The organism is Crocosphaera sp. (assembly GCF_030064895.1).
Lineage (GTDB): Bacteria > Cyanobacteriota > Cyanobacteriia > Cyanobacteriales > Microcystaceae > Crocosphaera.
Window position 1 is genome coordinate 1 of the sequence record NZ_JASJEB010000015.1, and the last position, 57,671, is coordinate 57,671.

Sequence of the window (57,671 nt, forward strand, 5' to 3'; positions counted from 1 at the left end):
GATTCATCTTCAGCACTGCTAACCAAGGAGGAGACGACGCATTAGACAGTGACGCTGACCCCACAGGATTAACAGAAACAATCACCCTAGAAAGTGGAGAATTCAACGGCACAGTAGATGCAGGATTAGTAGAACTTACACCCGGTATTGACATCGAAAAATTCGTCAACGGCGAAGATGCAGATACCGAAGCTGAAGCGGTAGAAATCGCTGCTGGTGACCCTGCTGTCTTTACCTACGAAGTGACTAACACAGGAAATGTCTCATTTGCTGGAAGTGACGTTGTAGTAATTGATGACAACGGAACCGCTGGTGATACATCCGATGACTTTAACCCTGACCAAGTTTTAGAAAATGGGTTCAACGTTGGTGATACAAACCAGAATAACTTCCTTGACAGTGGTGAAACTTGGGAATACAGCACAACACTGCCTGCTGAAGATTTATCTAGCAACACAACCACCACAACCACGAAAAATCACGTCATTGACTTTGAAGGCTTTGCCGCAGGAACAGTCATTGATGATGAATATGCTAATCTCGGCGTAACCATCTCAGCTACAGGCGGTTCCAACCAAGCCATGATCTTTGATAGTGCTAACCCCACAGGTGGAGACACTGATTTAGCAACAGCTAATGAAGGCAACATCCTCATCATTTCTGAGGATGGTGATAGTTCTGACCCAGATGACAACGCTGGTGGCGGGACAATTACCTTTGACTTCAACAATGGAGTTGACATTAACAGCATTAACTTTGTCGATATTGAAGAAACAGGTGGTCAGGTCTTTACCACTGATGCGGATGGCAATGTAACAACTACTGCAATTCCTGCACCGGGTAATGGTAGCATCCAAACCCTAAATATCAATGACAGCGATGTTGTCAAAGTAGAAGTTCAACTGGCTGGTAGTGGAGCAATTTCTGGGTTAGATTTCGATAAAATTGAGGTTACTCCTTCTGGCGACGGTCTCTATACCAATATCGGTACAGTGCAAGTGGGTGATCTAACAGATGAAGATGCTGCTAACTATGTCAATCCCGAACCCCAAAATCCTGGTATTGACATTGAGAAGTTCACCAACGGAGTCGATGCTGACACCTTAGCCGAAGCAGTAGAAATCGCTGCTGGTGAAACCGTAACTTGGACTTATGAAGTAACCAACACCGGTGATGTAGCCTTTGACATCAGTGAAATTACAGTAACTGACGACCAAGAAGGCACAATTACTAACATTACTAACCAAGGAGATGGCGATAGCACCTTAGCTGCTGGTGAAACTTGGATTTATGAGCAGACTGGAACTGCTCAAGATTTATCGACAACAACCAGTTACCAAGACATCACCTTCTACCTCACAGGGTCTAGTTCCACCACAGGGAACAATGGCAATGTCCGAACCTTCACCCAAGATGGTGTCTCCGTTGATGTGAGTGCATTTAGTTACAGCGATTATTATGGATGGGAAACAGGTTATCTTGGTGCTTATGACGGCGGTTTAGGTGTTACAGATCGTGATGAATATGGTTCCGATCACCGCATTGATAATTACGACAATGGTAATTACGTCCTCTTTGAGTTCGACCAAGAAGTAACTGTAGATAGAGCATACCTTGACTATGTTAGTGGTGATAGCGACATCTCAGTATGGATAGGCGATCGCAATGGAGACATCTCACTGTTAGACAGCGATATCTTAAACAGCTTCACCAAGGAAGTTAACAATGGTGCCGAACATGATCGCTGGGCTGACTTTAATGCGGATGATTTAACTGGCAATACCCTAGTTATTGCTGCCCGTGATGACCACCATAATGATGCCTTCAAGTTGAAAAAACTCGACATTTCTGTACCCGGTGAAACAACTATTGGCGATTATGTCAACGTTGGAACAGTAACCGCAGGTTCAGTGAGTGATAGTGACACCAGTAGTTATACCAATCCTGCAACAACCTCTCCTACTGTTGATCCTGTTCATTACGAAGCCGAAGATTTATATCTCACCGGTTACCATATTGAATACAATAGTTTTGCATCAGGTGGCGCACTGATTAAGTTAGACTCTGGTGATGACTATGATGATGACGATGATTATAATGTTCATGAAGGTCATGCTACCAAGCATTTTGACGGTCTGACAGGGACTTATGACATCATCGTTGGTTATTTTGATGAAAGTGATGGTCAATCCCACGCTGAGGTCTCAATCGGTGGTCATGTTGAAGCTGCTTGGAATTGGGATCAGCATTTATATGAGGATTTCGCATCTGAAGATAACTTCACTCGCTATGGTATCGATAATGTTCATGTAGGAAGCGGTGAGCAAATCAAGTTATCTGCAACCCTTGATCAATATGAGTTTGGTCGCTTTGACTATGTTAAGTTCGTTTCTTCTGACAAGATCCATGCTGACGGTATTATCGAAGACCATGTCGTTATCTAGATTAAAGACAGTTTGAACGTTATCAAGTCTAAGTTCAATCCATAAAATTTATTTGGTGAGACTATCAAGTTATTGGTAGTCTCTTTTTTCATTTAGCCGTTTTTGTCAATCAAATTAGCGACAATTTTTCCTGAATTGAGGACACCGGGTAAACCTGCACCCGGATGAGTACCTGCACCCACAAAATACAAATTTGGAATATCCTCACTTTGATTATGGGGACGAAACCAAGCCGATTGAGTTAAAGTGGGTTCAATGGAAAAAGCAGAGCCATTATAACTGTTTAAGGTATTTTCAAAGTGCCTTGGATCGATATAATGTTCCGTAACAATGTGTTGGGATAAATTAGGGAGATAATGCTTTTCTAAATAGTTCACAATGCGATCGCGATATTCTTGCGCTACAAGTTGCCAATTAATTTGCCCTTGTAAATTAGGCACAGGAGCTAAAACATACCAACTATCACACCCTTCAGGAGCTAGAGTTGGATCTGTAATGGTCGGATGGTGAAGATAAAGAGAGAAATCATCTGGTAGCATTTTTTGCTTAAAAATATCTTCGATCCAAGGGCGATAACGGTTACCCAATAAAACCTCATGATGTGCCATCTGGGGATACTGAATATCAGTTCCAAAATAGAAAACAAATAAAGACATGGAATAGCGTAACTTTTTGACCTTGAGATCGCTCCATTTTTTTCGATATTGAGCAGGGATTAAATTCAAATAAGTAAAAGCAACATCGGCATTACTGACCACCATATCAGCTTCTAAAAATTCTGAATTGTCTAAATAAACCCCTTTCGCTCGTTTTGTAGAGGAGTCAATGGCAATTTGTTGAACTTCTCGATTGAGTAATAATTGACCACCTAGTTCTTGAAATAGTTGAATGAAAGCTTTAACTAAAGCTCCTGTTCCCCCCAGAGGAAACCAGATCCCGAATTCCTGTTCAAGCTTATGGATCATTGCATAGATTGAAGTGGTCTCAAAAGGATTTCCGCCAATTAATAAAGGGTGAAAGCTAAACACTTGTCGTAGTTTTTCATCCTTCAAATATTGATTAACAAAACCGGCCACCGATTTGTAAGTTTGCAATCGGACTAAATCTGGAGCCACTTTCACCATATCCCAAAACTTATGAAACGGTTGTGCCATTAAAGGTAAACCTGCTTTAAATATTTTGTCTGACGCTTCTTTTAATCGATAATAACCCTTGACATCATCAGGATTAAACTTACGAATTTGCTCAATTAAGCTATGGGCATCATTGTTATAATGAAACACTTCTCCAGAAAGAAACCGCACATTATAAAAAGGATCGAGAGGAACTAAAGTTAGATAATCTTTCCTATCTTTTAGAGCTAAAGTAAACAATTCATCAATGAGGGAAGGAACCGTAATAATAGTCGGTCCTCCATCAAAAGTAAACCCATCTTGCTGATAAACATAAGCTCGTCCTCCAGGTTTATCTCGTTTTTCAATCAGAGTAACCTGATGGGATGCGGCAGCTAATCGAATAGCCACCGATAGTCCTCCGAAACCACTCCCAATAACAATGATTTTCATAGCGTTAATTTTTTCAAGGTGTCATCAACTTATATTAATTTGACACACATGGGGTAATTTCATTTATCATTTAACATTTATCATTCCTTTGGAATTAGGCTTGAAACCTCTCCCAAACTTCTTTCTCCCTAAAGGGAGAGGCTTGAAACCAAAATGAAAGATGTTCAATGTTGAATGTTCAATGTTTGGTCAACTAACCAATTAGGGTTCTACAGTACACACCATCCTAAACTATTAGTTATATGCCAAAACAATAAAGCTCTATTTTTGAAGTTATTTATATTTCTAATTAAAGCCATTAATTGAAGTAATCGCCTAACTTTTGGGCTGACTCTTCACACTGAGTAATGTCAGCAATACTGATAATACTAAGAGCATTTTTAGGTTACTGGGTTCGGGAATACTGACACTTAATTGTTGTTCATTAATAGTTAATTCAGTTAATTCAGTTAATTCTAATAATTTTTCATTACTTATTAACTCCAATATTTGTTCGTTTTCTTGACTTTTTTTATTATTATTCCCTATCACTTCAAGAAATTGACGATTGATTTGTTGACTGTCAATAATAGTATTATTCAAAATTTCATTAATAAAAATATCAATGGGAAACTCATCTAAGTTATTTGAATCGATATTTGTGTTCAAAAAGCTTGGTAGAAGATAATTTTGTGTAACACTATCAAATTCCAGAAAAGATATATTATCAATGGATTGATTAATACTTTGGATAATATAATTATTCTTGCTAAAATTTATGAATGTCTCTTGAATAGTTAACTGTGTTGGCATTAATAAATTTTCTTCTCTCCAAATATTAATTTCAAATGAAGTATTGGAATTAGTATTGCTAAAAATAAAAATATCAAAAGTTTGTGTAATACTTTGATCAATAATATTATTATCTCCAAAAAGCAAAGAATCTTGTGAACTAAATTGAAAAGAATCTAATAATTTACTTTCTAATAGTTCATCAAGAAATTGACTAACATCATTTGAATCTGTTGCATTATCTGATAGTTCTAATAGAAAAAAGTCAGTTATATTTTGATTGCTTACTTGTGCAGTTATATTAGCATTTCCTTTAATAAATGCTCGTTGTTCATTAAATTGAACTCCATTGAGAATATTGTCATCTCCTAGAAAATTCTTAATGGTCAAATCCGTTGAAATTAAAGGCATCAAGTGGGAATTAAAAACAAGTTGATTAATTCCTTGAGTAACTTCATTATTAGTATTGTCTAAAAATTCTCCTTGAATATTAAAATTAGGAATAACTGCCATCTCAAAGTCAGGAACATTAATAAAATGAAGATTAAGGTTTTGATTTAACTGTTGAGTAACTTGGTTGAAATCACCTTCAATATAAATTTGTTGAAAACTACCTTGAGGAATTTCTGCTTTAGTCGAAAGATTATTAATTCCACAAAAGAACGTGGGAACTAAAACTAATAGACTGAAAATTTTATTCATTGATTGTTGTCTTGTCTGTTTTTCTATAAGTCATTGCTACGACTATCCATTATTAATTTACCGAAGATATTTTGAGATGTCAGTGGAAAAAAAAGGAATTTTTAGGTCAAGAAAGTGGAATTTATTGGCAAAAGTTCTAAATAATAAATAGAAAAAAGTAGAAATATTAGGATTTATATAGAAACTTGACGCTATAGCAATTTTCGCTTTTCCCTTCTCCCATGACTCAAAACAATGATAGACAAGGGTTTCATTCATTCCCAAGGGATTAAGTTGCTGAAATAGGATACTCCCTTTAATTAAAACAGTTAACTATCAACTCAAAAATATATCTCAGGTTGAACATAATCAGATTAAATATGTAACATCTTTCTACTTTTTTCTATATTTTGACACTTTTTTCTATGTATTAAACAAAATTTACCACTAAACTGCGCAAAATTAATTAAAAAATTCTACTTTTTTTGGGACTGACATCTAAAAAAAAATTCAGTAAATTAAAAACAGTCAGCCCAAAGGCAGACAAAACATCAACTTTCGTCAACTTCATGTGGAGTGTTCTTATTATGAAAAACGTACTTATTGCTCTGTTTAGCTTAACCACCGTCGGTGTAGTAACTATCCCTACTATGGCCAATGAAACAGACGTTTCAGGAGATAAAGTGATCATTCAAGAGTCATACCAAGGTAGCTACCAAGAAGGTAACGGTAATCAGAGTTTTCAAGAAAGTTCACAGATCCATCGTGAGACTAACCGTAGAAGAAACGAAGGTTCTGGTAGTTTCGGTGGAGTTCAAACCGTTGACCAATATCAAGAGCAATTTGGCGAACGTAACCGTTCTCGACAAACCGTTGAGCAACGTACTGAAATGAGAAATGGTAGAGGATCTCGTCGTTAATATAGGTCTCCTATCTTGAACTCTGCCTATACTAAAAAAGACAGGGTAAACGATTGATTCGCTAACTATCATAACAATCATCATTTCCTGTCTGATCTTTCTTTTTTTACTTAACTTTAAGTATAGCATAGGCTAGTTCTCCACTCTCATGTTGTCTTATCTCTGTTTTATCGTTAGGAGGGCAAACCATGCACGGGAAGGCCTTCATGCTTTTACTAGCAATTGTCATGAATTTCTCAATGCCAATGAAGTCTAATGCAGGGGAAATACAAGTACAAACCGAGAGGATGAATATTCGGCAGAATCGTAATGGTAATACGAATATTAATACAGAAAATATGCAATTTTCTGTACCAAATCGTCGCTCCCGTTTTCGAGATTATTTCCCTCATAATTATTCGCAGCAATCTACATTTAAAGGATGTAGTAGTGGTCAAGTAGTCCGTCAGTCTAATCAACAAATTAATCATTCTTATCGGACGAGAAACCATAGTTCTACTTCCCATTATCAATGTCGCTAGTTAACTAATTAGTGAATCATTAACTGAATCAAATGCTGTTTGGCTAAGCATTTGATTCATCCCAAGTTAAATTTAATTTAGAGGAGTGTAACCTGATGAAAATAATCAGATCACTGATCCATTACTCAATGTTCTTTTTTATAGTTGAGTCGTACTTAATTACTTCAGTTAAGGCTCAATGTGTGCAAGCAGATGCTTCAGTTCAATATGATATTAGTAGTTCTCGAAAACCTACTCAAAGAACTAATGATGTTACTATGGAGAGTAGCCCAAATTGTCGAGGAAACAGTAGCGTAACCAGAGGAGTTCAAGGACATATAGGACCTAACGAAACCGAACAAAATCGTCGTGTTTCTCATAGTCAAGAGGGGAATGATAAGTACCCTGAAATTCCCAATGGAAGAACAGTACAAATTCGTTCAAATGTACAAGTAGATGTAGATAATCCGGCTGAAAGATTTCCCCATAATCCCAACAAATAAAGATATTCTCTGAGGTAAAGCTATGTCTTTAAGACCTTTAGTATTAGCTACTATCTTGACTGGAGTTTTGTTCGGGATGGTTTCAGGATATACTCATGAAATTAATGCAATTGCTCAAAGCGCAAGCTCCATTCAAAGTAGTTCGATTAACTTGAATTCTAGTGAACTTAACCAACCTCTTTGGTTAGAAATAAAAGGATTAAATGGCTCCCGACTTCAAGGAGAAGTTAAATTGAATGGACAAGTAATTAAAACCCTACAAGGAAGCAGCAATAAAGTAGATTTATCTAACTATTTGCGTCGGGGTAATCATCAACTTACTGTCCAGGGCAACTATTATCCTTCTCAGGGTTCAGTGCGAATTAATTTGAATGGAAATAACATCCAAGTAATGCAAGAAACCAGTGGTAATGGATTACTTGATCAACAACTAAATCTGGAGGTTAGATGAGTCCTATACACCCAATTTAGGGCGTGTCTGCAAAGTTCAAAAATCTTAGTTGAGGGAGGCAGAGGGGGCAGAGGAAGCAGAAGGGGCAGAGGGGGAAATTAGTTTATTTTTAATATTCTAATAGTTTGCAGACAGAGCCTAGACTAAATTCGGTTTATATAGCCTTTATCAGACTCATCAGGTACACCTAATATCTAACTCCGAACTCCGAACTCCGAACTCCGAACTCCGAACTCTGAACTCCTAAAACTAGAAAACTCTGTACCTCACAAGTATGAGAAGTGCTATATACCCTCTCCCCACACTCCCCACACTCCCCCATCTCTACCAAAACTGGGTTTTATAAGTCGGACTTGGATTATCTATCAGTTTGGATAGTTAACACTTGAGGGGGTGTGGCATCAGGGGGGTAAAGAAAATCTAAGCGCACCAGTCGCCATCTTTTGGGAGGAATCGTTTGACGCACAAGAGGTTCTCCCATTTGACCTCGATGTTGTACTAAATGGAAATAGCGATTTTGCCAAGTTGCCTCTTCATCAATGTAGCGAACTCGAATGGGTCCTCGGAAGAAAACAGATGGGGAAAAAGGAGACAGGAAACGTAATCCATCCGTTAGAGTATCTTGTTTTAGAGGAGTTTGTAGGCGAACCGTCACTGTTTGCTGTTCTTCGCTTGAGTTATAAAGAGGTAAGGTTAGGCTATATTGTACGCCATAATTTCCATGAGCTTCATAAGCCGTATCAGGATAACGCACAAGTAGCGGTGCGGTTTGTACTTGATTAGTTCCGAAGGTTCCTCCTTTAAGGGTACTTAACCCATAAGAGATAGATTCTCCCGCCGCAGGAATAGTCAGGAATCCTGTTTCATCTGTTACCCTCGTGTTCCAAACCGACCCCTGGGATACTCCAGCAACTCTTCCATATATCAAGCTACTGGCGTTAGGGGGTGAAGGAGCGCGGTCTCGTGGGGTGACTAATTCACCTTCTTTAAGGAGTTTTTCCCATTCCTCACTGGTTGGGGGGCGTTCAACTCCTGTGGCCTCGTCAACCGGGGCATACTTAGCTAAACTGGCTCCATAAACCCCCCCATTGGTTTCTAAACGCACATAGGTGGAACGTCCATTTAACGGTGGGGTGAGTTCTTTGACTGGAATAGGTAAATTCAGTAACATCCGACTTTCCTTTGGTGGAATAACCAACTTGGGGGGAAAGATGTCTTGACGAACCCCTCGAAGGATATCTCCCATTACCCGACTACCAGGGCCAGCATAAACTCTGCCTAAAGGGTCCTCAACTTGAGAAGGTAATTTCACAAAAGGGGCATCCGGTTGGCTCAAATGACTTGCACCTTGTAGAATCCTGATAGTGACGGGATTTGTGGTGGGGTTGTGTAGAATAATCCCTAAATATAAGGTTCGTAAATCCTCTGGTGTTGGAGGTGAAGCCACATGATGAGCAAAAATATCAAACTGGCCACGGAATAAATAATTTAAGTGTGCGTTGGGATGTTTTTTTCCCAAGGGAGGAAAAGTCGATAGTAAGACTCCTTCATTTTTCACTAATTCAGGACTATTACTATTAAAAACAGGGGTTGAATTTAGTCCTCCAGGTAAGGGACGAACTTCTTGCGGTTGAACAATTTCTTGGGGCGGTTGGTTGTCTATGGTTGTGTTATTGGCCAGGAGTACGGGGAGGAATATCATCTCTAATCTTAAAAGGCGTAGCGGTTTAAGCTTATCACAGAAATACGCTGTTTCCATTCCACTGATTTCTCTGAATAAAAGGGGGAAAAAGGGTGATATTATCGATAAAACACTTTAAACCATCCTTGGGATAGTCGTTATCTAATTTTTGGCTCCAAAAGTCATACCTTAACAAACTACTATGAACTTGTCTAACAACAATACCGCGAAAAATCTTGAAGCTGCTTTTGGTGGCGAATCAATGGCTAATCGCAAATATCTGTTTTTTGCCGAAGTTACTCGGAAATTGGGTCTTAAAGAACTTTCAAAACTGTTTAAAGAAACCGCTAATCAGGAAACCGAACACGCCTTTGCTCATTTTCGTCTATTGCATCCAGAATTAGTAATTGATGATCCATCGGAGTTAACTGATGAGCAGAAAAAAGAGATCGCCGCTCGTTGTTTAGAACTAGCGATCGCGGGAGAAACCTATGAATATACAACCATGTATCCAGACTTTGCTGACGCAGCAAAGAAAGATAGAGATCAGGATGCCGTAGCTGAATTTGAAGAACAAACCGCAGAATCTAAGGAACACGCTCAAATTTTCCGTAAAGCTGCCCACAATTTTGGTCTATTAACTCATATTGAGGAGCATCATGCTAAGCAATACACGGATGCGTTAAGTACGCTGGATGGTCAAACAGTGACCAAGCAAGCTCCCAGTAATGATCCCACAACTCAAAAATGGATTTGTCGTCAATGTTCAATGATTTACGATCCAGTATTGGGAGATCCAGATTCGGGAATTGCTCCTGGCACTCCTTTTAGCGAAATTCCAGAGGATTGGACTTGTCCTATTTGTGGAGCCATCAAAAAACTGTTTATCCCTTACGAAGAACCAGTGGGAGCCTAAAGCAACCCATTCATAGGAGTTTATCAACTGATCAACTCCTATCTTCTTGTTGATGGGTTTTGATGCCAGTTTTGAATTTTTTCTGAAAATTAATATATGATTGACATTGTTAAAGCAGACCTTAGTTTATCTGCTCATGCCGAAGCTATGATCCAGTTAATGGATGAGTATGCACTTGATCCAATGGGTGGTGGTCAAGGTCTCCCCGATGACGTTAAGGCCAATCTGCCAACAGAACTTGCAAAGAGAAAATCTGCTCATGTAATTCTCGCTTTTGTTGATTCTCAACCGGCAGGTCTTGTTGTTTGCTTAGAAGGATTTTCTACGTTTGCTTGCAAGCCATTACTAAATATCCATGATGTCATTGTTGCTTTACCCTATCGTAGACGAGGTTTGTCCAAACTTCTTTTACACAAAGCTGAGGAGATAGCATACGAGTTGGGCTGCTCTAAAATGACTCTAGAAGTGCTTGAAGGAAATCATGTTGCTCAATCGGCATACAAATCGTTTGGATTCAGTGGCTATGAGCTAAATCCCGAAATGGGCACAGCATTATTCTGGGAAAAGAAATTAGGATAATGAAGATAAATTAGGACTAATATTCACAAATCAAAAGTTTACCTCTTCCTAAAATAACAGGATTCAAAAAACGGATAATCTCGCAGTGGGATGGCAAGATTATCCGTACCAAGCAATGATTATTTTATTGTTTTTCTTCTTCATAAATGAAGAGGCTTTAGACCTAATAATGAATAATATTAAGCCCCTACATACATAGTTTATTATACAGAAATAACCTTTCGATTACGGACAAATAAAGCGAACCCTGCGCTAGTAACAAACATCAGTAAACTATAGATACCTGCTGGAATAGCCATAGTAGGTGAATTTAATAAAACACTGGCAATAGTAATAGCTAAGGTTCCGTTTTGAATACCTACTTCAACAGTAATTGTTTTTCTACTTTTATCATCCAGTTTAGCCAAACTAGCGATGGCATATCCCAGGAACATAGTTAGTAAATTTAAGCTTAAAGTTACTCCTCCAACCTGTAACAAAGATGACAGTAAAGTAGCTCGTCCTTTAACCATTAAACCAAAAATAATTAACCCTAAAAAGAATAAAGATAACCATTTAAAAATTTTTTCTAGTTTAGCTGCTAATTTGGGTTGATATTTATTAATAAACATCCCTAAAGAAATAGGCAGAAGAGTAATAACAGCAATTTGAGTTATGCTTGTTAAGACAGGTAACTGTAGTGTTGTATCTGCACCCATAAACATCTGCATTCCTAAATTAATTACCAGAGGAATAGTAATAATAGTAATGAGACTACCGATAGCTGTTAAAGTAACAGATAGAGCAACATTTCCTTGTACTAAATAACTAATGACATTAGAAGTTGCACCACCCGGACAAGCAGCTAAAATAACCACTCCAACAGCTAATTCTGGGGTAAGAGGAAAGATAGCAGCTAAGATAAAACCCACAATAGGTAAGACAATTAATTGAGCAACCAATCCTAGAATAACCCCTTTAGGTTCGATAAAAATGCGCTTAAAATCAACAATTTTTAAACCCAAACCCATACCCATCATAATCAAAAATAGGGCAAGGGGAAGAAAAACCGCCGATAGAAAATTAGACTCCATAATCACTCCAAACACAAATTTTTTGTTATCTTACAATAGTTTGGTAAATATACCTACCTTTCTCGGACTCATGAACCTGAGTTCGATATAAGGAAATTTATAGATAACCTGTCAAAATCAAGATTCTTAAACCCTAATTATCTTATGGAAAACACTCCAACTCCGAACTCCTAACTCCGAACTCCTAACTCCTAAAACTAGAAAACTCTGTACCTCACAAGTATGAGAAGTGCTATCCCTACCTTTCTATTGCACCCAATGTTTTTAAAGCGTGTTTTTGTGCGGAGTTTAAACCAGTGACTCCTGTAATATCCATGTTCTCATAGGGTCGAGGCGATCGCCAGGTTGATAAACATTCTCCTGTGAAATAATTCCAGCGTTTGATCGTGCCATCCTTACTGCTACTAGCTAAAATAGGCTCATGAGGGTGAAAAGTAACACACATAACAGCATCACCGTGTCCTTGAAGGATTTTGTCACAATTGTATTGAGTTGAGGAGAGTTTCCATAAGCGAATACTGGTATCATATAGCAATAGACAGGCTAGTTAGGACACATAAATTATATTTTAAGGGAACAGGGAACAGGGAACAGGGAACAGAAAAATGTCCTAATAGCTTTGGCGACTGCTATAACTACCACTAGCTAACCACTGACTATCGGGACTAAAAGCAACGGATGAAATCCAGTTACGATGGTCTTTAATAATAATAATTGGTTGTGTATTTTCTGATTCTAAATTCCAGATACATATAGTATTATCATTACTACCACTGGCCATTAATTTACCATTGGGACTAATAGCAACCGTCCAAACTTCACGTTGGGAACTTTGAAAAATTTTAACCAGTGGATTGTGGTTTTTTAGATTATCAATATCCCAGAACTTTACAGTACCATCATCACTCCCACTGATTAATAAGGGTTGGGTAGGATGAAAACAAGTAGCTCTAATCCAATCTGTGTGACCTAGAAAATTACCCAATAGATTATAACTATAAGCATCCCATAATTTAACCGTTTTATCGTCACTTCCTGTTGCTATAAATTTTTTATCCGGACTATAAGCAACGGTTCTAATCCAATTTTTATGTTTTGCTACACTTTTCATTAGTCGATTGTTACTAAAAGTATCCCAAATATACAGTTTTGTATCATCGCTTCCACCAATAATAATTTGATTATCAGGACTATAATCAAGACATAAAATATTACCTTTATTAGTTAACATTTCTGCCTGAGTTTTACCATCTGAGCTATCTTTTAAATAGACAATTCCTTGATTCGTTCCCACCGCTAGAATTTTACCATCAGGACTGTAGGTGATGGGTTTAACTTCTTGACTGTGTCCCTGGCCAACCCGTAAACATTCTCCCGATTTAAAATTCCAAATTCTAACGTTAAATCCCATTTCACCACTGAGTAACCAAGGAAGTTCCGGATGAAAATCTATTGACCAAACCCCACCATTATTACCCCTCAATGTGTGTAGGTGTTTACCCGTTTTGACATCACTAATACAGATAGTTGTATCTTCACTACCACTAGCGATTGTATCACCATTAGGACTAAAGGCAAGACTTCTAATCCAATCATTGTGATTATGAATGAAATTCTTTTTAAACTTACCTTTTTCTATGTCCCAAAGACGAACTATTCCATCATCAGTTCCACTTGCAAGAATTGTCCCGTCAGGACTAATAGCGATCGCTCTTAAAAGATTATCTTCATTTTCTTTTAACGAAAAGGATTTTATTAACTTTGTTTCCAAATAGTTGACATCCCATAGACAAATTTGATTATCTTGACTTGCACTAATCAAGGTATCTTTATTAGAATGAAAATTTACCCATCTTACCTTATCTTGATGCTTGGTTAAAACAGTAATCATTTCTTCTCGATTACAATCCCAAATTCTAATGGTTCGATCATCACTACTACTAGCTAATAATTGACCATTAGCACTGTAAGTTAAGGATCTAACTCGATCGAGATGTCCTGAAAAAGTAACAATAGGTTTTCCTGTTTCCACCTCCCATAAATAAATATTTCCGTCTTCTCCACCACTAGCAATTCTTTTACTATCAGGACTAAAAGCAATCGCTCTTACCCAGAAGTTATTACAATTAATTACATGGTGTAAAATAGGACACCCTTCTCCAACTTTCCATAGATAAATTTGAGCATTGGTATCGCCAATTGCCAACCATTTCCCATCAGGACTAAAAGCAACACAAATAATCTTACTAAACCCATTTAAAAACATTGAGTTTTTTAAATTGGAGCCGGCAAAATTAGCATTCTCTAAATTAATTTCCCGTAAGTTGGCATTCCTTAAAACTAAACCTGAAAAGTCTTCATTGTTTAAAGGTCCTAAATGTCGTAGTAAGTTAAAAATATTTCCCCCTGCATATCTATCTGATTTATTATTTTTATGTTCATGTAAAATGTTTCTTAAATGGTCTTTAATTTGTTCTTCTGTATTGAATTTAGTTTTAAGCTTTTCAATAATGGGTTTGAGGATAAATTTTTCTTGATCTTCTCTCACTTTTATTGTTGCTGTGGGTAAAAATAAGGGAAATTGATTTAACAACTTAAAGCTATTATTAATTATTTCCTCAGACATATCCTTAATTAATTGTTTAATTAAATAATCTCGAATCATTGGGGGTTGAATTAAAACCCCTTCATTTTTACTTTCTACAAAAAAACGTGACTTTAAATGTTTAGTAATAATCAATATTTGCTCACCAGATAATTCTCCCATAATATCCTTCAATTCAAATAAACTAATAGGATTACGATATATAGCAAGCCAATACATTATATTTCTTTCAGTTTCAGATAAATTCTTTAATTGTTCTTTTATAAAATCTCCAACTCCATTCAAAGCAAAATTAGTTTCAGTACAATAATTTATAAAATGTGTAATATTACCATCAAAACTTTTCTTAATATTAATAGCAACATTCACTAGAATAAAGGGATTTCCTTGATAGGTATCTCTTAGGAAAATCCATTCTTCTTCCGTTCCTTGAAATGAACCCAAATGATTAAAAATATCTTTAATTGCTTCTACAGATAAAGGTTTTATTTTTAAGCAACGACTCCACTTATTTTGAGCAAGTAATAAAGTCATTTCTTTCGGTTCAATATTACTGGTCATAACTAAACAACTTCTTCCTGATTTTTTAGCAATTCTTTTTAAGAATATATTATAATTTGGATCTTGGAAATTAAGAGACTCTTGTTTTATTCCCCAATCAACATTAGCTAAAACCACTAAGCAACGAAATGCTTGTAACTTGTCCATGAGATTATCTAATTTTTGCTTAGTATTTAACCTATTAACATCTTCCTCATCATTGAAAAAATTTAATAAATCTGTTAATAATTCATCGATTGATTTATATTGGTCTAGTGAACGTAAAATAACATAATCAAAATTATCTTTAATTTGTTGTGCTAATTGATAGGATAGGTTAGTTTTACCCATCCCTTTCATCCCTTCAATTAAAATAACACGACAGTGATCTTGAAGAATCCATTGTGTCAAAGTTTCTAATTCTTCTTTTCTTGCAGAAAGATCAAAAAGACCACTATTTTCTGTCGATTCTCCCCAATCTATTTTTGTTTCCTTTTTTGTTTCTTGTATGTTAGATTGTTGGACATAAGTTACTTCTCCGACTTCACAAGCTAATGCTTTACAAATTTCCTCAGCATTTAAACGATCAACCGGTTTACCATTCAAAAAACGACTAACCACATCACGAGATAGTAGTAGATGTTCAGCTAAAGCTTTTTGACTCGAAAAATTATTGCGAGGAAGTAATGCTTTAATCTTTTTTTTTAGTTCGGTTTTTAGTTGAATAGACCTAGGCATAATCTTAGTTTTATAATGGTTCACCTTATGCTACTACAAAAAATCTCTAATTTTTGAATTTGTACAATAAGTTATGCACCTTAAAATATAACTCTGACAGTAACTTTGACATTCCAATAAATTGTAACAACTGATACATTACTAAAATAGCTGTACAGTTGAAAATTATTTCAATATATTTGATCAGTTGTAACTTTTATCATTCTGAACTTTGTAAAGAAAATTAGACAATCACTCCTTGAAAATCAGACAATCACTCAGTCAATATCAGCTACAAACATAATCCATAATCAAAATATGTTCCCTAACTAACTGGAGAAATTATCCATGTTCAAATTCTTATCTCTATTCGATGACAAGAAGAATCTCATCTTCATTATCCCAATCGTTTTTATTGTCCTTGTCTTCGTAATCATCTTAACGCAAACTGAAATGATGGTTGAGATTAAGCTGGCTTCTGATTTAACAGAACTAAAAATTGATACTCGTCCTTCTCTGTAAACATGATCGAAATACTGAGTTTTGATCAGGGAGTTCTTATTTTAATTGGGATTCCCTGGTTTTTTAATAATATCAATCTTTAAAATGCTAGAATAGTATGTGTAAAAAATCTTAGCTTTTACTATGAGCGTAACAGAAGAACAGGTAATAGATATAGTAGACCGCAAGATAGATGAGCAATCAGAAAGAATTGCTACTATAGTTGATAATGCTTTGAGAGAAGTTGTAGATAAGGTTGAAACTCAATCAGAGCAGATTGCTAATATTAATGATACCTTGACGAGAGTTGTAGATAAGGTTGAAACTCAATCAGAGCAGATTTCTAATATTAATCATACCTTGGCGAAAGTTGTAGATACCATTAAGGCTCAATCTGAGCAAATTACTAGAATTGATACTACTGTCCAGAACCAAGCAGAAAAAATTACTAGAATTGATACTACTGTCCAGAGACAATCAGAGCAAATTAATAGAATTGATGCTACTGTCCAGAATCAAGCAGAGCAAATTAATAGAATTGATACTACTGTCCAGAATCAAGCAGAAAAAATTACTAGAATTGATACTACTGTCCAAATTCAACAACAGTCAATCCAACATATACCTAATTTAGTGGAAAAAATGGGCAGAAATGAAGGTATTTTAGAAAAACAACAAGATGATATTAAAAGAATACCTGATTTGAGCGAAAAAGTAGGAGAACTGAAGAACTGGCGACAAATTGCTCTTGTTGTTATTGGTGGTCTTATTACGGTTTCTGTTGGTGTTGTTACATGGTGGCTTCGTGGATTCCTTAATGTTTAGATTTTCAGCAGGTAGTTCCGATTTTGATGGGAATTGCCTTATTTTTCATAACTTATAAGTCTCTAAAATGCTAGAATGGTATATCTAAAGAATATTTATTTTTACTATGAGTTCTGATAAAAAACTATCATCATTTCCAAGACGAACTTTCTGGGATGGTATGGCTTCAGTTCTAGATATAAGTGGTAGATATGCTCGTAACTTGGACTATCAGTATCGTGCTATTGATAGTAAACCATCTTATTTAAAATCTGATAAAGAAGCAATTAGCTCAGATTGGGCTACCATAGGATTAGATATTAGGAAAGCGATTGGAGCTTTTCAAGAATATGAGGATATTTTGCCTGAAAGTATGGATAAAATATTATCAATGACAGAGATAGAAACACAACATCTTAGAGAGATTGAGAAAAGAGATCAAGAACACAAAATCAAAATGGAAGAGGAAGAAATAGAAATGAAAAAAGCAGTTATAAAGTCAGATGCTAGACGTGCCAATTTAGGATTAGTAACCGGTTTAATAATTGCTATTATTGGTTTAGGTGGTTCTATTTATTTAGGGATTAATGACAAAGTTGCAGCTTCGGCCATAATTGGTTGTGGTACTATAACAGGATTAGTGGCTGTTTTTGTTACTGGTAATAAACGCCAAAGAAGTTAAAAATGATGAATTTATAATGTTTTTCAAAAAATACTCTGCAATGTCTAATAACAACTAATCAACTATCACTATGAGTTTAACTAACGAACAAATTGAAGAAAAAATTAATACGCAATCAGAGCAAATTAAGAAGATTGATGATCTTTTAGAACTTCAACTAGAGTTAACTGATAGAATAAATAAATTAGATCAAAAATCAACTCAACAAATCAATGATTTAGATAAGAGGATGATTGGCATTGAGGGGACGTTAAAGAGTATTGAAAATACGTTAAAATTGCAAGGAGATTATATCCAAAAAATCCCCGAATTGAGTGAAAAAGTAACTGGCGTTGAGACTAATATCACTAAAATTGAGAATAAAATGGAATCTCAAAAAGAATCAATGCAAAGTTTAGACAAAAAAATGAGTAAAATTGAGGGTTTATTGGAAGGACAAAACACTAACTTGCAAAAAATACCTGACTTGATTGAAAAAGTAGGAGAACTCAAAAACTGGCGACAAATTGTTATTATTATTCTTACTGGTTTGGTAGGTTGGTATCTTCGTGGAGTTAACCTTAAACCTTAACTGAAAACAACTTACAAACTACCCAACGTGAGTTCGGAGTTCGGAGTTCGGAGTTCGGAGTTATGATTTTTTTTATGAGAGAATGAGGGTTTGATACTTTTGATTTGAGTCAGTTTTCTACAAATTTACTTATATCAAACTTAGGTACTCAGATAATCAAAAAAACTTCAAAAATGGATAATAGATGAACTAATAAGAGAGATTTTTAAACGAATTAATTATCCATTATCCACTGTCCATTATTCATTGATATTAAGCAGCAAGATGGGTTTCTACAACTCCCACTAAATAATTAACCCAATGATTAGCAGCATCAGGACATTCTGATTCAACCATCACCCTAATTAAAGGTTCAGTACCCGAAGCACGAACCAAAACCCGGCCCGTATTACCCATATCTTCCCCTGCTTCAGCGATCGCATTTTGCAAAGGTTCACATTGTTGCCAAGAGCGTAATTTTGTACGATCCTCTAAACGAACATTGCGTAAAATCTGCGGATAGGTGTCAAAACTATTTTGCACCAACTCAGCCAAGGATACCCCAGACTCATGCACCAAAGCAGCCAACTGTAACGCCGTTTGCACACCATCCCCTGACACCCCGTAATGATGACAGATAATGTGTCCCGACTGTTCACCCCCAAGCATGGCTCCGGTTTCCCACATTTGCGCCTGAACATGGCGATCGCCCACAGAAGTCCTCACCAATTGACCCCCTAGACCCTGCCAAGCACGTTCAAACCCCAAATTTGCCATAACTGTGCCAATCAAGAGGTTATCGGGCAATTTACCGCGCTCTAAGAGGTATTTTCCCCAGAGGTAGAGGATATAATCTCCATCGATCACCTTACCCGTACTATCTACAGCCATCACCCGATCAGCATCTCCATCAAAAGCAAACCCCATGTCCGCTTCATGTTCTGCGATCGCAGCTTGCAACAGACCAAGATGAGTCGAACCACAATTAACATTAATGCGATCGCCGTTGGCCGTATCGTGCAAACAAATAACTTCCGCACCCAAAGCTTTAAACATAGCTGGTGCCACATTTACCGAAGCACCCCAAGCCAAATCTAAAACAATTTTCATGCCTTGACAACTAAAAGAAGGAGGTAAACTGTCTTGTAAAAACTGACAATAATCCTTAACTAAACCGGATTGATACAAGGTTTTACCCCAAACACCCGTGTCATCCGTGGAAACAACAAGATTACCTCGTAATCCCTCTTCTATTTCTTGCGCTAGGGTTGAGGACAACTTAGTACCATCCCCATTAAAGAATTTAATCCCGTTATCTTCTGGGGGGTTATGACTAGCAGAAATCATTATCCCTGCCATTGCCTCACTGTGACTGGTTAAATAAGCAACACAGGGAGTGGGACATAATCCTAATTGCCAGACTTCCAACCCAGCCGAGGTTAGTCCTGCTGCCATAGACATAGCTAACATATCGCTGGAGTTACGAGAGTCTTGACCGATGATAATAGGAGATTGTGTGTTTGTTTTTGACTTTAAAACTTGTCCAGCCCAAAATCCCAATTGTAGAGCAAAAGGAGCAGTTAATAACTCTCCTACTTTACCTCTGATGCCATCAGTGCCAAACAAAGGACTATTGGGTAGATGGGGGAATGGATTCAAAAAGCCATTATTTAAGTTAGTCGTCTGACGATTTAAACGACCACTGCCATTAGGGGATAGGGAAATAACCATTAATTCACTGCCTCACAACTCACTTATCTTTACAGGATATACTCTTTGATTCTATCTGGGTAAAATTCAAGCCTACAATCACTGTAAACGTTAAAAGGTTGGCCAATGTTCCAGAGCTTTTTTAGTCCACTAATATGAATATTTGGAATTATGATTCTATTTCCTCACAGGCACCGATACTAACCCAAGTACCAGAACCATCAGCCCAAAATTCTTTTTTCCAGATAGGAGCATTATGCTTTAAAGTATCAATACCATAACGACAAGCAGCAAAGGCTTCACCACGATGAGGGCAGCCCACAGCAATTAAAACACTAATTTCACCAATCTCTAGCTTGCCAATGCGATGATGGATCACTATTCGGTTAGTTTGCGGCGATTTTTTACGAATATTAGCAGCAATTTCTTGGAAAATAACCAAAGCCATCGGTTCATAAGCCTGATATTCTAGATAACGAACCGCTTTGCCTTCGGTTTGTTGTCGCACTGTGCCACTCATCAAAGCGATCGCACCATTGCTGGGATCATCCGCTAAACCATAAACCTCTTCTAAAGATAAAGGAGCAAAGCTAATTCTAAAATTATCGTGGGGATGGGCTGAACTTTTGCCAGGAAACGGATTAATAGAAGCTTTCATAAAGTTAATGCCAGTCAAAGAACTTAGTTTTATGTTATCCTAGTAAAGTTGTTAAAATCTCGCACATTCAGGACTTCGGGTGTTTCTTGAGTAGAAATACACCTGAATGGAGGATTAACCCGAAACAGGAGAAAATTTAATCATGCCAGTCGTATCCCTCGAAGACTTGCTCAATGCAGGGGTTCACTTCGGACATCAAACCCGTCGTTGGAACCCAAAAATGTCTCAGTACATTTATACAGCCCGTAACGGGGTTCATATCATTGATTTGGTGCAAACAGCCCAATTGATGGAAGACGCTTATCAATACGTTCGTAGTAACTCTGATAAAGGAAAACGCTTCTTATTTGTGGGAACCAAGCGTCAAGCCGCCGGCATCATTGCTCAAGAGGCTGCTCGTTGTGGAGCAAACTACGTTAACCAACGCTGGTTAGGAGGAATGCTCACCAACTGGGAAACCATCAAAGGCAGGGTTGAAAGACTCAAAGAATTAGAGGCCATGGAAGACAGTGGACAAATAGACCGTCGTCCCAAAAAAGAAGCCTCTGTACTTCGTCGAGAATTAGGAAAACTACAAAAATATCTCGGTGGGATCAAAACCATGCGTCGTCCCCCCGATGTTGTGGTCATTGTTGATCAACGTCGGGAATATAACGCCATCCAAGAATGCCAAAAACTGGGCATTCCTATGATTTCTCTCTTGGATACTAATTGTGATCCCGACTACGCGGATATTCCCATTCCAGCCAATGATGATGCTATTCGCTCCATCAAATTAATTTTGGGTAGATTAGCGGATGCCATTTATGAAGGTCGTCATGGTCAGTTAGACTCTGATAATGATTATGAAGAGTTTGACGAAAGCCTTGCAGAAGGGGAATACGATGACTACGAAGAAGAAGAAGAAGAGCAAGAAACTGAAGCCGTCTCTTCTGAACAAGGAGAAGGAGAAGAGCAGTAAAGCACCTTCTTAAGTAGTTATTGTAGTTAATCGGGAGTGAGAGAGATCCTAAAGGGGATTTCTGATCACTCCATACTTGCAGTACCGCTTTAGGTTAAAATTAAAAGGAGCCGTGTCCCTTGGCTAAAGCAGGAATTGAACAGTAAACCTGTCTAGGTTTGTGTTGGTTTCATAAAGCAGTGTCAAGTCAACATAGTTTTTAGCATAAACACGAAAATCACAATGGCCGAAATCTCAGCAAAACTGGTTAAACAACTCCGTGAAAAAACTGGCGCGGGGATGATGGATTGTAAAAAAGCCCTCAAAGAAAATGAGGGTGATACGGAAAAGGCCATGGAATGGCTACGGCAAAAAGGCATCACCTCCGCGGAAAAAAAATCAGGCCGACAAACCGCAGAAGGATTGGTTCATAGTTATATTCATACTGGAGGCCGCATTGGGGTACTGGTAGAAATAAACTGTGAAACCGACTTTGTTGCCCGTCGAGATGAGTTTAAAGACCTTGTCCAGAACGTCGCTATGCAAATCGCAGCTTGTCCTAATGTAGAATATGTGACCAAAGAAGAAATTCCTGAAGCGATAATCGCTAAGGAAAAAGAAATTGAAATGGGACGAGATGATTTAGCCAAGAAACCCGATAACATCAAGGAAAAGATTGTTGAAGGGCGTATTGAAAAGCGAAAAAAAGAACTTTGTTTGCTCGATCAACCCTATGTTAAAGATCAGAATATGACGGTTGAAGAGTTACTAAAACAAACCATTGCCCAACTGGGTGAGAATATTCAAGTTCGTCGTTTTACTCGCTTTGTCTTAGGAGAAGGGATTGAAAAGCAAGAAGTTAGTTTTGCTGATGAAGTCGCTGCTCAAACCGGACAAAAAGCATAATTAGCAAAAAAGTAAGTTCTTTCAAGAATGGTTATTAATAATAAGGCAAAAGTAAGGAATATCCCTCCCACTCTTGCCTTATTTCTGTATTTTTAATTAATATTTGGGGTTATCAAGAGTTGACTTATGGGAAAATCTCTGCAAAAAATTAGGCAAGAAATAGAACAATTAGAACAACAATCAAAAGATTTTTTTACCGAATTAAATGAACTTTATAAACGCTATTTAGAGGCATTAAATTTATCCTTAAAAAAACAATTAATCTTGGCAGTTTATGAAATTTGCACCAAAATTTATCCTGAAGAATTTTTGCTGTTATCTTATAGTAAAAGAGAAAAATTTCAGGTAAAACTTAGGGAATTATGTCAACCGATTGAATCAAAATTTTTAGCCTATATAACTTTCCCACAACCAAGACCAACAGCAACTTTAACCGAACAAATATTGACCCAATTATCTCTGATGAACAATCAGGAGTTTCAAGTAGAAGATCAAAGTGAAGATGATGATGATTCAATTTCCCAAATTGATAATCCTGAAGACCTTGTTTTATGGTGCAAGAGAGTGGAGCAGGGTGTGAGAATGATTCTTCATAATCTTTCTCAAGATGTTAATAGGGAGTTACAAACAAATAATATTATTGCTAATCAGTTACCCCCTCAAGTTTTAGAAATGGCTTTACAAGCAGAAGAGGGAAGCACCTCTTCTGGAAATCCTCCTAATATTTTAAATTTATTAATAGAAACCAATGCCAAAGATAAGCAAGAAGAAAACGAGAATGGGGAAGATGAGGATAATACAGAATCGCAAATAACTAAAATTTCTGCTATCCATTTACGATTATCTGACCTAGAATTTGCTGATCCTCAATTAAGTATTCAACGTCAACAAATTCGCCAAAGATTAGATATGGTCAAAAAAATGCGTAAAGCTTATCAAAAAATCCAACGAGAAAATTCTCAGGCACAAGCAGAAGCAGCATGGCGTTCTAGTTGGCATGAATAATGATCAATCTTCGATTTATCCACCTTAACTATAGTGAGATACTTCTCCCGAAATTAAGTTAAATTACGCAAACTTCCAACCCAAAATTCTATTTTTCTGCTAAATTTTAAAATGATTGTAGAGATGTTTAGTCCCATGAAACCCCTAAAATCCTCTCAAAAATGGCTCGGAACTGTTTTAATGGTTTCTTTGTTAAGCACAGGTTGCGCCTCCGATGAACCCACTGCCACTGCTCCTCAGGCCGTTGAGGTGGAACTGCAAACCCTTAAACCTGCTGCCCTAGTTGACAGTAGCACTTACGTTGGAACCCTCGAAGCCAGACAAAGAGTAGAATTAGCCCCCAGTCGAACCGATGGGAGAATTAAGCAAATTTTCGTCAGTGAAGGGGATTTTGTACAGCAAGGACAACGATTAATTGAAATTGAACCCCAACAACAACAACAAGACTTAGTGGCCGCTACTGGTAATCTCAATGTAGCTATAGCCGATCTCAAAGCGGCAGAAGCAGAGTATCGGCAACGGGAGGCGGAAAGAGATCGTGCTAAAGCCGATGTAGAGACCGCTAAAGCTGACTTAGCTAGTGCAGAAGCAGATGTAGAAAGGGTAGAAGCGGATTTAATCTTAGCGAAAAAAGAACACGAACGTGCAACATTTCTTGAGTCGGAAGATGTGGTTCCCACACAAACCCTTGATGACGCAACTCGTACCCTTGATGCAACCAAAGCACAGTTACTATCCACAGAAAAAATCCGTGACGCTCAAAAAGAAGCAATTAAAGCTCAGGAAAACAATCTGCAAGCAGCACAAAGAAGGGTAGAACTAGCATTAGCCAATATAGACAGTCGCAAATCTGCCATCATTCAAGCCCAAGGACAACAGGGTTCTACGGCAGTTACTTTAGGTTACAATTTCTTATTGTCTCCGATTACTGGAGTTATTGGGGAATTCAACGAGAAGAAAATTGGTGATAGTGTCACCGTGGGGGAACGAATCACAACAATTACCGATAATCAAGTTTTTTATCTCAATGTCAATATACCAACTGAAAACCGTAACCGTCTTCGTAAAGGACTTCCTGTTGAACTAATTAACCCCAATGGCAGTCCTGGGGTTCGAGGACAAATTACTTATATTGCACCGGTGGTTGATCAAAATGCTCAGTCTATCCTCGTTAAAATGGCCTTTCGTAACAATGGTAGTTTACGGGATAGACAGTATGTACAAGCAAGAGTTGTCTGGCAGACTCAAACCGGGGTTTTAGTTCCTACAACTGCGGTGACCAGTTTAGGTGGACAAAAATTCGTCTTTTTAGCTCAACAAGGAGAAGAGCAAGACGCTTTAGTGGCCAGACAGATTCCAGTCAAAGTGGGAGCTATTCAAGGTCAATCTTATCAGGTTATTTCTGGGGTTAAACCAGGCGATCGTATTGCTGTCAGCCGTATTCTTGACTTAAAAGATGGCCGAGCGATTAAGGAAGCATCTGTTACCACTCAGTAATTCAACTGTTGATTAATGAGATCGATAATTATTTGAGTTCTCTTTTTTCTGCCATTATCTTTAGGATGATAATTGGTATCATACATCAATTCTGGAGCTAATAAAGAGTTTTCAAGAGAATCTAAAAAGGGTATATTTTGCTCTTCCCAAAACGTTTTGATTGTCTGTGCAGACGCTTGAAAAGATGGGTTTTGATAATCATCGGTACGGGTTGACACTGGATAAAGAGGAATCAATATTGCCCCTTTTTCTCTTGCAACTTCAATAAAAGTTTTGAGATATCCACCTGGATCGATCTTGCCTAGAGAATGGGGTAAAGCCGTCACCGAAATTGTGGGCAAAGTAGGAGCATCGTCTTTCCCTATATTACAAGTTTCATCTCCATATTCATTGAGTGTTAAACCACTGTAACACCCAAATAGAATACGTTGTTGTTGAAGTCTTTTATCAATCACTTTTCTGGATAAGTCACCCCGAAAAAAATTTTGATATTCACTATAATTTGGCCAAGAACAAGCATTTTCTAATACAAAAGTAAGAAAAGATATGGGTGATATTTTAGATAAGGATTTTGGGTCATAAGAAATAATAAATTTAGACAGTACCATATACTCATTAAAATCATAGGAAATCCCAGGTGAAGAATAAAATGGATACTCTAAGGGAAGGAGAACAATATCTCCTTGATTGATTAGTTTTTGTGAACGACTGAGAATATATTCACCCCCTAAACCAGCATGAGAAGCTAAATTAATGGCTTTAATTCCAGTAGTTTGAGAAATTTGTTTAGCTGAGAGTCCAAAGAGTGCATTACTTCCTGAAACGATTAAAATTTTTCTTTGATCAGAAAGAACATTTGCTGCTATTTTTTCTTGATGTGAAATAGTTAAGTTTAACCAATCATCGGTACCAATTAGGCGACCTGTTGAGAGTAATATATTAAGATCAATTAGGGTTTTTATGATGGGATAAGCAAAAAGAGTTAACAAGAAAACCCAAATAAAAAAAACAGAATTTTCTCGTTTTTTTTGATTCTTTACTGATATTTGCTTCTTCTTAAAAAGCTTTAAGTTCATAGTCCACTATATTTGAAAAAATAATCAAAACTAAATATACCAGGAGGTGCTACTATTAGGTTTGAGTTTGAAAAAATGTCCTAACTGCCAAGGCAGTTGCTATATATTATAGATTTGATCTGGCTTTATGTTTTGTGCTAAATCCATGGAACAAAAAAATTACAATAACGTCTTCATGTGAGACTACTGTATGGATAAAACCATATTAATGATGATCATATTAGAACAAAATAACTGTATTTAAAAGTATTTTGTTGATGTACAATAGCACAAAATTAACCATACTCATTTTTTTATAAATTATTATGAGCCTGACAACTCCAGTCGCTTTCCTTATATTTAAGCGACCTGAACTCACTCAGAAAGTATTTAATGCTATAGCCCAAGTAAAGCCGAGAAAATTATTAGTAGTGGCTGATGGTCCTGCATCAGAAGAAGATGAAGAAAAATGTCGTAAAACTAGAGCCATTATTCAACAAGTGGATTGGGATTGCGAAGTTTTGACTAACTTGTCTGACAAAAACTTAGGCTGTCAGCAACGAATTTCTAGTGGTTTAAATTGGGTTTTTTCCCAAGTCGAAGAAGCGATAATCCTGGAAGATGATTGTTTACCCGATTTATCCTTTTTTAAATTTTGTCAAACTTTACTAGATTATTATCGCCATGATGAAAGAATTATGCACATCAGTGGTAACAATTTTCAGTTAGGCCAAAGTCGAACTCAAGATAGTTACTATTTTTCTCAATATCCACATATTTGGGGTTGGGCAACTTGGAGACGCGCTTGGAAACATTATGACGTAACGATGAAAGATTGGCCAGAGTTTCGCCAAAGTGATAGCTTGGCTTCTGTTTTTCCTGATTCCCACGAACAAAAATATTGGACAGACTTATTAGAGCGAACCTATCAAGGAGAAATTAATACTTGGGACTTTCCTTGGGGTTATAGTTGTTGGGCACAAAATGGGTTAACCATTTTACCCGATGTCAATTTAGTAACCAACATTGGTTTTGGGATCGATGCCACCTTTAAAAAAGAGAATCATCCTTTAGCTAATTTACCCCGACAATCCATAGAGAAGATTAAACATCCTGAGTTTGTCATGGTGAATCAAGAAGCCGATGCTTATAGCCGAGTTTATATCTTTCTCAATGAAGAAAATTTCTATTATCAACAGGAGCAACTAGGTAAAAAACAACAACAAATTGAACAAGGAAAAGAACATTTACGTCAACTTCAAGAACAAATTGTCACTACCAAAGAACAGATTACAGGAATGAAGTCTAGTAAATTTTGGAAATTAAGGAATAAATGGTTTAAAGTCAAAGGCAAACTCGGACTTAACCCAGAAAACGATCTCCCTCAATGGGAAGGGGCCGTCAGTGAATCGATGATTTTAGACGTACCAGAAACCCCCCAAAATATTGTTATTGCTCCTGAAGTAGATACAGTTGCGGTAGAAATGAAAGAAGAGCCTACTCCTTCCCCAATTATTCAAGAAAATAAACAACTAGAGTATATTAAATCCAAAGTTCAACCTTTTACCCTAGTTGGACCAGAAAGGATGGAAAGTCTTTATAATTTATCCCAACGTATTGATTTAGAGAATATTCCGGGAGATGTTATAGAGTGTGGGGTATGCAATGGAGGAACAGCCGCTATCTTAGCTCACTTCGCCACCAACTCTTATAAATACGAGCGTAAAGCTTGGTTCTTTGACTCTTTTCAAGGAATGCCTGAAACCACCGAAGAAGACGAAGAAGAAGCCAAAGAATATGTAGGGGAAGTGGTGGGGGACATTTCCAAAGTATTAACGGTATTGAACCTCCTCAACGCAGATATGACCAAAGTAGAGATTCTCAAAGGATGGTTTGATGAGACATTCCCTACAGTTAATATTCCCAAAATTGCTTTACTCAATATCGATGCAGATTGGTATGTTCCCGTTAAATTCTGTTTAGAAACCTTCTATGATGCTGTGGTGCCAGGTGGTTTTATTTCCTTTGATGACTACGGCCATTGGCCAGGGTGCAAAAAAGCTGTAGATGAATTTTTCCAAGAACGGCAACTCTCCTATAAATTACACGAAGTTGATTATACCGCTCGATGGATTCAAAAACTTTAAACTCAAATAACCTTTATAAAACAAATAAACGATAAAACTATGCCTACTATCGATTGGCTAAAACAAGAATTTGACTATGGATATGATAGCGGTGACGTACTATCCCTTACTCCCAATGAAACCCGCATTGAAGAGGAAAAACTCTCAGGAGCTTCCTATGGAGAAGTCTTTCTCAAAGCTGTTGCAGTTCACCTCAAACCAGATGCTAAGGTCTTAGAACTTGGTCCAGGAAAAGGATCGTGGTCAAGAGCGATTTTAAGACATATTCCCGAAGGGGAATTACAGGTGGTTGACTTTCAGGACGTTAAACAATGGCTGCAACCCCAAAATTATCAGGGTCGACTGATTTGTCATCTTGTGCAAGATAATTCCTTTTCTATGGTGCCAGATAACTATTTTGACTTCTTTTGGTCTTTTGGGGTTTTATGTCACAACAATATAGATAATATTGCTCAAATCCTCAAAAATGCCCTACCCAAGGTTAAACCAGGAGGGTTGGCCGTACATCAATACGGGGACTGGAATAAATTAGATGATTATGGTTGGGAAAAAGGAGGGGTTCCAGTTACTTTTCAACAACAACCAGACGACCAAATTTGGTGGCCACGCAATAATCGAGCAACCATGAATTCCATTGCCCAAAAAGCAGGATGGAGTGTCATTACGGCTGATTTAGGACTGGTAAAACGGGATTCCATCATAGTTTTGCGTCGTCTTCCTTAACTTTAATCCTTAATGATTCAGAAAAAATAATGGTATATTCTGCACCTATCGCCCTATTTATCGGTCATCGTCCTCAGTTGACCCAAAAAGTTCTCAAAGCGATCGCTCAAGTTCGTCCTCAAACCCTCTTGATCTTTGCCAATGGTTCTCCTTCTCTTGAACAAGAAGAGAAAACTCAGCAAACTCGGGAACTGATACAACAGATCAACCCCCAGACTCAGGTGTTAACCCATCTCTGTGACACCTATTTAGATCCTTCTCAAAGAATGGCAACGGCCCTGAATTGGATCTTTTCTCAAGTAGAAAAAGCGGTTATTTTAGAGGAAGTTTGTGATCCTTCCCTCAGTTTTTTTGCCTTTTGTGAACGCTTATTAGAGGATTATGCTCAGGATGAAAGAATCACCCATATCAACGGTATTAGGGGGCATCAACAGGCACCTGTTGGGGAAAATAGCTATGATTTTTCTCGATACCCTCATTACTTAGGTTGGGCTACCTGGAAACGGGTTTGGCAACATTATGACGGTGAATTGCAACAGTGGCCAAAGTTGCATAATCTGGGGTTACTCAAAGGATTGTTTGCTGACCCCCAAGAACAGGAATATTGGACTAGACAACTCAAAGCCAGTTTTCGGGAAGAATTAAACGATGGAACCTTAGCTTGGAACTTAGCTTGTTGGTCCCAAAATGGCTTCGCTATTACTCCAACCGTTGACTTGGTTTATGCTTTAGAAACAGAGGACTATCCTAGTTTTTATCCTACTGTTGCTCAGGGGTTTGAACCGTTAATCAAAGGAAAACAATTAATCCTTAATCATCCTGATTATTTATTACCCAATCAGACGAGCGATCGCCAAATTTTTGGTCAATATTTAGAGGCTGATTCTGGGTTGACTATTTACCAACAATTACAGCAAAAACGAGAAGAATTAGAACAAACATATCTCAAGGAACAACAAGAAATCATTGCATCTCAATACCATGATGTTGACAACAAAGTATCTCAATTAAACGAGCAACTTCGGCAAGGACAAGAAATTGTTGAAGCGATGGAATCAAGTAAATTCTGGAAGCTCAGACAACGATGGATAAGGTTAAAGGAAGCTATTTTAAACTCTCCTTTATTTTCCACTCAAATCAGTGTTAGACAACAATTTAAAGCCGATGCGATAAATAGAGAAACTCCACCGCAAATCTCAGTGGTTAGTCCTCTAACTGGATCTCCTTCGGTCAAACTTTTAGAAATAATGTCGGCACAAAAGCTAATTGATGATTGGAAACTGCATACGGGACTAGATATTAGTGAAGAATTAGAAGGACATTCGGAAATTTATCTTTATCAATGTGAGCAAACAAAACTCAACTTTTTTGTACCTACTGATACAGTGGGATCAGGAAAATTGTACGCTCAGTTAGATCAATTTGACTGGTATTATACCGATGATAAATGGGAATATTCCCTAGCTTTACGAGACTTATCAGGTTGTAAAAATGTCTTGGAAGTAGGTTCAGGATTCGGATTTTTTATTGAAAAAGCACAAGAAAAAGGTATTAATATAACTGGGCTAGAATTGAATGAACACGCCGTTAAAGTGGCTGAAGGAAAGCAGTTGCCTGTTAAAAAATTAGACTTACAAAATGTAGCCGAAAATACTCCTGAATCCTATGATGCTGTGTGTAGTTTTCAAGTCTTAGAACACGTTAGGGATCCTAAAAATTTTATTCGTTGGTCAGTGGAAGTTCTCAAACCAGGAGGCAAATTAATTCTTGGGGTTCCTAATGCCCACAGCTTTTTAAAACATCAATATTGTCTATTAGATATGCCTCCCCATCACATGACGCAGTGGTCAGCAGGAACCTTTAAATCCCTAGAAAATATTTTTCCCATTAAATTAACAAAAGTCAAAATAGAACCCTTAGCAGACTGTCATGTGACGGGTTATTTAACCAGTTATCGAGATTATTGGTGTTCCGTTTCTCCCTTGGGTAAATTTTTCTTAAGTGAAGCAGCTATGTCCTATTACGAAACCGTCTTAAATAAAGGATTAAGAAAATTCTTTCCTGGACAAACCCTTTATGTTGAATTCAAGAAAATAGGCTAGATATTATCTGTTTTTCTCATTAATTGAAGTATATTTTGTAATCCATGAAATACCTTAATGTAGGCTGCGGTTCTCACTTTCATCCTGACTGGACAAATGTTGATTTTGTCTCTACCCAAGAAGGGGTAATAGCCCATGATTTACGGCAAGGAATTCCTTTTGAAGATGCTTCTTTTGATGTGGTTTATCATTCCCATGTCCTCGAACATTTTACCCAAGGAGAAGCAGAACGTTTTTTAGAAGAATGTCACCGTGTTCTACGACCAAAAGGTTTAATTCGGGTGGTTGTTCCTAACTTAGAAAATCTGGCAAAACTATACCTTAAATATCTAGAAGAAGCCAGTCAAGGAGCAACAGAAGCGATCGCTAAATATGATTGGATTTTATTAGAAATGTTCGACCAAATAGCCCGTCATCAATCTGGGGGCGAAATGGCTACTTATTTAGCCGATGAAAATATTCCTAACGAGTCTTTTATTATCGAAAGAATTGGCATAGAAGGGGAAATTTTAATTAAGCTGTTACGTCCTGTTAAAGAGCAAATACCGCCTCCTTTTTCTTTTGATCCCAAAACCGATGATTTTGATGAAGTTGCCCTAAAAGTGGGTAAATTTCGGCTTAGTGGAGAAGTTCATCAATGGATGTACGATCGCTATTCTCTAGAACGCATTTTAACTAAAACCGGCTTTACAGATGTGAAGGTTTGTGAAGCCCATGAGTCAAGAATCGCCAATTTTGAGCAATTTGGCTTAGATGTCACCCAAGAAGGTCGTATTCGTAAACCAGACTCTCTATTTGTCGAAGCGGTTGAATCTCGTGCTAACTATTGGTCACAAGTATTTGTGTCAGGAAACCAGCAAACAAACTCCCTCAAAGTGGCCCAGTTAAACACCATTGATGTGGGTGGAGGGGCTGCCAGGGCGGCTTATCGTTTACACAAGGGACTGCAACAAGCTGGACAAAAATCTCTCCTATTGGCTAAATATAAGCTTTCTAGGGATGAAACAGTGGGTTTAGTGCAATCTCTCCCATCCTTGGATACGGCGCAAACAGACCCGTTTACGGCTCTACAAACCCATTATATCAATAACAATCGCACGGATTTGTCTAATACTTTATTTAATTTTCCCTATCCTGGATGGGATATGAGTCAAGCAGAAGAAGTGCAAACAGCTGATATTATTCAGTTACATTGGGTGGCCATGTTTCAGTCACCTCAAACCCTAAAACGGTTAGCCAGTTTAGGTAAACCCATTGTTTGGACACTGCACGATATGTGGGGGTTTACTGGGGGATGTCACTATGCTGCTGGATGTGAAGGGTATCAGTTCAATTGTAATAATTGTCCGCAATTAAAAGCGGATCAATTTGATTTAGCAGCAGCTATTTTACAAGATAAATTAGATTTATTATCAGGGATAAATTTAACCCTTGTTACGCCTAGTTATTGGTTAGCTGATTGTGTACGAAAAAGTGCTTTATTTAAACATCAACGGGTTGAAGTTATTCCCAATGGAGTGGAAATCGATAAATTTATTCCCATTCCTAAAGCAAAAGCTAAAGAAAGTTTAGGCATTAAACCTAATACTTTTACTTTATTGATTGGGGCGGATAATGGCAATGAAAAACGCAAGGGATTTGAGCAAATGATCAAAGCTCTTGAAGTTTGTTTAGATGATGAGAAATTTTTTATTGCTGTTCAACAAGAAAAGATTAAATTATTGTCTTTTGGTGTGCCAAATGATCAGCTTAATTCTCTGAAAATCCCTGTGGTTTCTTTAGGGCAGATTAACTGTGATGATAAGTTAGCTGAAATTTATTCAGCAGCGGATATTTTTGTCTTACCTTCCTTAGAAGATAATCTGCCCAATACTATGTTAGAATCCATGAGTTGTGGAACTCCTGTGGTGGGATTTGAAGTGGGAGGTTTACCTGATTTAGTTCAGGATAATATCACTGGAAAATTAGTGCCGAAAGGGGACTGTTTTGCCTTAGCTCAAGCTATTTTATCTGCTTTGAAAACACCAGAAAAACGAGCAGTCATGGGAGAGAACTGTCGTCAATTAATTCAGGAAAAATATTCTCTCTCGGTGCAAGCTAATGCTTATTTAAACTTATACAAAGAGTTACTGGGTAATTATCCATCAGATGGGTTAGGAACTGAACAGCAACTGACCTCTGACGTTAAATCTTTAGGTAAAAAAACAAAAGGTATTTTTGTTCCTGTTAATACAGAAATGAATTCTGGTTCTAGTTCCGTATTAGAATCTGTATTACGTTATTCTTTATCACAAGAATTAAGCAAAACTCAACAGAAAATTGAAACTATTGTCCAATCCCATCAACAAGAAATTCATCAATATCAACATCAAAAATCTCAGGATTTCTCGGTTGAGATACAGCAATATCAACAACACATTCAAAGCTTAACAGAAGAACTGGAAGCTATGAAAACCAGTAAGTTTTGGAAACTGCGATCACTTTGGTTTAAAATTAAGCAAAAATTAGGCTTACCGACCGATTAATTATTTTAAAATATTGTTATTAATTATCATGAAAATTTCCATCATTACGGTTTGCAAAAATGCAGAGACAACTATAAAAAAAGCCATAGAAAGTGTTATCAATCAAACTTATTCAGACATTGAATATATTGTGGTTGATGGAAATTCTAGGGATAAAACAAAAGAAATCATTAATCAATACAAAACACACATAAGTCAATGGGTGAGTGAACCTGACACTGGAATTTATAATGCGATGAATAAAGGCATTAAACTAGCGACAGGAGACTTTATCTATTTTCTAAATTCTGATGATTATTTATTAGATAATAATGTGATTCAAGATGTAGTTAATTATTTAATTAAATCTCCTCATTGTGATGTTATTTATGGTAATTTAGAAGCACGAGATAAAGAGAATAAGACTCTAGTAAAACCTCCTCAACCTGAGAAGATTTTAGACTGGATGATCTATGGTAGTATGCCTCATCAAGCCACATTTGCTAAAGTCAATGTCTTTGAAAAATATGGTTTATTCAATGAAGAGTATAAGATAGTTGCTGACGTGGCATGGTATCTCAATCTTTTACAATATACTAATATTAATTGGCATTATTATCCGAGAACAATCGCCTCTTATGCTCTCGATGGTTTATCGACTAAAGATATTAAATTAACTAGGAGTGAATATTGGCAAGCTCACAATACTGCTCAAGTTTATCAAGGTCATAATTGGGATAATAAAAGACTCTTAAAATATCAAGATATTATTTTATATTTTGAAGAACAATTATTATTATCTCAGAAAAATAACCAGGAACTTAAGTCTAATTTAGAAACGACTAATCAACAACTTCAAGCATCTCAAAGGCTAGTCATTAACCAAGATAATACAATTAGAGAAATTGAGGAGGAAATTGTAGCCATGAAAACTAGCAAATTTTGGAAATTAAGAGCTTTTTGGTTTAGACTAAAGAAGCCCTGGCGATTCTTTTTAACCCCGATTAAGGGGTTGTTAAATTAAACTTTTTAAAAACCAACTTTTTGAAATCACCATTGAAATTAAATCTTATGAAATCTACAAAAGATAGACAAAAAAGCCACAAACAAGCCGATAAAGAATCTGTTTTCCTGCCTGAAACTTGGAGAAAGAGAAACTTATTATATTATCAAGATATAGAAAGATTTTATCGCTTTTACGTAAAATCCAATTCAAAGGTCTTAGAAATTGGTTCAGGAACAGGATATTTATTAGCTTCAGTCAATCCTGAATCTGGTTTAGGAATTGATATCAATGATCAAGCCATAGAATATGCTAAATATCGATTTCCTGATTTAGATTTTCTCTTAGAAGATGGAGAGTCTTACAATTCTCAACAACAATTTGACTACATTCTTTTAGCTAACACCGTCAGTTATCTTCATAACTTACACAAAACTTTTAACAATTTAGCTGATGTTTCCCATGCTAACACCCGTTTAATTTTAACCTTTCATAATCCGGCTTGGGAAATCATTTTAAAACTGGCAACCTTACTTAAACAAAGAATGCCAATTGATAACTTAAATTGGCTCAGTTATGAAGATATTAAAAACATCTTGAACTTAAATGGATTTGAAGTCATTTCTCATCATAAACAGATGCTTCTACCTAGACGTATTGTGGGGTTATCCTGGCTGTTTAATAAACTAATTGCCCCACTTCCTTTAATTAATCAATTATGCTTAACTGAATCAATTGTTGCGAGACCAAAAATTCATCAAACCAATACAGTTCAGCAACATCAAACCTTAACTTGTTCTGTAATTATTCCTGCCCGTAATGAAGCCGGAAATATCGAAAGTTGTGTCACCCGAATGCCTTTACTAGGAAAACACACAGAAATTATTTTTATTGAGGGTCATTCAAGGGATAATACCTGGGAAGAAATTCAAAGGGTCCAAGCCAAATATGGTCATCAATGGGACATCAAAATTTGTCAGCAAACCGGAAAAGGAAAAGGGGATGCTGTGCGTCAAGGGTTTGCTATGGCAACAGGAGACATTTTGATGATTTTGGACTCTGATTTGACCGTCAGACCAGAAGATTTAACCCATTTCTTTGATGCCTTGGCTTCAGGGTCTTGTGAGTTTGCCAATGGTTGCCGTTTGGTGTATCCGGTTCATCCCCAAGCTATGCCCTGGTTAAATCGCATGGCAAATCGCTTTTTTGCTTGGTTATTATCCTATTTATTAGGTATTAAAATCAAAGACTCTTTGTGTGGAACTAAAGTGCTATTTCGCCATCATTATCAACAGATTGCTGAAAACCGTTCCTACTTTGGAGAATTTGATCCTTTTGGGGATTTTGACTTATTATTTGGTGCAGCAAAACTGGGTTTACAGATGAAAGATGTACCAGTAAGATACGATCCCAGAACCTATGGTTCTTCTAATATTCAACATTTTAAGGAGGGAATCGTTCTTTTAAAAATGTGTTTATTTGCAGCCAAGAAAATAAAATTTCGTTAAATATTAATACAATTTCTTAATAATTACTTACGATGGGTAAAAAATGACCGAAACAATTCTACAACAACATCGAGTAACCTGGGAAAAAAAGCCTATTTTACGAGCTTTGTACACTACTTGGTACAAAGAAATGACGGCGCAACTCTCTCCTGGAAAAACCTTAGAACTAGGGGGAGGAAGTGGAAATTTTAAGGAGTTTGCTCCTAATGTCACCTCCAGCGATATTGTTCCTCTCCCTTGGATTGACGTGGTGGCCGATGCTCAAGATATGCCTTTTCCCGATCAATCTTTTGACAATATTGTGATGTTTGATGTTCTTCATCATATTGAAAATGTTACCCTATTTTTTAACGAAGCCTTACGCATTCTTCGACCTGGGGGCAGAATTATTATGATGGAGCCTTATATCTCACCTATTTCTTGGCTAGTTTATCATTTTTTACACCCAGAACCGGTTAACTTTAAACAAGATCCTTTGGTATTTATTGACCCCTCTCCCAATCGTCAACCCTTGGATGCCAATCAAGCTTTTGCGACGATTTTATTTGAACGAAAGTTCTCCCAATTTAGAGATAAATATCCGCAATTTTTAAAAGTTTATCATCGTCGTTTGTCCTTTTTTATTTATCCTTTGAGTGGAGGATTTGAAAAACCATCATTAATTCCTATGTTTTTATACCAACCTTTATTAAATTTAGAGAAAAGATTATCTTTTATAAGTCAATTTCTCGCCTTTCGTATTTTAGTTGTTTTAGAAAAAAGGGAAGTTTAAACTATGAAAATTTCCACAGAAGGTAAAATTAAAATTGCTCGTTTCCTCAGTCGTTTGATTGTCACTATTCGCTCTTTATTTGGCTTATCTTCTATAACAAGAGTTAAACGTCGAGGGGTTAAATGGTCTTTAGATTTACGAGAAGGCATTGATCTTGCTATTTATTTAAACGTTTATGAACCAGAAACCCTTAATTCTTTTCAATCCCTGATTAAACCTCGTGATGTTGTCTTAGATATTGGGGCAAATATTGGTGCAATGACCCTTCCTTTAGCGCAAGCAGTAGGGGAAACGGGTCAAGTTATTTCTTTTGAACCGACAACTTGGGCCTATGAAAAATTACAACGTAATTTAGCTCTTAATCCTCAATTAATCAATCGTGTTCAAGCTGAACAAATCATGTTATTAGATAGAGGAGAAAATCCTCCTACTTTAGTTTATTCCAGTTGGGATTTAACGGCTGAAGTTGATAATAATCCGAGTATTCATCCCCTCCATCAAGGCAAATTGATGACAACCGATGGCGTTCAAGGTATTTCTTTAGATGAATATTGCGAACAGCAAAGAATAGAAAAAATTGATCTCATTAAATTAGATGTGGATGGGTATGAACTAACCGTATTAAACGGGGCAAAGAAAACGTTAAGAAAGTACCGACCCAAAATTATCATGGAAATGGCTTTGTACGTACAAGAAGAACGCCAACAAATTGACGAGTTACTGATAACTTTACAGGAAGCTGATTATCAGTTGGTACAGTTAACAAACCGTCAACCTATTACTATGAATCAAGCTGCATTAGAAAAGCTTTGTCCTAAAGATGGTGGCATCAATGTTCTTGCCATTCCTAAGCCCTAGAGGAGATTAATTATGTCAATTATACAGCAAGTTTTACTCTGGATTTATGCCCTATTTAAAAAAATAGGTTTATTAGAAACAGCTTGGTTTAAGAAAATTTTTTATTGGGCTTACTTTTTTTATAAAAAACATATAGAAGATCCATTTTTTGGATTAACTCAACAATATCCAGAACTTTTTAAAGGGGGTCATATTTTGGATGTGGGGGCTAATATTGGTTATACAGCCACTTTATTTAGTCAAGTTATTACCTCAGGTTTTCAAGTTTATGCCTTTGAACCCGAAACAAAAAACATTGATAGTTTACGAGAAATTCTCAACATTTATCATTTAATTGGTCAAGTAATTCCCATTCAGGCTGCTGTTGGTGCAGAAAAAGGAACTATTGAATTATGGCACAATGAAACCCATCATGCTGATCATCGAATTCTTACCAACACTTATAAATCATCTGGAGTTGCCCTACAAGAAGTTTCTCAAGTTACCTTATTATCTATCGATGATTTTGTTCAAAATGAGTTAAACAATGGTGCCATTAAGTTTATTAAAATTGATGTCCAAGGGTATGAATTACCGGTTTGTTTAGGAATGGAAAAGACTTTACAAAATAATCCTGATGCAGCAATTGTTTTAGAATATATGCCTTCTATGATTACTGAATTAGGGTTTATTCCTCAAGAAATACTGGATTTTTTTCAGAAACGAGGTTATTTTATGTATGTTCTTGATCAAGGAGGTAAATTACTGAAAGCTGATTTAGCAATTATAAAACAAGAAATTAAAAAAAGAACTTATATTGATTTAGTTTTTACTCATAAATTAATTTAATAAAAAAATCATGAAATCAACAACGGAATCACAAACACAATGGAGCAAAGATAGGAATTACCATCACAAGAAAAGAGGAAAAATTCTTATCACTAATCTCTTAGTTGCTGGAGTTATTATCTTAATTTGTTTTTTCTTTTTTTGGCAAACAGGACTATTAGTGAGTGGCTTGAATTTTTTCATGAATGATCACACCATTGTCACTATGCACCAAGAAGTTCAAGAATTGGGGCTTTGGCCAACTATAAAACAATGGGTTATACGTGATCATAGCATGGGTCGATTTGTCCCTCTTTACTACACTAATCAAGTTTTGCTCAGTCAACTATTAGGTATTAACGGTAATGTTTGGTTTACTTTCAGTTGTTTACTGCTAAGTTTGACTGCGTTTGCAATGGTTTGGTTTGCTAGATTATTGAATATTCCCTTATTAATAGCTTGTATTTTTCCAGCTTTAGCATTATTAGGTCCACAAGCATCAATCTGGACGCAACCTAGTTATACTCAAGTAACAGGAACATTTTTCCTCGCAGTTGCTATGGTTTTTGCTGTACTGTTGGCCAAAACTAAAAACAATAGTCAAGCATTAATATTTAATATTTTATTTGTTTTATCAACTCTTTGCGCTTCTCTTATTAAAGAGTCTTACATTATTTGTATCCCTGCTTTAATCGCTCTGAGAATTTGGTCATATAGTTATCTCAATCATACATCATTGTATGAATCAATCGCAAAAACTCTCAAAACAAATATTATTGTTATAGGAATTTTAATTGCTGAACTATATTACATTTTTTTTGTTATTGGTTCGGATGGAATGAACTATGCAGGAATTGATCAACAAACCTTTCAATTGTCGAAAATTTTCAGTACTGCATTGGACTTGTTCAATAGTAGTCATTTGTGGATTTTTCCAGTTTCATTCCTAGCTACAATTATTATTATTATCTATCAGAAAAAATCCATTCAGGGATTTATTAAGCAATTATTACCTGCTGTGATCATTTCCTTATTAATTATGGGTCCTCAAATCCTACTGTACACCAAATCTGGTATTTTAGGGATGTTGGGCTATTACTTGATACCAGCAACCATTGGTTCAGCATTTTTGATCACTTATTCAATAGAACTTCTTCGGGTTTATTCAAAAATAATTGCTTATATTTTTATCGGTATCTCTATTGCTGTTATTACCTCTAGTATTCCAAAAGTTTGGACAGTTTATAGTAATATTGCCTATAATAATTTCAATATTAATCAACTGTTTCAAGAAATTGTTCAGTGTACCCCTAATAATGAACCCATTCTGTTTGCTGTTAATCCAAGAGTTCGATATGAAGCTGCTAGTGTAACACCAAAAATTCTTGATTATGTTTATAATCGGCAAAATCTATTTATTGCTACCTATGGATTAAAAGATACCGAATTTTTTTCCGACACTCTTCAAGAAGCTGAGAATTATTTGACATATCTTGTACCTCAAGCTGTCATTAATCAGTATGATGGTAGAACCATTACTTCATTTGATAAAAAACAAGACATTTCTACAGTGGTGGTTTTTGACGGTTTAGATAATGATTTTTTGGAAACTTCAAACTCATGGTTTCAGTTAGATGATTACGAGAAAACTGAATTTCCTATTCCCTTAGCACCAGCTAATTTATATTGTAAATCTTTCACAAGTAATCTTAATTAAATTAATTAATAACATTCTAAATTGCAAAAAGCCATTATTCAATTTTAAAGATATAGCTTGAAACAATGAAATTTCAAAAACTATACTTCAAGATTCCTCAAATACCTTTATGTATATTGATAATATTAATTATTAGCCTAAGCTGGTACTACTTAATTTTATCTTTAGGACTTCCTGAACCTATCAATCAATTTTTTTTAGAAACTAATTATTTAACCGGTTTCATTCTTGTTATTTTTACTTTATTGTATTTAGCTTATTTACCCAATGGTTGGCTAGGAATTTTCACAAGTTTTACTGCTACTCTAACTTTATTCGCTGGACAATTGGCAGGTTTATGGAATAATTTAGTTGATTTCCATTATACATTGAGTGGCTTTTTCCCTTTTAATGATGCTAATTTTTATTATATAAGTAGTTTGAAGCTGTTAGAGGGTAAACCATTTCATCCAGTAGGTTCCTGGCGACCTTTATCTCATGCAGCTATAGGAAATTTATTAGGATTAACTCAACAAAATTTGCAGCTTACTATTACCATTCTTGTTTTATTCATAGCAATTAGTTGCTTTTTTTTAGCTCGTGAAGTTCAATCTAGTCACGGCACTGTTGCTGGGGTTTTAGTCCTAACAGTAATTTTCATGTTTATTAAACCTTTTATTGGTACTTTAGGCACAGAAAATTTAGGGTTTGTATTTGGGGCAGTTGGCTTAACTATGTTATGGAGAGGGTTACATAGTCAAAGAAAAATGTGGTGGTTAGGTGGTCTTTTTATACTTACATTCGGCTTAAATATTCGTGCAGGTACTTACTTTATTTTACCTGCTTTTGGACTTTTGGGAGCTTGGCTATTTCGTCACAAATCTAAGCTTTCTTTTAACTTTTTGATGAGTGAATTTACAGTTATTTTTTTAGGATTTCTTCTCAATTCTTTAATCTTTAAACTGGTTGCTTTTCCGGGTGCTGAAGCTAATGGCAATTTCTCGGTAGTTTTATATGGAATGGCAGTTGAAGGTAGTTGGGTTTCTTTTTCTCAAGATTATCCAGAAATACAAGATACAAATGAAATATATCGCTTAGCATTCCAGGCAATATGGGCCGATCCTTTGGTCTTAGTTAGGAGTTTTTGGCGTGCTAGTCAAGCATTTTTTAAGGATGGTTTTCTTTTTTCTTTTATAAAAAGTTCTCAAATTCTTATTGTGCTACAAGTTCTTAGTTTAGTTAGTTTTTTTTACTTTTATCGTCAACGAAGAACTCTGATTACATGGTTTATGTTAGCTGGATTTTTAGGTATTTTATTCTCTTTACCGTTTGTTCCTCCTTGGGATGCAGGAATTCGAGTTTATGCAACAACGATTCCTTTTGTTGCAATTTTTCCTGCTTTGGGATTAGCTTTTATTGTTAATTGTTTCTCACCTTTATTGCCTAAAAAAATAAGGCAATCTCCCCATATCTCATCTCCTTTAGCTATTTTCGCAGTTGGGTTAGTTTTGCTGATTACGATGGGAACAGTAACAACTAAAATCCTTAGTTATCAACCTAAATTTTCACAAATATCTTGCCCTTCTGATACAGAAATTATTTACTTTCGTAACAGTCAAGGTTCTTCTATAAATTTAGTTGCAGATAAAGAAATTAATAAGAATTATATACCCAATATTCGTATCAGTGATTTTAAACATGATATTCTTCCTCAACTCAATTCACCAGAAATGATTAAAATTGGTTTTCAACCTTTCTATAAAGCATTAGATAGTCTTACTGTTGACACTACAATAATGGCTAAAATTGCTTTACCTAATCCTAACCAACAAACGACATCTAAACAATCAATTCAAAGTGGAGATGGACTATGGATCATAGCTAAGAAAAACTTATTTCCTCAAAAAAATGGAATTGTTGGTGCTTGTGGAAAGTATCTTCCTCTTCAATACGATGGTTTTCACGGAAAATTATTTTTTGCTGATTCAATGAAGTTAGTGAAATAGTAAATCATTATTCATCAATTAAATTGGAGTATATTTTATTAATTATGAAAAAATTTATTATTATCGATCACTCCCTATGTAATCTTCAAGGACACCATTATGAATGTAGTTTATCCGTTGCTGAATCAGCTTCTAGGCAAGGATATGAACCCATAATTATTGCTAATAAGAAATTTCCAAGCTCATTATATCCTGATAATATTAAGGTGATTTCTGCTTTTGAAGTTGATTGGTTTGATAATCCAGTTTCTTCTGAGAAAAAAACTAAGATATTAGATATTTTTTACTTTTTACAAAATAATCCTCTTGAACAATTATCAGAAGACATCAATAATAAATTTCAATTTTACTTTAGATATTGGGAATTAACTAAACCTAAATTAAAACTTCTTTTAGAGAAAATTAAAGGAAGTATATCAAGGTTAATTAATTGGATAGAAGAAGATATTAAGTTGTTACGTTCTATTCCTTTGTCCAATACATTATGGGGAGTATTTAAAATTATTTGGGGATTAGTTAGATACATATTATCTGTATTTTTTAGAAAAATAAATCAACTATTAATTAAGCTATTAACCCCAAAAATAAAAAGCTTTAAAGAAACTTTATCACAAGTTTTAAAAGAAATTAAACCTACCTTAGATGATGAAGTTTTTATTCATACAGTTGGTATTAAACAAGTTGAAGAGGTATATCATTATTTAACCTCTCAGAATCTATCAAAAATGCCTCGATTTCATATTCTCTTACGTCGAGATATTGATGATCCTTTAGTAGTTTATGCGGAAGGAATGGGATTAAAAGCAATCTTCGATCAATGTTATCAATCTAAATTATGGCCAGAGAAAATACAGTTTTATACCGATACCGATGATTTAATTGAACGCTACAATAGTTTAAGTAACGTAAAATTGCAAAAAATACCTATTCCTTTTCGACAAGAAAAATTACAAGAAATAACAAAAGAGAAAAATACAGATAAACCGATTAATTTTGTTTATTTAGGTGATGCAAGACCAGAAAAAGGCTATCATTATTTACCTAATATTATTGAATCTTTATGGAAAGATTATATTCAACCTGGGAAAATCAAATTAACTATTCAATCTAATTTTAGTATTGAAGGAGGAGAAGGATTAATACCTCAAGCGCGTTTAGCTTTAGAAAGATATCCAGAAAGCAAAGTAAAATTGATAAAAAATGCTATGTCTGCTGATGATTATTATCAAATTTTAGCAGAAGCTGATTCTTTAATCTTACCTTATGATTCTAACAGTTATCGCTTCCGTACTTCGGGGGTATTAACAGAAGCTTTAGCAGCAGGAAAACCAGTTATTGTACCTAAAAATAGTTGGTTAGGAAAACAAGTTAACTCATCACGAGCAAGTCTTTATCAAAACCCTGAAGAAATACCCCAAAAAGTAATTGAAATTCTGGAAAATTTACCTCAATTTTCAGATTCAGCTAAAAGGTTTTCTCAAGAATGGTTGGAACAAAATTCCCCCGATAATTTAGTTAGAACTTTATTATCAGATAAAGAAAATATTGAGGTTGATAATGTAGAAGATAGTCAATCACAACATGATATAAATAATGAAATAGTTTCTCACAATATATCTCAAGCAGTTCCTAAAATTCTTCTAATTATAGAAAGTGACTTTTTATTAGATCAAGAAACTATAGATGCTTCTTTTCTTAACTATCTTGAATATTTAGGGCTGTGCAGTTACGATGTTTATGGATTATTTTTTACCAATAAACAAGAAAGAAAAGGTGAAAATTATGAACCTTTTTATCATCAAATCTATCCGATAATTGACCGCATTTTTCAGGAATTTTCTGTTAATTTAACACAAAGATGGATTGTTACTTATAGTCCTTGCGATGTTTTTGCTTATGATATTAATCCTAAAGAATATATCAAGGAAGTTTTAGAACAAAAAAATAGCCTAAAAAGAGATTTAATTGAGAGATATAATTTAAGTATTCCATCAGATTTAAGTCAATTACTACAAAGTAATCAATTTGATGTTATTTTTCTCAATTCTATTGTTAGTTACAGTATTATAGACAGATTTAATGTCACACAATCTTCTGTAATTTGTGAAGTTCCTGAGATTGTCTCTTATCAATATGCTGTTCATAATCATCGGGATATTGATCAAGATGAATATCAAAGGGAATGTCAATTATTTAATCAATGTGATGCCTTAATTTTTCATCATCAATACGAACTGGAAAAAATCAAACAAACTGTTAATAAACCTCAAGGGTATGTTATTTCTGAGCATAATAATTTAGATAAGAGTGATTATTTTGAAACAATGGATCAAGTGTTTGAATCTTTTCTTCATGATCGGGCTATATCTTTAAGAGAAACAGGTAAAAAAGTCGCTATTTTCTATCCTTGGGGAGATATTTTAGAGCGAAAAAGTGGGGCAAGTAAGCGAGTTGGACTACTTATTGATTATCTAAAATCACAATCTTATCAAGTGTGGTTATTCACCACAGGAGATTCTAAAGACTTCAGAAAAGATGGTGTAAACTATACCTATTATCAACAAGATTATCAAGATTATTGTTTAGTCAATGATATCTATAAAGATGCTTATCAATCTTGGTATGATGCCTTAAAATCTAATAATTATATTTTAGACAATAACCAAGAATCCGAGCATTGGTTGCCTTGGATATATTATCAATATCGTTTCGATTCAGGATTTATTAATTGGGTTAAAAAACTAACAGAATGGGCAGATACTGTTATCTTAGAATATCCTTTTTGGGCGTTAACAGTTGGAAATATTTGCCATCAATCTAAAACTCAATTAATTATTACAGCACATGATATTTTAGTCCAACAACTTGATGAAAATACCTTGATAGGAAAAATTGCTTTAGCTGAAGAAATTAAAGCTTTAAAACAAGCGGATAATCTTGTCTCTGTTTCTCAAGATGATCAAGCATTTTTAAAAGAATATAAATTATCTTCTACACTGATACCTAACCCAGTTAATTTTGATGAATGTAGTGAGCAAAAATTAACAGAATCTTCCTCATTTAAGAGGATAGAAAATAACTTCTGTTTATTTGTTGGTAGTCGTCATGATCCTAATATAGAAGCTGTCAAAATAATTCAACAAATAGCCCAAGATTTTATAATCGAATACCCTGATCTTTCTTGTCAGTTTATTGTTGTGGGTAGTTGTTGGGAACCTGAAGAAAATAATAATTTTATCTCCCTCGGGAAAGTCAGCGATCAAGACTTAGCATGGTTATATCATCATGCAGCCTTGATTCTATCACCCATTCTCTCAGGCACAGGAACCTCCTTAAAGACGGTTGAAGCTATGGCCTATGGTAAAGTTCTTTTAGGCACCAGTGTCGCCTTTAGAGGCTATCCTGTCCAGTCTGGAAAAGAAGGTATTATCTGCGATCGCTTAGAGGAGTATCATCATTTAATAGCTAACCTCTTAAAAGATAAAAAGAAACGTCAAGAAATAGGGACAAATGCCAAGAAGTTTGGTAAAAAATATGATTATCGGCTTTTATATTCTTCTTATGATGAGATTATTCAAAATCAACTTTAGTATAAATTTCTCTAAGGTTAATCTGAAAAGGAATAAAAAATAACATTTAAGAATAATAGACAGGCAAGATAATGAAGAGGAAAATTAATTTTCAATCCTTATAGAAAGGTTTTGAGCCTAATTAATTATCCATTCTCCATTATCCATTATGCACTAAGATTGCCAGCAGTTTGTTACCTTATGTAGCAACTTTTTCTCGGTCTTTTTCAGCCAAGAATTTTTCTAACTCTGTCAAAGCATCCGCATCCACTTTTGTTTGCATAGGACAGAACTTAGGACCACACATAGAACAAAATTCAGCCGTTTTGTAGATATCTGACGGCAAAGTTTCGTCGTGATATTCTTTTGCCCGCTCAGGATCTAAAGATAGCTCAAACTGACGATTCCAATCGAAATTATAACGAGCTTCCGACAGTTGATCATCTCTGTCTCTGGCCCCCGGACGGTGACGGGCAATATCAGCAGCGTGTGCTGCTATTTTATAAGCAATTAAGCCATTTCTGACATCCTCTGCATCAGGCAACCCTAAATGTTCTTTCGGGGTCACATAACATAACATAGCCGTGCCATACCAACCGGCCATAGCTGCACCGATCGCGGAGGTGATATGGTCATAACCAGGAGCAATATCAGTTACCAGAGGGCCCAAAACATAGAAAGGTGCTTCAGAACACTCTTCCATCTGCTTTTTAACGTTAAACTCAATTTGATCCATCGGTACATGGCCCGGTCCTTCCACCATTACCTGTACATCGTGTTCCCAAGCGCGACGGGTGAGTTGTCCCAGGGTTTTCAACTCCGCTAACTGTGCCTCATCAGAAGCATCGTGAGTACACCCTGGCCGTAGAGAGTCTCCTAAACTAAAAGAAACGTCATATTTCTTGAAAATTTGGATAATGTCGTCAAAATGGGTATAAAGGGGGTTTTGCTTATGATGGTGTAACATCCAACGAGCAATAATACCACCACCACGGGAAACAATACCGGTTAAACGACTTCTCACCAAAGGCAGGTGTTCGATCAAAATACCTGCATGAATAGTCATATAGTCCACCCCTTGTTGGGCGTGTTTCTCGATGATATGAAGAAAATCATCGGCACAGAGTTGATCCATATTACCGTGGACGCTTTCCAACGCTTGGTAGATGGGAACCGTACCAATGGGAACAGAAGACGCTTTAATAATGGCCGTGCGAATAATGTCTAAGTCACCCCCACCGGTGGATAGGTCCATCACCGTATCCGCACCATACTTAACCGCTAAATTTAGTTTCGCCACCTCTTCATCAAGATCAGAGGAATTAGGAGAGGCACCAATATTGGCGTTAACCTTGCACTTAGAAGCGATGCCGATGCACATCGGTTCTAAGTTAGTATGGTTGATGTTAGCAGGGATAATCATCCGTCCCCTAGCCACTTCTTCCCGAATTAATTCGGGGGGCAAACCTTCCCGTTTAGCCACATAGTCCATTTCTTCGGTAATTACGCCCTGACGCGCATAATACATCTGAGAGACATTACTTTGCCCCCGTCGCTTGGCAACCCATTTTGTTCTCATACTTTGATACCTCTATAAACAGCTTCCCTACGCTGGTATTACCCAGTCTCAGGTTCTAAGGGTCTTTCTCAGCCTTACTCCACAGACACCCCTAGCTATGAGTCCTATTTTAACATCAAAATCTATCCCAACATTCCCATTAACCTGAACTCCGAACTCCTAACTCCGAACTCCTAACTCCGAACTCCTAACTCCGAACTCCTAAAACCTAACTATTAACTTTCATTAACCATAAGATTAGAAAATATCATTGCGATTTATATTGTCAAAGGGGCCAAGGTTCTCTATTGTTTATATAGAAGGTTGATAAGTTAGCTACCCCCGTGAAAATTTTCTCTCCAGTACTTTACTACCGGAATGAGCAAATTTCACTAGGATTAGATAATGGAAGCTATTAGGTAGATATATCTATTAGCCTACTTTCTGTTTAATCAGACAACAATTTTTCTAATTGTTAGAAAAAAAAGTCTAGGGAAAATTGAGGGTAACTTCTCATTAATTAAATTTAGTTTTGGCCTTAAAGCGAGGATATTAAAAATGCCAATTGCCGTTGGAATGATCGAAACAAAGGGTTTTCCTGCTGTCGTAGAAGCAGCAGATGCCATGGTAAAAGCAGCCCGTGTTACTTTAGTTGGTTACGAAAAAATTGGAAGCGGTCGTGTTACGGTCATTGTGCGCGGTGATGTTTCTGAAGTACAAGCGTCTGTAGCTGCTGGGATCGATAATGCTAACCGAGTCAATGGGGGAGAAGTTCTGTCTACCCACATTATTGCCCGTCCCCACGAAAACCTCGAGTACGTTCTACCCATTCGCTACACCGAGGAAGTAGAGCAATTTCGCTCCTATTAGCCGTCCTTTCCCACAATAACGGTTAATTAAACAATCAATGATCAATTATTAGGAGAAAAAACTCATGTCAATTGCAGTTGGAATGGTAGAAACCCTTGGTTTTCCTGCTGTTGTCGAAGCAGCAGATGCAATGGTAAAAGCAGCCCGTGTGACCTTAGTTGGTTACGAAAAAATTGGAAGCGGTCGTGTTACCGTTATCGTACGGGGTGACGTTTCTGAAGTGCAAGCATCGGTTGGTGCGGGTATAGAGAACGCAAGACGAGTCAACGGTGGAGAAGTATTATCCAACCACATCATTGCCCGTCCCCACGAAAACCTCGAATATGTCTTACCCATTCGTTACACCGAAGCCGTAGAACAATTCCGTGAAAGTGTTAATCCTACCCCCTTACGACGGTGATAATTAGTCATCTCCCAACATAATGCAAATTGCCAAAGTTCGAGGTACTGTTGTCAGTACCTACAAGACCCGCAGTTTAACTGGAACAAAGTTCTTATTGATTCAGTTTATGGATGCCCAAGGACAACCGCTTCCCAAGTACGAGGTAGCAGGTGATCTCGTTGGTGCAGGAATCAATGAGTGGGTATTGGTATCAAGAGGCAGTGCTGCTCGCATTGACGATGGTATGGAACGCCGTCCTCTCGATGCGTTGGTAGTGGGAATTATTGATACGGTTACGGTGGAAAATAATCGATTGTATAGCAAAAAAGACGAAGAACGAGGTTAAAACCTTCATCAAAGTCTGCTAATAACTGATACTAAATTATAAAGAGGAGGACAAATATTGTCATGGTAGTCCGCAAAAGGGCGGCACCCCCAACACCCTGGTCACAAACACTCGCAGAACCCAAAATAGATGATAGTGCCTTTGTACATTCCTTTTCTAACCTGATTGGGGCTGTTGAGATCGGTGCTAATGTTTTAATAGCCCCAGGAACCTCCATCAGAGCCGATGAAGGTACACCTTTTTATATTGGTGAAGGCACAAACATCCAAGATGGTGTTGTCATTCATGGTCTAGAACAAGGGCGGGTTGTGGGAGATGATGGCCGGGAATATTCCGTTTGGATCGGCAAAGAAGCTTGTATTACCCACATGGCACTGATCCACGGGCCGGCTTATATTGGTGACGGCTGTTTTATCGGGTTTCGCTCAACCGTATTCAATGCCAGAGTTGGTGATGGCTGTGTTATTATGATGCACGCCTTGATTCAGGATGTAGAGATTCCCCCAGGAAAATACGTCCCCTCTGGTGCAGTTATTACTAACCAACAACAAGCTGATCGCCTTCCTGAAGTAACAGATAGCGATCGGCACTTTGCCCATCATGTGGTGGAAGTCAACGAAGCGTTGCGGGTAGGATATCAATGCGCTGAAAATAACGCTTGTATCACCCCCATTCGTGGACAGTTAGGGCAGTCTATAAAAGACATTAATCAGACTGATTATAGAAATTCGGTGACAAGTATGAGTTTAAGTTCGGACATTGTAGCTCAAGTACGTTCTTTACTGTCCCAAGGCTATACCATTGGGGCAGAATATGCTAATAAGCGTCGTTTTAAAACAAAATCTTGGTTAACCGGTGGGACTTTTAATGGTCGCGCCGATCAAGTTTTAGCCAACCTAGAAGGGTTTTTACAAGAGCATCAAGGGGAATATGTTCGCCTCTTAGGGGTTGATACAGGAGCAAAACGCCGTGTTCTCGAAGTGATTGTGCAACGGCCAGAAGATATCCCAGGAGAACCCAGTCGCATTACTACCACCAAAAACAACTCCAGTAATGGCCATGTTTCTATTACCAGCAACGGGAATGGAAATTTTGGCGGTGATATTGCTGACCAAGTTCGTGCCATACTCCATCAAGGGCATAAAATTGGCACAGAATATGCTAATAAGCGTCGTTTTCAGACTAAATCCTGGAAAACTGGACCTTCTATCAATAGTAACCGCGAATCTGAGGTTATTAACCAATTACAAAACGTTTTAGCCGAACACCAAGGGGAATATGTTCGTTTAATTGGTGTTGATCCTAACGCTAAATGTCGGGTATCGGAAACCATTATTCAACGTCCAGGAGAAGCAGGTAGCATTCAAAGTAATGGTGCTGTTGCCTCTCCCAGAGCAGCTAATATCGGTGCTGCGGCTAGTAGTGGTTTAAGTGCTGAGACTACCCAACAAGTGCGTTCCTTACTATCTCAAGGATATAAAATAGGCACAGAACACGCCAATAAGCGTCGTTTCCGTACCAAGTCTTGGAAGAGTTGCGAGCCTATTAACAGCAACCGTGAAGCAGAGGTGCTTGCTGCTTTAGAAGCCTGTTTAGCCGAGCATAATGGGGAGTACGTTCGTTTAATTGGGATTGATACTCAAGCTAAACGCCGCGTCTTAGAAACCATTATTCAACGTCCTGGTCAAAATTCTACTAATGGGGCCAGAACTGCTACCGTGACTGCACCTGCTCAAAGTTATAGTTATGCCAGCAGTAGTCGTGACAACAGCAATAGTAATGGTAATGGTGGTGTTGCTACCATGAACTTAACCACCGAGATAGTTTCTCAAGTGGGTTCGTTACTCAAGCAAGGGTATAAAATAGGCACAGAACACGCAAATAAGCGTCGTTTTCGTACCAAGTCTTGGCAAAGTTGCTCTCCTATCGATAGCATTCGTGAAGCAGATGTGCTTGCAGCTTTAGAAGCCTGTTTATCAGAACATCAAGGGGAATATGTCCGCTTGATCGGCATTGATACCCAAGCCAAACGCCGCGTCTTAGAAACCATTATTCAACGTCCATAATAATCTGTAGAAGGGGTGAGGGAACTTACCCCTCAATATTATCTAGGTTTTTTGAGAATTTATACCAATTTTCTGAAGTTCGGCTACACATCCCGTAGGAGTCAACGGCCGTTCACTCCTAAAGTGTAAACTTATGTAGTTTAAGTTAAGAACAATGGTATTAGAAGTTAGAATTTAGAATTAATTTTTTCTGCATTCTAAATTACCTTAATCAAGTCGTTTTTGAGAAAAACCGGCGGAATATTGACTTACCCCTTCTCATTACCAGAGATAAAGTGATGCCTTTACCCCTTATTCAACCACCCAGTCGTTCAGAAGTTTCGATTATTGGCGAGGTTATTATTCATGAGGGTGCGGTTGTCGCACCTGGAACTGTTTTGCAAGCTGCCCCTAATTGTCGTATTGTCATCTATCCGGGGGCCTGTATTGGTATGGGAACTTTAATTAATGCCTATAAAGGAGACATTGAAATTGAATCCGGTGCTATGTTAGGGGCAGGGGTTTTAATCGTTGGTCAAGGTAAAATTGGTCAAAATGTTTGTCTGGGTTCTTGTGTCACAGTCATTAATAATTCTATTGAGTCGGGAACCACCATCGAAGCTGGAACATTAATCGGTGATACTTCTCGTCAGTTGTCAAAACAAGAAACCGAAACTCCCAAACAAATTAAACCAGAAAATAATGGTTCTTCAGAAAATGGTCATTTAATTACCGATAATCATGAAAAGGATGCTCAACCGAAGGAAACTGAGGAGAAAAAGCCTGAATTTGTGGAAGAAATAGAAGACTTATGGGCAGATACCCCACCCGAAATTGAGGAAGTTACAGAGGTTCCAAAAATTCCAGAAATTCCAGAAATTCCGACAAAACCTGATGTTCCTGCACAGACTAATAATGCTCCTGTAGTGGGTCAAGTTTATATTAATCAATTATTATGCACTTTATTCCCCGATCGCCAAGCATTTAATCAATCTCAAAATAATTCTTCACAAAATTCTACTGACAAAAATAAATAATCATTAGAGAGATTAACGATATTTTAGACACACCTACCCTCTCATTCCTTTAATAGTAAAATGAACCTTGATAACCTTTGAATATAGTCGTCAAAATTTTTACTATGCTAAGTCGTCTTATCGCTTTTGTAATGAGTGTGACTTTGCTTTTGTTTGCCTATCCTAATACAACCAAAGCAGATACATTATCGGACAAAACTACATTTATCGTTTATGGTGATTTACCTTACATGATCACCCTAGCTGATGGTAGAACCGATGAAGAAGTTTTCTTTGAAGAGATTATTCCCGCTATTAATGAACATGAGGAAGTCCCTTTTGTTATTCATCTGGGTGATCTAAGTCGACCTGAATATACCTGTTCTGATGAGTTACTACAATCATTTAAAGACGTTTGGGACAATGATATTGATAAACCGATCTTTTATACCCCAGGGGATAATGACTGGACAGACTGCGACAGAGAAAAATTAAGCAACCCTCAAAGTGAGTTAGCAAGGTTGGCATCGGTTCGGAAAATCTTTTTTAGTGAACCAAAAACCCTCGATCCTGAGTGGCAATATGAACAAAACTCGGATCTTCCAGAAAATGCACTTTGGATCTATGACGGAGTTTTATTTGTCACCGAACATATGATTGGTACAAATAATGGTCGGGATGAGATTTTGCAAGATGATCCAGCAACCATTTTAGCTGAGGTGGAGAAACGAGATCAAGCAAACAGAGAATGGCTTGACTATGCCTTCTATCTTGCTCAAAATAATAATGTTGAAGCGGTGGTTCTTGCCAGTCATTTAGATCCCTTTGGCGCTGAAAATGGGGAAAATGACGCTTTTACACGGTGTACTAATAAACCTGCTTATGCAGGATTTTGCCAGCAGATCCAAACCTTTGCCCATAAGCTCCAAAAACCCGTATTATACGTTCATGGAGATACCAATGCTTATTGTTATGATAAACCCTTCAACGCAGAATTAGCCCCTAATATTTGGCGGTTAAACGCTCCTGGAGACATCAAATACATTGATGCTTCCTTGATCTCTTATGATCGTTCTAATCAGGATCTTCCCTTTGAAGTAACAGGGTTACTCTCAGGAGAAGTTCCCCCGGAAATTTGTGATTATAGTCGCTAAACTTTCAATAAAAATAACTTTTGATAAAGCTAAGAAAAGAAAATAATGTTTTAAACAGTTGATTAACAATTTAATAACCCAAAAAAAGACATGGAAGAATTATTTACATTAAAAGAATTATTGCTGTCAGGAAATGTGACGGATGCTTTAGTATTGGTTGAGGAATTGACAGAAATGAGCAAAGATGATAAGCTCAACAAAATTTTTAGTTTTGGTAAAATTCTGCTTTTACATCTTATTAAACAAGCAGCAGAAAAAAGAAAAACACGCTCATGGGATTTATCTATTGCTAATGCAGTCAAAGAAATTCAACGAACCAATAAACGACGTAAAACTAAGGGATATTATCTTACGAGAGAAGAGTTAGAAGAGACCCTAGAAGATGCTTATGATTTAGGTTTAAAAGCTGCTGCAAAAGAAGCTTTTGAAGGTAAATATGAAGCTAAAGAACTTGCAGAAATGGTTAATAAAAGAGCAATTATTGATGAAGCAATAGACTTGATTTATAGTTGATTTTATTTTTTATTTATCAGTATAGTCTAACATATATAAAATTAATTCTTGTAAACAATGTCAACTAACTCTTAAAAATTTGCTATATTTACTAAATAGATTATCATATTATTTAGAAGTCAAAAAATACTTGCTATGACTACTATTTTAGATTTGAAACCACTAATTAAGTTGACATCAGAAGATTTTTATAAACTCTGTCAAATTAATCGAGACATACCCTTAGAATTAAGTCGTAATGGAGAGTTGATTATTATGTCACCTGTTGGTGGAGAAAGGGGAAATCAAGAAGCTAATTTAATCACTGATGTAAGTATTTGGAATCGTCAAAATAAGTTAGGTTTTGTATTTAGTTCATCTACTATTTTTGATTTAGCTAACGGGGGTAAACGATCTCCTGATGTTGCTTGGATAAAAAAGGAAAGATGGGAAAGTTTAACTCTTGAACAAAGGCAAAAATTTCCCCCTATTTGTCCTGATTTTGTAATTGAATTACGTTCTCCTAGTGATCGATTAAAACCGTTACAAGACAAAATGCAAGAGTATTTAGATGCTGGTTTAAAATTAGGATGGTTAATTAATCCCCAAGATAATAATGTGGAAATTTATCGTACGAATCAATCAGTAGAAGTTTTAAGTTTACCTGTTTCTTTATCAGGGGAAGATGTTTTACCTAATTTTGATTTATTAGTTGAATAGTTGAGGGAAAATAATCATATTGAAAAGTTAATTGCAAAAAAATGTTGCTATAATTAATTCAAATAGAAATGATACAAAACTTTCCTAATGTATTTTTAGCATAGTGAAAATCCTGCTCATACTCCTCTTTCTCAAACTTATTTAAAACAACTATATATCCTTATTTTCATTCCAAGAAAACAATAACCTCATTAACTGCTTAAGCAAAATATGTAGTGCTATGATAATTTAGCCAAAGCCTTTTGGTTTTTTAGATGACTTACTAGATTTCTTCGATTTTACCTTATTACTTCGCTTAATACACTCCTCTAGTTTCTGTTGATAAAAATCAATGTTTTTATCTTCCCTTACTCTACAATTTTCAACGGCTTTCTCATAAAAATAAATTGCTTTTTTAAATTGTCTTGTACGGTTATAAAATTTTCCCAGATGTTCATAACAGTGTACCATCTCAGGGTGATCAGTTTTTAGTAATTTTTCCCAAATACTGTTACATTCCAATAACATTTTTTCAGTTTGATCATTATTTTTCTTTTGCCAATCGTAACAAGCACCAAGACTCAAGAAAGATTGTCCAACAAGATAAGATTCCTCTCCAAGCTCTTCCCGTCTTAGTTGTAAAGAAAATCTATAACTTTTTTCTGCTTCCGAATATTTCTCTAAATCTTCTAAAATTAAACCTAAATTATTATGTATATTTGACACCATAGATTTAATTTCTTTATCATGACTATTTTCATCAATTTTGCATAGCTCTAAAGAATATTTAGTACATTTCTCTGCCTCTAATAAAAACTGTTTTCGTTGAGATAACTGTGGAAGACTTGTCAAGTTTTGAGCTAAATTCCAGAATGCACTTCCTAAAGTGTTAAAACTATTAGCAATAACTATATTAAGAGAAGTAGCAGAACTAATCGTAATTTTTGTTCTACTAGATTGAGGTAGAAGTTTTTTAGCTATGTTTATTGCCTCTTTTGCCAGGGTAATGGCTTCTTCCGTTTTTTGGACATGGATATAAGATGTTGCTAACAAATTAAGTGATTCACAATATTCTATTGAGCTAGTTAAATGAAATTTTTGATAGAGTTGATTAATTTTCAGTGATATTTGTTCTACTTTTTCATACAAACCTTTATAAAAATATTGAGAAGCGATAACTTCTAACGCCTTCAATGCTTTAGGCTCTAAATAATCTAGTTGGAGTTGTAACTCAAATAATTCAACCACAATTTTTTCAGCCTCATCCAGTTTATTTTCGATAATATATAAACATGCTAAATGATCAAGTCCTAAACGATAATTGAGATGTTTGGGATCGAGAATACGCTTATTGAGTTCCAATGCTTGTACTAAATAATTCTCTGCTTCTTCATATCTTTTCATATACATATATAAAGACCCTAAATTCTTAGCTGCTTGACTAAAAATTGCTTGAGCAAAAGATGATTTATCTTGAATATCTTTTTCAACAATCTCTAATATCAGTTTGTAACAATTTTCAGCTTTTTGGTATTTTTTTATTGATTGATAAACTAATGCTAAATTATTATTTACTAAGATAAATACAATTACTTTTTGAGCAATTTCTTTTTTATTATTTGATTCAATATTTATATTAGAGAGCATCCCAATTTTGCATCTCAGTTTTTTTAAGAGGTGCTGAAACCCTTGGGCGATAATTACTAGGGGTGATGCTTTTACAAAAATGGGATGCTTTCTTATATTATATTCGTTTGAAAGAATCCAATTAATTGTAGAATAGTATAAAGTAGTTAAGATTTCTTCAGCTTCCTTATATTTTTCCATTTGCCGATAAGTATCACCTATTGCGTTAGTTATCATCATTGTTTCATGATGATTTTTTCCCAGACATTTTTTGGCGATTGATAAAGCTTTCTCTAATAATTTTAATGCTTCGTGATATTCATATATATCCTTTAAAGCAAGTGAAAAATCATTATAAAGAACCATCAAATGTATATCACCTTCCCCAAATTTATTTTTAGTAATATCTATATACTCTCTAAAATATTGAATTGCTTGAGGGTAAAAACCTTGACTCACATAAAAACTATTAATTGCCTTAATCGGTAAATTCCAATCACTAGGAATTACACTATTATAATCATCAACAATATAATCATAGTGGTATTGAGTAATCTGTTTAATATGAGGAATTAGTGGTTTTAAATATTCTATTTTTTCGGGTGATAATGTAGTGTAAGTAAACCTTTCAGATTTTTCAACTAATAGCTTACAATAATCTTGTTTTGCTCTTAGCATAAACTTAGATTCATCTAGTTTCTCTCTCAGATAAAGATGAATTAGACTATGAAGTTCATATTCAGTATTGGCTATTTGCTTAACTAAGTTTAAATTAACTAAACTATCCATTAACCATTCTTCTATATCATCTTCATCTTCATTAGGAAATAACTCGTTAATCCATGTTTGTTGAATAGGAGCAATAGCAAATAAGCTAAGCGAAAGAGCTAAATTTTGAATTTTGTTATAGCAATAGACAGGCTAGTTAGGACACATAAATTATATTTTAAGGGAACAGGGAACAGGGAACAGGGAACAGAAAAATGTCCTAATAGCTTTGGCGACTGCTATAGTTTCTGGTTCATTTTCTAATTCATACCAACTTAAATCAAAAGCAACTTTAACACCATATTTTGCTGTCATTTCAGGATGAGGTTTACTTAATAAACTATTATCTTTTAAACCTCTTTCTTTTAACTTTTCTCTAGCCTTTTTTATTGTCCATCTCCGTCTTTTTAATAGTCTCGCTATTAATTCTAAAGCCAAAGGTAAATATCCTAAATCTTGACAAAGTAATTTTGATTCCTCAAGTTCTGTATTAATTCTCTCATCGCCAACATAAGATCGTAATAAATCAAGGGAAGCGTCTTCAGAAAATTCTTCTAAAGGAATATTCTCTATAGTATCGGATAAGTATTTACAGCGAGTTGTAATAATTACTTTAAATTTTTTGAATTCATAGGGTGGTAAATATTCAAAAAAATCTTCAGCATTGCGTACATCATCAAAAATAATCAAGACATCCCCATTAATCCAATTCTGCCAGCAATCTTGTACTTTTTCAACAGGAGTTGTTCCACTGGGTTCACCTAAT

General features: G+C 36.2%; 46 protein-coding genes and 1 riboswitch (1 of these 47 running past the window's edge). Of the genes, 34 read left to right on the top strand and 12 right to left on the bottom strand.

Annotated elements, in window-relative coordinates; translation table 11 throughout:
- Positions 1-2,444 (top strand): hypothetical protein (locus QNJ66_RS06190; RefSeq protein WP_300504059.1); only part of this gene is annotated, 2,444 nt, incomplete at its 5' end.
- A 92-nt stretch (positions 2,445-2,536) separates the two neighbouring features.
- Here QNJ66_RS06190 and QNJ66_RS06195 read toward each other — a convergent pair.
- The gene (locus QNJ66_RS06195) at positions 2,537-4,009 is read right to left on the bottom strand and encodes a phytoene desaturase (protein ID WP_300504061.1); all 1,473 of its coding nucleotides are present in this window, start codon (positions 4,007-4,009) and stop codon (positions 2,537-2,539) included.
- Positions 4,010-4,324: 315 nt separating this feature from the next.
- Positions 4,325-5,482 carry a hypothetical protein gene (locus tag QNJ66_RS06200; RefSeq protein ID WP_300504062.1) on the bottom strand — a complete coding sequence of 386 codons (1,158 nt, stop codon included), beginning with the start codon at positions 5,480-5,482 and terminating at the stop codon, positions 4,325-4,327.
- A 566-nt stretch (positions 5,483-6,048) separates the two neighbouring features.
- Here QNJ66_RS06200 and QNJ66_RS06205 point away from each other — a divergent pair.
- The 4 genes from QNJ66_RS06205 (at position 6,049) to QNJ66_RS06220 (ending at position 7,835) form a co-directional block, all read left to right on the top strand.
- Positions 6,049-6,381 (top strand): hypothetical protein, encoded by a 333-nt coding sequence (locus QNJ66_RS06205; protein ID WP_300504063.1) that lies wholly within the window; start codon positions 6,049-6,051, stop codon positions 6,379-6,381.
- Positions 6,382-6,587: 206 nt separating this feature from the next.
- Positions 6,588-6,902, top strand: coding sequence for a hypothetical protein (locus QNJ66_RS06210; RefSeq protein ID WP_300504064.1), 315 nt, complete (start codon positions 6,588-6,590; stop codon positions 6,900-6,902).
- Between the two features lie 182 nt (positions 6,903-7,084).
- On the top strand, positions 7,085-7,384 hold the full coding sequence (locus QNJ66_RS06215) for a hypothetical protein (protein ID WP_300504066.1): 300 nt from the start codon (positions 7,085-7,087) through the stop codon (positions 7,382-7,384).
- A gap of 22 nt (positions 7,385-7,406) precedes the next feature.
- Positions 7,407-7,835 carry a hypothetical protein gene (locus QNJ66_RS06220; RefSeq protein WP_300504068.1) on the top strand — a complete coding sequence of 143 codons (429 nt, stop codon included), beginning with the start codon at positions 7,407-7,409 and terminating at the stop codon, positions 7,833-7,835.
- 358 nt (positions 7,836-8,193) lie between these two features.
- Here the strand turns inward: QNJ66_RS06220 and QNJ66_RS06225 are convergent, their stop codons facing one another.
- Positions 8,194-9,537: a DUF3370 domain-containing protein gene (locus QNJ66_RS06225; protein ID WP_300504171.1), complete on the bottom strand. Its 1,344-nt coding sequence runs from the start codon at positions 9,535-9,537 to the stop codon at positions 8,194-8,196.
- Positions 9,538-9,718: 181 nt separating this feature from the next.
- Between QNJ66_RS06225 and QNJ66_RS06230 the strand changes: the two genes are divergently transcribed.
- Entirely contained in the window at positions 9,719-10,432 is a 714-nt protein-coding gene (locus tag QNJ66_RS06230; RefSeq protein WP_300504070.1) for a rubrerythrin family protein, read from the top strand.
- Positions 10,433-10,528: 96 nt separating this feature from the next.
- Positions 10,529-11,011, top strand: coding sequence for a GNAT family N-acetyltransferase (locus QNJ66_RS06235; RefSeq protein ID WP_300504072.1), 483 nt, complete (start codon positions 10,529-10,531; stop codon positions 11,009-11,011).
- Positions 11,012-11,214: 203 nt separating this feature from the next.
- On the opposite strand, the gene QNJ66_RS06240 is transcribed toward QNJ66_RS06235, so the two are convergent.
- From QNJ66_RS06240 to QNJ66_RS06250, 3 genes are all read right to left on the bottom strand, one after another.
- Positions 11,215-12,084, bottom strand: coding sequence for a bile acid:sodium symporter family protein (locus tag QNJ66_RS06240; RefSeq protein ID WP_300504073.1), 870 nt, complete (start codon positions 12,082-12,084; stop codon positions 11,215-11,217).
- Positions 12,085-12,322: 238 nt separating this feature from the next.
- A complete protein-coding gene (locus QNJ66_RS06245; protein ID WP_300504075.1) occupies positions 12,323-12,619 on the bottom strand; it encodes a hypothetical protein in 297 nt (98 codons plus the stop codon).
- Between the two features lie 75 nt (positions 12,620-12,694).
- A complete protein-coding gene (locus QNJ66_RS06250; protein ID WP_300504078.1) occupies positions 12,695-15,967 on the bottom strand; it encodes an NB-ARC domain-containing protein in 3,273 nt (1,090 codons plus the stop codon).
- A gap of 624 nt (positions 15,968-16,591) precedes the next feature.
- On the opposite strand from QNJ66_RS06250, the gene QNJ66_RS06255 reads away from it, so the two are divergent.
- The 3 genes from QNJ66_RS06255 to QNJ66_RS06265 all read left to right on the top strand — a co-directional run bounded on the left by QNJ66_RS06255 (position 16,592) and on the right by QNJ66_RS06265 (position 18,504).
- The gene (locus tag QNJ66_RS06255; protein WP_300504081.1) at positions 16,592-17,272 is read left to right on the top strand and encodes a hypothetical protein; all 681 of its coding nucleotides are present in this window, start codon (positions 16,592-16,594) and stop codon (positions 17,270-17,272) included.
- Positions 17,273-17,432: 160 nt separating this feature from the next.
- Positions 17,433-17,933, top strand: a complete 501-nt coding sequence (locus QNJ66_RS06260) for a hypothetical protein (protein ID WP_300504084.1) — start codon at positions 17,433-17,435, stop codon at positions 17,931-17,933.
- A gap of 70 nt (positions 17,934-18,003) precedes the next feature.
- Positions 18,004-18,504, top strand: a complete 501-nt coding sequence (locus QNJ66_RS06265) for a hypothetical protein (protein ID WP_300504086.1) — start codon at positions 18,004-18,006, stop codon at positions 18,502-18,504.
- 252 nt (positions 18,505-18,756) lie between these two features.
- Here QNJ66_RS06265 and glmM read toward each other — a convergent pair whose 3' ends face one another.
- Together glmM and QNJ66_RS06275 are read right to left on the bottom strand one after the other, a co-directional pair.
- Positions 18,757-20,214 (bottom strand): phosphoglucosamine mutase, encoded by a 1,458-nt coding sequence (glmM, locus tag QNJ66_RS06270; protein ID WP_300504089.1) that lies wholly within the window; start codon positions 20,212-20,214, stop codon positions 18,757-18,759.
- Positions 20,215-20,362: 148 nt separating this feature from the next.
- The gene (locus QNJ66_RS06275; protein ID WP_300504091.1) at positions 20,363-20,851 is read right to left on the bottom strand and encodes a molybdenum cofactor biosynthesis protein MoaE; all 489 of its coding nucleotides are present in this window, start codon (positions 20,849-20,851) and stop codon (positions 20,363-20,365) included.
- A 142-nt stretch (positions 20,852-20,993) separates the two neighbouring features.
- On the opposite strand from QNJ66_RS06275, the gene rpsB reads away from it, so the two are divergent.
- From rpsB to QNJ66_RS06295, 4 genes are all read left to right on the top strand, one after another.
- Positions 20,994-21,812, top strand: a complete 819-nt coding sequence (gene rpsB / locus QNJ66_RS06280; RefSeq protein ID WP_300504094.1) for a 30S ribosomal protein S2 — start codon at positions 20,994-20,996, stop codon at positions 21,810-21,812.
- 222 nt (positions 21,813-22,034) lie between these two features.
- Positions 22,035-22,697 (top strand): translation elongation factor Ts, encoded by a 663-nt coding sequence (tsf, locus tag QNJ66_RS06285; protein ID WP_300504097.1) that lies wholly within the window; start codon positions 22,035-22,037, stop codon positions 22,695-22,697.
- Positions 22,698-22,823: 126 nt separating this feature from the next.
- Positions 22,824-23,702: a hypothetical protein gene (locus QNJ66_RS06290; protein WP_300504100.1), complete on the top strand. Its 879-nt coding sequence runs from the start codon at positions 22,824-22,826 to the stop codon at positions 23,700-23,702.
- A gap of 135 nt (positions 23,703-23,837) precedes the next feature.
- Positions 23,838-25,199 (top strand): efflux RND transporter periplasmic adaptor subunit, encoded by a 1,362-nt coding sequence (locus QNJ66_RS06295; RefSeq protein ID WP_300504174.1) that lies wholly within the window; start codon positions 23,838-23,840, stop codon positions 25,197-25,199.
- Here QNJ66_RS06295 and QNJ66_RS06300 read toward each other — a convergent pair.
- Positions 25,193-26,275, bottom strand: a complete 1,083-nt coding sequence (locus tag QNJ66_RS06300; protein WP_300504103.1) for a hypothetical protein — start codon at positions 26,273-26,275, stop codon at positions 25,193-25,195. The two genes, QNJ66_RS06295 and QNJ66_RS06300, sit on opposite strands and share 7 nt — an antisense overlap.
- A gap of 305 nt (positions 26,276-26,580) precedes the next feature.
- Here QNJ66_RS06300 and QNJ66_RS06305 point away from each other — a divergent pair, with 305 nt between their 5' ends.
- The 12 genes from QNJ66_RS06305 to QNJ66_RS06360 all read left to right on the top strand — a co-directional run bounded on the left by QNJ66_RS06305 (position 26,581) and on the right by QNJ66_RS06360 (position 45,970).
- Positions 26,581-28,401 carry a TylF/MycF/NovP-related O-methyltransferase gene (locus QNJ66_RS06305; RefSeq protein ID WP_300504106.1) on the top strand — a complete coding sequence of 607 codons (1,821 nt, stop codon included), beginning with the start codon at positions 26,581-26,583 and terminating at the stop codon, positions 28,399-28,401.
- 39 nt (positions 28,402-28,440) lie between these two features.
- Positions 28,441-29,124, top strand: coding sequence for a class I SAM-dependent methyltransferase (locus tag QNJ66_RS06310; RefSeq protein WP_300504109.1), 684 nt, complete (start codon positions 28,441-28,443; stop codon positions 29,122-29,124).
- 29 nt (positions 29,125-29,153) lie between these two features.
- On the top strand, positions 29,154-31,226 hold the full coding sequence (locus QNJ66_RS06315; protein ID WP_300504112.1) for a methyltransferase domain-containing protein: 2,073 nt from the start codon (positions 29,154-29,156) through the stop codon (positions 31,224-31,226).
- 44 nt (positions 31,227-31,270) lie between these two features.
- Entirely contained in the window at positions 31,271-33,751 is a 2,481-nt protein-coding gene (locus QNJ66_RS06320; RefSeq protein WP_300504115.1) for a glycosyltransferase, read from the top strand.
- 28 nt (positions 33,752-33,779) lie between these two features.
- Positions 33,780-34,754, top strand: coding sequence for a glycosyltransferase family 2 protein (locus QNJ66_RS06325; protein ID WP_300504118.1), 975 nt, complete (start codon positions 33,780-33,782; stop codon positions 34,752-34,754).
- Between the two features lie 47 nt (positions 34,755-34,801).
- Positions 34,802-36,241 (top strand): glycosyltransferase, encoded by a 1,440-nt coding sequence (locus QNJ66_RS06330; RefSeq protein ID WP_300504120.1) that lies wholly within the window; start codon positions 34,802-34,804, stop codon positions 36,239-36,241.
- Between the two features lie 43 nt (positions 36,242-36,284).
- Positions 36,285-37,013, top strand: coding sequence for a class I SAM-dependent methyltransferase (locus QNJ66_RS06335; protein ID WP_300504123.1), 729 nt, complete (start codon positions 36,285-36,287; stop codon positions 37,011-37,013).
- A 3-nt stretch (positions 37,014-37,016) separates the two neighbouring features.
- A complete protein-coding gene (locus QNJ66_RS06340) occupies positions 37,017-37,871 on the top strand; it encodes an FkbM family methyltransferase (RefSeq protein WP_300504126.1) in 855 nt (284 codons plus the stop codon).
- 12 nt (positions 37,872-37,883) lie between these two features.
- Complete coding sequence (locus QNJ66_RS06345) at positions 37,884-38,699, top strand: FkbM family methyltransferase (protein WP_300504129.1); 816 nt, start codon at positions 37,884-37,886, stop codon at positions 38,697-38,699.
- A gap of 10 nt (positions 38,700-38,709) precedes the next feature.
- Positions 38,710-40,395, top strand: coding sequence for a hypothetical protein (locus QNJ66_RS06350; RefSeq protein WP_300504132.1), 1,686 nt, complete (start codon positions 38,710-38,712; stop codon positions 40,393-40,395).
- A gap of 65 nt (positions 40,396-40,460) precedes the next feature.
- Positions 40,461-42,380: a hypothetical protein gene (locus QNJ66_RS06355; RefSeq protein WP_300504135.1), complete on the top strand. Its 1,920-nt coding sequence runs from the start codon at positions 40,461-40,463 to the stop codon at positions 42,378-42,380.
- Between the two features lie 44 nt (positions 42,381-42,424).
- Positions 42,425-45,970: a glycosyltransferase gene (locus QNJ66_RS06360; protein ID WP_300504138.1), complete on the top strand. Its 3,546-nt coding sequence runs from the start codon at positions 42,425-42,427 to the stop codon at positions 45,968-45,970.
- A gap of 178 nt (positions 45,971-46,148) precedes the next feature.
- Here QNJ66_RS06360 and thiC read toward each other — a convergent pair whose 3' ends face one another.
- Positions 46,149-47,528, bottom strand: a complete 1,380-nt coding sequence (thiC, locus tag QNJ66_RS06365) for a phosphomethylpyrimidine synthase ThiC (RefSeq protein ID WP_300504141.1) — start codon at positions 47,526-47,528, stop codon at positions 46,149-46,151.
- 7 nt (positions 47,529-47,535) lie between these two features.
- Positions 47,536-47,631, bottom strand: a riboswitch (TPP riboswitch).
- Positions 47,632-48,065: 434 nt separating this feature from the next.
- Between thiC and QNJ66_RS06370 the strand changes: the two genes are divergently transcribed.
- The 8 genes from QNJ66_RS06370 (at position 48,066) to QNJ66_RS06405 (ending at position 54,532) form a co-directional block, all read left to right on the top strand.
- A complete protein-coding gene (locus QNJ66_RS06370; RefSeq protein ID WP_300504144.1) occupies positions 48,066-48,377 on the top strand; it encodes a BMC domain-containing protein in 312 nt (103 codons plus the stop codon).
- Positions 48,378-48,441: 64 nt separating this feature from the next.
- The gene (locus tag QNJ66_RS06375; protein WP_300504146.1) at positions 48,442-48,777 is read left to right on the top strand and encodes a carbon dioxide-concentrating mechanism protein CcmK; all 336 of its coding nucleotides are present in this window, start codon (positions 48,442-48,444) and stop codon (positions 48,775-48,777) included.
- A 22-nt stretch (positions 48,778-48,799) separates the two neighbouring features.
- Entirely contained in the window at positions 48,800-49,105 is a 306-nt protein-coding gene (locus tag QNJ66_RS06380) for a EutN/CcmL family microcompartment protein (protein ID WP_300504148.1), read from the top strand.
- A 62-nt stretch (positions 49,106-49,167) separates the two neighbouring features.
- Positions 49,168-51,171, top strand: coding sequence for a ribulose bisphosphate carboxylase small subunit (locus QNJ66_RS06385; protein ID WP_300504150.1), 2,004 nt, complete (start codon positions 49,168-49,170; stop codon positions 51,169-51,171).
- A 278-nt stretch (positions 51,172-51,449) separates the two neighbouring features.
- Positions 51,450-52,187, top strand: a complete 738-nt coding sequence (locus tag QNJ66_RS06390) for a transferase (RefSeq protein WP_300504153.1) — start codon at positions 51,450-51,452, stop codon at positions 52,185-52,187.
- A gap of 104 nt (positions 52,188-52,291) precedes the next feature.
- Positions 52,292-53,320, top strand: a complete 1,029-nt coding sequence (locus QNJ66_RS06395; protein WP_300504154.1) for a hypothetical protein — start codon at positions 52,292-52,294, stop codon at positions 53,318-53,320.
- Between the two features lie 90 nt (positions 53,321-53,410).
- Positions 53,411-53,833, top strand: coding sequence for a DUF29 family protein (locus QNJ66_RS06400; RefSeq protein WP_300504157.1), 423 nt, complete (start codon positions 53,411-53,413; stop codon positions 53,831-53,833).
- A 135-nt stretch (positions 53,834-53,968) separates the two neighbouring features.
- Entirely contained in the window at positions 53,969-54,532 is a 564-nt protein-coding gene (locus tag QNJ66_RS06405; protein WP_300504160.1) for a Uma2 family endonuclease, read from the top strand.
- Positions 54,533-54,760: 228 nt separating this feature from the next.
- On the opposite strand, the gene QNJ66_RS06410 is transcribed toward QNJ66_RS06405, so the two are convergent.
- Positions 54,761-56,926, bottom strand: coding sequence for a tetratricopeptide repeat protein (locus QNJ66_RS06410; protein WP_300504162.1), 2,166 nt, complete (start codon positions 56,924-56,926; stop codon positions 54,761-54,763).
- Between the two features lie 150 nt (positions 56,927-57,076).
- Positions 57,077-57,671 carry the 3' portion of an NB-ARC domain-containing protein gene (locus tag QNJ66_RS06415; protein ID WP_366146274.1) on the bottom strand. 269 nt of this gene lie beyond the right edge of the window, so the window shows 595 of its 864 coding nt (coding positions 270-864); its start codon lies beyond the right edge, outside the window; its stop codon occupies positions 57,077-57,079.

Bases quoted from the DNA above. Each gene is read 5' to 3' on its own strand.
- QNJ66_RS06195 (WP_300504061.1), bottom strand. From the start codon at position 4,009: ATGAAAATCATTGTTATTGGGAGTGGTTTCGGAGGACTATCGGTGGCT.
- QNJ66_RS06200 (WP_300504062.1), bottom strand. From the start codon at position 5,482: ATGAATAAAATTTTCAGTCTATTAGTTTTAGTTCCCACGTTCTTTTGT.
- QNJ66_RS06205 (WP_300504063.1), top strand. From the start codon at position 6,049: ATGAAAAACGTACTTATTGCTCTGTTTAGCTTAACCACCGTCGGTGTA.
- QNJ66_RS06210 (WP_300504064.1), top strand. From the start codon at position 6,588: ATGCTTTTACTAGCAATTGTCATGAATTTCTCAATGCCAATGAAGTCT.
- QNJ66_RS06220 (WP_300504068.1), top strand. From the start codon at position 7,407: ATGTCTTTAAGACCTTTAGTATTAGCTACTATCTTGACTGGAGTTTTG.
- QNJ66_RS06225 (WP_300504171.1), bottom strand. From the start codon at position 9,537: ATGATATTCCTCCCCGTACTCCTGGCCAATAACACAACCATAGACAAC.
- QNJ66_RS06230 (WP_300504070.1), top strand. From the start codon at position 9,719: ATGAACTTGTCTAACAACAATACCGCGAAAAATCTTGAAGCTGCTTTT.
- QNJ66_RS06235 (WP_300504072.1), top strand. From the start codon at position 10,529: ATGATTGACATTGTTAAAGCAGACCTTAGTTTATCTGCTCATGCCGAA.
- QNJ66_RS06240 (WP_300504073.1), bottom strand. From the start codon at position 12,084: ATGGAGTCTAATTTTCTATCGGCGGTTTTTCTTCCCCTTGCCCTATTT.
- QNJ66_RS06250 (WP_300504078.1), bottom strand. From the start codon at position 15,967: ATGCCTAGGTCTATTCAACTAAAAACCGAACTAAAAAAAAAGATTAAA.
- QNJ66_RS06255 (WP_300504081.1), top strand. From the start codon at position 16,592: ATGAGCGTAACAGAAGAACAGGTAATAGATATAGTAGACCGCAAGATA.
- QNJ66_RS06260 (WP_300504084.1), top strand. From the start codon at position 17,433: ATGGCTTCAGTTCTAGATATAAGTGGTAGATATGCTCGTAACTTGGAC.
- QNJ66_RS06265 (WP_300504086.1), top strand. From the start codon at position 18,004: ATGAGTTTAACTAACGAACAAATTGAAGAAAAAATTAATACGCAATCA.
- glmM (WP_300504089.1), bottom strand. From the start codon at position 20,214: ATGGTTATTTCCCTATCCCCTAATGGCAGTGGTCGTTTAAATCGTCAG.
- QNJ66_RS06275 (WP_300504091.1), bottom strand. From the start codon at position 20,851: ATGAAAGCTTCTATTAATCCGTTTCCTGGCAAAAGTTCAGCCCATCCC.
- rpsB (WP_300504094.1), top strand. From the start codon at position 20,994: ATGCCAGTCGTATCCCTCGAAGACTTGCTCAATGCAGGGGTTCACTTC.
- tsf (WP_300504097.1), top strand. From the start codon at position 22,035: ATGGCCGAAATCTCAGCAAAACTGGTTAAACAACTCCGTGAAAAAACT.
- QNJ66_RS06290 (WP_300504100.1), top strand. From the start codon at position 22,824: ATGGGAAAATCTCTGCAAAAAATTAGGCAAGAAATAGAACAATTAGAA.
- QNJ66_RS06295 (WP_300504174.1), top strand. From the start codon at position 23,838: ATGAAACCCCTAAAATCCTCTCAAAAATGGCTCGGAACTGTTTTAATG.
- QNJ66_RS06300 (WP_300504103.1), bottom strand. From the start codon at position 26,275: ATGAACTTAAAGCTTTTTAAGAAGAAGCAAATATCAGTAAAGAATCAA.
- QNJ66_RS06305 (WP_300504106.1), top strand. From the start codon at position 26,581: ATGAGCCTGACAACTCCAGTCGCTTTCCTTATATTTAAGCGACCTGAA.
- QNJ66_RS06310 (WP_300504109.1), top strand. From the start codon at position 28,441: ATGCCTACTATCGATTGGCTAAAACAAGAATTTGACTATGGATATGAT.
- QNJ66_RS06315 (WP_300504112.1), top strand. From the start codon at position 29,154: ATGGTATATTCTGCACCTATCGCCCTATTTATCGGTCATCGTCCTCAG.
- QNJ66_RS06320 (WP_300504115.1), top strand. From the start codon at position 31,271: ATGAAATACCTTAATGTAGGCTGCGGTTCTCACTTTCATCCTGACTGG.
- QNJ66_RS06325 (WP_300504118.1), top strand. From the start codon at position 33,780: ATGAAAATTTCCATCATTACGGTTTGCAAAAATGCAGAGACAACTATA.
- QNJ66_RS06330 (WP_300504120.1), top strand. From the start codon at position 34,802: ATGAAATCTACAAAAGATAGACAAAAAAGCCACAAACAAGCCGATAAA.
- QNJ66_RS06335 (WP_300504123.1), top strand. From the start codon at position 36,285: ATGACCGAAACAATTCTACAACAACATCGAGTAACCTGGGAAAAAAAG.
- QNJ66_RS06340 (WP_300504126.1), top strand. From the start codon at position 37,017: ATGAAAATTTCCACAGAAGGTAAAATTAAAATTGCTCGTTTCCTCAGT.
- QNJ66_RS06345 (WP_300504129.1), top strand. From the start codon at position 37,884: ATGTCAATTATACAGCAAGTTTTACTCTGGATTTATGCCCTATTTAAA.
- QNJ66_RS06350 (WP_300504132.1), top strand. From the start codon at position 38,710: ATGAAATCAACAACGGAATCACAAACACAATGGAGCAAAGATAGGAAT.
- QNJ66_RS06355 (WP_300504135.1), top strand. From the start codon at position 40,461: ATGAAATTTCAAAAACTATACTTCAAGATTCCTCAAATACCTTTATGT.
- QNJ66_RS06360 (WP_300504138.1), top strand. From the start codon at position 42,425: ATGAAAAAATTTATTATTATCGATCACTCCCTATGTAATCTTCAAGGA.
- thiC (WP_300504141.1), bottom strand. From the start codon at position 47,528: ATGAGAACAAAATGGGTTGCCAAGCGACGGGGGCAAAGTAATGTCTCT.
- QNJ66_RS06370 (WP_300504144.1), top strand. From the start codon at position 48,066: ATGCCAATTGCCGTTGGAATGATCGAAACAAAGGGTTTTCCTGCTGTC.
- QNJ66_RS06375 (WP_300504146.1), top strand. From the start codon at position 48,442: ATGTCAATTGCAGTTGGAATGGTAGAAACCCTTGGTTTTCCTGCTGTT.
- QNJ66_RS06380 (WP_300504148.1), top strand. From the start codon at position 48,800: ATGCAAATTGCCAAAGTTCGAGGTACTGTTGTCAGTACCTACAAGACC.
- QNJ66_RS06385 (WP_300504150.1), top strand. From the start codon at position 49,168: ATGGTAGTCCGCAAAAGGGCGGCACCCCCAACACCCTGGTCACAAACA.
- QNJ66_RS06390 (WP_300504153.1), top strand. From the start codon at position 51,450: ATGCCTTTACCCCTTATTCAACCACCCAGTCGTTCAGAAGTTTCGATT.
- QNJ66_RS06395 (WP_300504154.1), top strand. From the start codon at position 52,292: ATGCTAAGTCGTCTTATCGCTTTTGTAATGAGTGTGACTTTGCTTTTG.
- QNJ66_RS06400 (WP_300504157.1), top strand. From the start codon at position 53,411: ATGGAAGAATTATTTACATTAAAAGAATTATTGCTGTCAGGAAATGTG.
- QNJ66_RS06405 (WP_300504160.1), top strand. From the start codon at position 53,969: ATGACTACTATTTTAGATTTGAAACCACTAATTAAGTTGACATCAGAA.
- QNJ66_RS06410 (WP_300504162.1), bottom strand. From the start codon at position 56,926: ATGGATAGTTTAGTTAATTTAAACTTAGTTAAGCAAATAGCCAATACT.